This window comes from Polymorphospora sp. NPDC051019 (genome assembly GCF_040683055.1).
GTDB classification, from domain to species: domain Bacteria; phylum Actinomycetota; class Actinomycetes; order Mycobacteriales; family Micromonosporaceae; genus Polymorphospora; species Polymorphospora lycopeni.
Window position 1 is genome coordinate 1 of record NZ_JBFBCH010000036.1, and the last position, 55,261, is coordinate 55,261.

The 55,261-nt window shown below is 68.5% G+C and carries 51 protein-coding genes and 2 pseudogenes; 18 read left to right on the top strand and 35 right to left on the bottom strand.

All coding sequences use genetic code 11. The features are described 5' to 3' along the window. Positions 1 to 271 precede the first annotated feature (271 nt). Entirely contained in the window at positions 272 to 1,021 is a 750-nt protein-coding gene (locus AB0M79_RS34855; protein WP_364222617.1) for an aspartate/glutamate racemase family protein, read from the bottom strand. A gap of 968 nt (positions 1,022 to 1,989) precedes the next feature. Further along, positions 1,990 to 2,232: pseudogene (locus AB0M79_RS34860) on the bottom strand (acyltransferase); the annotation flags it as partial. A 1,238-nt stretch (positions 2,233 to 3,470) separates the two neighbouring features. On the opposite strand from AB0M79_RS34860, the gene AB0M79_RS34865 reads away from it, so the two are divergent. From AB0M79_RS34865 to AB0M79_RS34875, 3 genes are all read left to right on the top strand, one after another. Further along, positions 3,471 to 4,340, top strand: a complete 870-nt coding sequence (locus tag AB0M79_RS34865) for an alpha/beta hydrolase (RefSeq protein WP_364222620.1) — start codon at positions 3,471 to 3,473, stop codon at positions 4,338 to 4,340. 56 nt (positions 4,341 to 4,396) lie between these two features. Further along, positions 4,397 to 4,519: a hypothetical protein gene (locus AB0M79_RS34870; protein ID WP_364222623.1), complete on the top strand. Its 123-nt coding sequence runs from the start codon at positions 4,397 to 4,399 to the stop codon at positions 4,517 to 4,519. A gap of 414 nt (positions 4,520 to 4,933) precedes the next feature. Then, complete coding sequence (locus tag AB0M79_RS34875; protein WP_364222626.1) at positions 4,934 to 5,134, top strand: DUF1232 domain-containing protein; 201 nt, start codon at positions 4,934 to 4,936, stop codon at positions 5,132 to 5,134. Here AB0M79_RS34875 and AB0M79_RS34880 read toward each other — a convergent pair. After that, positions 5,070 to 5,990, bottom strand: coding sequence for an AraC family transcriptional regulator (locus AB0M79_RS34880; protein ID WP_364222629.1), 921 nt, complete (start codon positions 5,988 to 5,990; stop codon positions 5,070 to 5,072). The two genes, AB0M79_RS34875 and AB0M79_RS34880, sit on opposite strands and share 65 nt — an antisense overlap. 81 nt (positions 5,991 to 6,071) lie before the next feature. Here AB0M79_RS34880 and AB0M79_RS34885 point away from each other — a divergent pair, with 81 nt between their 5' ends. Further along, positions 6,072 to 6,893, top strand: a complete 822-nt coding sequence (locus AB0M79_RS34885) for an NAD(P)H-binding protein (RefSeq protein ID WP_364222632.1) — start codon at positions 6,072 to 6,074, stop codon at positions 6,891 to 6,893. Positions 6,894 to 7,149: 256 nt separating this feature from the next. On the opposite strand, the gene AB0M79_RS34890 is transcribed toward AB0M79_RS34885, so the two are convergent. Beyond that, the gene (locus AB0M79_RS34890) at positions 7,150 to 8,778 is read right to left on the bottom strand and encodes an Hsp70 family protein (protein WP_364222635.1); all 1,629 of its coding nucleotides are present in this window, start codon (positions 8,776 to 8,778) and stop codon (positions 7,150 to 7,152) included. A gap of 56 nt (positions 8,779 to 8,834) precedes the next feature. On the opposite strand from AB0M79_RS34890, the gene AB0M79_RS34895 reads away from it, so the two are divergent. Beyond that, entirely contained in the window at positions 8,835 to 9,320 is a 486-nt protein-coding gene (locus AB0M79_RS34895; protein WP_364222637.1) for a hypothetical protein, read from the top strand. Positions 9,321 to 9,357: 37 nt separating this feature from the next. Here AB0M79_RS34895 and AB0M79_RS34900 read toward each other — a convergent pair whose 3' ends face one another. Continuing rightward, a complete protein-coding gene (locus AB0M79_RS34900) occupies positions 9,358 to 9,924 on the bottom strand; it encodes a transposase (RefSeq protein ID WP_364222639.1) in 567 nt (188 codons plus the stop codon). 393 nt (positions 9,925 to 10,317) lie between these two features. On the opposite strand from AB0M79_RS34900, the gene AB0M79_RS34905 reads away from it, so the two are divergent. Next, complete coding sequence (locus AB0M79_RS34905) at positions 10,318 to 11,220, top strand: fructosamine kinase family protein (protein ID WP_364222641.1); 903 nt, start codon at positions 10,318 to 10,320, stop codon at positions 11,218 to 11,220. A gap of 25 nt (positions 11,221 to 11,245) precedes the next feature. On the opposite strand, the gene AB0M79_RS34910 is transcribed toward AB0M79_RS34905, so the two are convergent. The 4 genes from AB0M79_RS34910 to AB0M79_RS34925 form a co-directional block, all read right to left on the bottom strand. Beyond that, a complete protein-coding gene (locus tag AB0M79_RS34910) occupies positions 11,246 to 11,530 on the bottom strand; it encodes a transposase (RefSeq protein ID WP_364222643.1) in 285 nt (94 codons plus the stop codon). Positions 11,531 to 11,618: 88 nt separating this feature from the next. Then, positions 11,619 to 12,008, bottom strand: coding sequence for a Rid family hydrolase (locus tag AB0M79_RS34915; protein ID WP_364222645.1), 390 nt, complete (start codon positions 12,006 to 12,008; stop codon positions 11,619 to 11,621). Between the two features lies 1 nt (position 12,009). Continuing rightward, positions 12,010 to 13,143: a Xaa-Pro peptidase family protein gene (locus tag AB0M79_RS34920; RefSeq protein WP_364222647.1), complete on the bottom strand. Its 1,134-nt coding sequence runs from the start codon at positions 13,141 to 13,143 to the stop codon at positions 12,010 to 12,012. 5 nt (positions 13,144 to 13,148) lie between these two features. Then, positions 13,149 to 14,135: an amidohydrolase family protein gene (locus AB0M79_RS34925; protein ID WP_364222649.1), complete on the bottom strand. Its 987-nt coding sequence runs from the start codon at positions 14,133 to 14,135 to the stop codon at positions 13,149 to 13,151. A gap of 95 nt (positions 14,136 to 14,230) precedes the next feature. On the opposite strand from AB0M79_RS34925, the gene AB0M79_RS34930 reads away from it, so the two are divergent. Next, positions 14,231 to 15,214, top strand: coding sequence for a LysR family transcriptional regulator (locus AB0M79_RS34930; protein WP_364222651.1), 984 nt, complete (start codon positions 14,231 to 14,233; stop codon positions 15,212 to 15,214). Positions 15,215 to 15,229: 15 nt separating this feature from the next. On the opposite strand, the gene AB0M79_RS34935 is transcribed toward AB0M79_RS34930, so the two are convergent. After that, positions 15,230 to 16,666 carry an aldehyde dehydrogenase family protein gene (locus AB0M79_RS34935; RefSeq protein WP_364222653.1) on the bottom strand — a complete coding sequence of 479 codons (1,437 nt, stop codon included), beginning with the start codon at positions 16,664 to 16,666 and terminating at the stop codon, positions 15,230 to 15,232. Positions 16,667 to 16,760: 94 nt separating this feature from the next. On the opposite strand from AB0M79_RS34935, the gene AB0M79_RS34940 reads away from it, so the two are divergent. After that, the gene (locus tag AB0M79_RS34940; RefSeq protein ID WP_364222655.1) at positions 16,761 to 17,444 is read left to right on the top strand and encodes an SDR family oxidoreductase; all 684 of its coding nucleotides are present in this window, start codon (positions 16,761 to 16,763) and stop codon (positions 17,442 to 17,444) included. Here AB0M79_RS34940 and AB0M79_RS34945 read toward each other — a convergent pair. The 15 genes from AB0M79_RS34945 to AB0M79_RS35015 form a co-directional block, all read right to left on the bottom strand. After that, a complete protein-coding gene (locus AB0M79_RS34945) occupies positions 17,413 to 18,792 on the bottom strand; it encodes a DHA2 family efflux MFS transporter permease subunit (protein WP_364222657.1) in 1,380 nt (459 codons plus the stop codon). The genes AB0M79_RS34940 and AB0M79_RS34945 overlap by 32 nt on opposite strands. Positions 18,793 to 18,844: 52 nt before the next feature. Beyond that, positions 18,845 to 19,690, bottom strand: coding sequence for an amidohydrolase family protein (locus tag AB0M79_RS34950; RefSeq protein WP_364222659.1), 846 nt, complete (start codon positions 19,688 to 19,690; stop codon positions 18,845 to 18,847). 84 nt (positions 19,691 to 19,774) lie between these two features. Beyond that, positions 19,775 to 21,484: a thiamine pyrophosphate-dependent enzyme gene (locus AB0M79_RS34955; RefSeq protein ID WP_364222662.1), complete on the bottom strand. Its 1,710-nt coding sequence runs from the start codon at positions 21,482 to 21,484 to the stop codon at positions 19,775 to 19,777. A gap of 102 nt (positions 21,485 to 21,586) precedes the next feature. Beyond that, entirely contained in the window at positions 21,587 to 23,164 is a 1,578-nt protein-coding gene (locus AB0M79_RS34960; protein WP_364222665.1) for an ABC transporter substrate-binding protein, read from the bottom strand. A gap of 233 nt (positions 23,165 to 23,397) precedes the next feature. Beyond that, positions 23,398 to 24,375, bottom strand: a complete 978-nt coding sequence (locus AB0M79_RS34965) for an ABC transporter ATP-binding protein (protein WP_364222668.1) — start codon at positions 24,373 to 24,375, stop codon at positions 23,398 to 23,400. Then, positions 24,375 to 25,328 carry an ABC transporter ATP-binding protein gene (locus AB0M79_RS34970; RefSeq protein WP_364222671.1) on the bottom strand — a complete coding sequence of 318 codons (954 nt, stop codon included), beginning with the start codon at positions 25,326 to 25,328 and terminating at the stop codon, positions 24,375 to 24,377. Before AB0M79_RS34970 ends, AB0M79_RS34965 begins: the two co-directional genes overlap by 1 nt. Then, positions 25,325 to 26,167: an ABC transporter permease gene (locus AB0M79_RS34975; protein WP_364222674.1), complete on the bottom strand. Its 843-nt coding sequence runs from the start codon at positions 26,165 to 26,167 to the stop codon at positions 25,325 to 25,327. Before AB0M79_RS34975 ends, AB0M79_RS34970 begins: the two co-directional genes overlap by 4 nt. Further along, positions 26,164 to 27,210: an ABC transporter permease gene (locus AB0M79_RS34980; RefSeq protein WP_364222677.1), complete on the bottom strand. Its 1,047-nt coding sequence runs from the start codon at positions 27,208 to 27,210 to the stop codon at positions 26,164 to 26,166. Before AB0M79_RS34980 ends, AB0M79_RS34975 begins: the two co-directional genes overlap by 4 nt. 126 nt (positions 27,211 to 27,336) lie before the next feature. Next, entirely contained in the window at positions 27,337 to 29,010 is a 1,674-nt protein-coding gene (locus AB0M79_RS34985; protein ID WP_364222680.1) for a hydantoinase B/oxoprolinase family protein, read from the bottom strand. Positions 29,011 to 29,038: 28 nt separating this feature from the next. Continuing rightward, entirely contained in the window at positions 29,039 to 31,063 is a 2,025-nt protein-coding gene (locus tag AB0M79_RS34990) for a hydantoinase/oxoprolinase family protein (RefSeq protein WP_364222683.1), read from the bottom strand. Beyond that, the gene (locus tag AB0M79_RS34995; protein ID WP_364222686.1) at positions 31,060 to 31,695 is read right to left on the bottom strand and encodes a dimethylmenaquinone methyltransferase; all 636 of its coding nucleotides are present in this window, start codon (positions 31,693 to 31,695) and stop codon (positions 31,060 to 31,062) included. The genes AB0M79_RS34990 and AB0M79_RS34995 overlap by 4 nt, the downstream gene beginning before the upstream one ends. Then, entirely contained in the window at positions 31,692 to 32,408 is a 717-nt protein-coding gene (locus AB0M79_RS35000) for a PIG-L deacetylase family protein (RefSeq protein ID WP_364222689.1), read from the bottom strand. Before AB0M79_RS35000 ends, AB0M79_RS34995 begins: the two co-directional genes overlap by 4 nt. Further along, complete coding sequence (locus AB0M79_RS35005) at positions 32,408 to 33,394, bottom strand: hypothetical protein (RefSeq protein WP_364222692.1); 987 nt, start codon at positions 33,392 to 33,394, stop codon at positions 32,408 to 32,410. Before AB0M79_RS35005 ends, AB0M79_RS35000 begins: the two co-directional genes overlap by 1 nt. Before the next feature lie 55 nt (positions 33,395 to 33,449). After that, positions 33,450 to 34,010: a flavin reductase family protein gene (locus AB0M79_RS35010; protein WP_364222695.1), complete on the bottom strand. Its 561-nt coding sequence runs from the start codon at positions 34,008 to 34,010 to the stop codon at positions 33,450 to 33,452. Then, the gene (locus AB0M79_RS35015; RefSeq protein ID WP_364222698.1) at positions 34,003 to 35,484 is read right to left on the bottom strand and encodes a 4-hydroxyphenylacetate 3-hydroxylase N-terminal domain-containing protein; all 1,482 of its coding nucleotides are present in this window, start codon (positions 35,482 to 35,484) and stop codon (positions 34,003 to 34,005) included. The genes AB0M79_RS35010 and AB0M79_RS35015 overlap by 8 nt, the downstream gene beginning before the upstream one ends. Before the next feature lie 223 nt (positions 35,485 to 35,707). Here AB0M79_RS35015 and AB0M79_RS35020 point away from each other — a divergent pair, with 223 nt between their 5' ends. After that, positions 35,708 to 37,327, top strand: coding sequence for an ABC transporter substrate-binding protein (locus tag AB0M79_RS35020; protein ID WP_364222701.1), 1,620 nt, complete (start codon positions 35,708 to 35,710; stop codon positions 37,325 to 37,327). A gap of 239 nt (positions 37,328 to 37,566) precedes the next feature. Here the strand turns inward: AB0M79_RS35020 and AB0M79_RS35025 are convergent, their stop codons facing one another. The 5 genes from AB0M79_RS35025 to AB0M79_RS35045 are packed head-to-tail and all read right to left on the bottom strand — an operon-like array spanning position 37,567 to position 42,200. Next, positions 37,567 to 38,544: an ABC transporter ATP-binding protein gene (locus AB0M79_RS35025; protein ID WP_364222704.1), complete on the bottom strand. Its 978-nt coding sequence runs from the start codon at positions 38,542 to 38,544 to the stop codon at positions 37,567 to 37,569. Beyond that, entirely contained in the window at positions 38,541 to 39,527 is a 987-nt protein-coding gene (locus AB0M79_RS35030; RefSeq protein WP_364222707.1) for an ABC transporter permease, read from the bottom strand. Before AB0M79_RS35030 ends, AB0M79_RS35025 begins: the two co-directional genes overlap by 4 nt. Then, complete coding sequence (locus AB0M79_RS35035) at positions 39,524 to 40,582, bottom strand: ABC transporter permease (protein WP_364222710.1); 1,059 nt, start codon at positions 40,580 to 40,582, stop codon at positions 39,524 to 39,526. The genes AB0M79_RS35030 and AB0M79_RS35035 overlap by 4 nt, the downstream gene beginning before the upstream one ends. Beyond that, on the bottom strand, positions 40,579 to 41,352 hold the full coding sequence (locus tag AB0M79_RS35040; protein ID WP_364222713.1) for an ABC transporter ATP-binding protein: 774 nt from the start codon (positions 41,350 to 41,352) through the stop codon (positions 40,579 to 40,581). The genes AB0M79_RS35035 and AB0M79_RS35040 overlap by 4 nt, the downstream gene beginning before the upstream one ends. Next, the gene (locus AB0M79_RS35045; protein WP_364222716.1) at positions 41,346 to 42,200 is read right to left on the bottom strand and encodes a polysaccharide deacetylase family protein; all 855 of its coding nucleotides are present in this window, start codon (positions 42,198 to 42,200) and stop codon (positions 41,346 to 41,348) included. Before AB0M79_RS35045 ends, AB0M79_RS35040 begins: the two co-directional genes overlap by 7 nt. A gap of 135 nt (positions 42,201 to 42,335) precedes the next feature. On the opposite strand from AB0M79_RS35045, the gene AB0M79_RS35050 reads away from it, so the two are divergent. The 3 genes from AB0M79_RS35050 (at position 42,336) to AB0M79_RS35060 (ending at position 44,292) form a co-directional block, all read left to right on the top strand. Next, positions 42,336 to 43,517, top strand: a complete 1,182-nt coding sequence (locus AB0M79_RS35050) for a M20/M25/M40 family metallo-hydrolase (protein WP_364222719.1) — start codon at positions 42,336 to 42,338, stop codon at positions 43,515 to 43,517. 95 nt (positions 43,518 to 43,612) lie between these two features. After that, a complete protein-coding gene (locus AB0M79_RS35055; protein ID WP_364222722.1) occupies positions 43,613 to 43,789 on the top strand; it encodes a hypothetical protein in 177 nt (58 codons plus the stop codon). Then, on the top strand, positions 43,786 to 44,292 hold the full coding sequence (locus AB0M79_RS35060) for a transposase family protein (RefSeq protein WP_364222746.1): 507 nt from the start codon (positions 43,786 to 43,788) through the stop codon (positions 44,290 to 44,292). The genes AB0M79_RS35055 and AB0M79_RS35060 overlap by 4 nt, the downstream gene beginning before the upstream one ends. A 328-nt stretch (positions 44,293 to 44,620) precedes the next feature. Here AB0M79_RS35060 and AB0M79_RS35065 read toward each other — a convergent pair whose 3' ends face one another. Beyond that, positions 44,621 to 45,181: a hypothetical protein gene (locus AB0M79_RS35065; RefSeq protein ID WP_364222725.1), complete on the bottom strand. Its 561-nt coding sequence runs from the start codon at positions 45,179 to 45,181 to the stop codon at positions 44,621 to 44,623. Positions 45,182 to 45,259: 78 nt separating this feature from the next. Next, positions 45,260 to 46,057: a hypothetical protein gene (locus AB0M79_RS35070; protein ID WP_364222728.1), complete on the bottom strand. Its 798-nt coding sequence runs from the start codon at positions 46,055 to 46,057 to the stop codon at positions 45,260 to 45,262. Positions 46,058 to 46,421: 364 nt separating this feature from the next. Between AB0M79_RS35070 and AB0M79_RS35075 the strand changes: the two genes are divergently transcribed. From AB0M79_RS35075 to AB0M79_RS35095, 5 genes are all read left to right on the top strand, one after another. After that, positions 46,422 to 48,104, top strand: a complete 1,683-nt coding sequence (locus tag AB0M79_RS35075; protein ID WP_364222731.1) for an IS1634 family transposase — start codon at positions 46,422 to 46,424, stop codon at positions 48,102 to 48,104. A gap of 310 nt (positions 48,105 to 48,414) precedes the next feature. Continuing rightward, positions 48,415 to 49,725, top strand: coding sequence for a hypothetical protein (locus tag AB0M79_RS35080; protein ID WP_364222734.1), 1,311 nt, complete (start codon positions 48,415 to 48,417; stop codon positions 49,723 to 49,725). Between the two features lie 131 nt (positions 49,726 to 49,856). Next, the gene (locus AB0M79_RS35085; RefSeq protein WP_364222749.1) at positions 49,857 to 50,258 is read left to right on the top strand and encodes a hypothetical protein; all 402 of its coding nucleotides are present in this window, start codon (positions 49,857 to 49,859) and stop codon (positions 50,256 to 50,258) included. Further along, positions 50,239 to 52,143 carry a caspase family protein gene (locus AB0M79_RS35090; RefSeq protein ID WP_364222752.1) on the top strand — a complete coding sequence of 635 codons (1,905 nt, stop codon included), beginning with the start codon at positions 50,239 to 50,241 and terminating at the stop codon, positions 52,141 to 52,143. Before AB0M79_RS35085 ends, AB0M79_RS35090 begins: the two co-directional genes overlap by 20 nt. A 245-nt stretch (positions 52,144 to 52,388) precedes the next feature. After that, positions 52,389 to 52,778 carry an IS3 family transposase gene (locus tag AB0M79_RS35095; protein WP_364222755.1) on the top strand — a complete coding sequence of 130 codons (390 nt, stop codon included), beginning with the start codon at positions 52,389 to 52,391 and terminating at the stop codon, positions 52,776 to 52,778. Positions 52,779 to 52,805: 27 nt separating this feature from the next. Here the strand turns inward: AB0M79_RS35095 and AB0M79_RS35100 are convergent. The 3 genes and pseudogenes from AB0M79_RS35100 to AB0M79_RS35110 form a co-directional block, all read right to left on the bottom strand. Beyond that, positions 52,806 to 53,090, bottom strand: a pseudogene (locus AB0M79_RS35100) (IS3 family transposase); the annotation flags it as partial. Continuing rightward, positions 53,087 to 53,209 carry a hypothetical protein gene (locus AB0M79_RS35105; RefSeq protein WP_364222737.1) on the bottom strand — a complete coding sequence of 41 codons (123 nt, stop codon included), beginning with the start codon at positions 53,207 to 53,209 and terminating at the stop codon, positions 53,087 to 53,089. The pseudogene AB0M79_RS35100 and the gene AB0M79_RS35105, both read right to left, overlap by 4 nt. 54 nt (positions 53,210 to 53,263) lie before the next feature. Then, on the bottom strand, positions 53,264 to 53,398 hold the full coding sequence (locus AB0M79_RS35110) for a transposase (protein ID WP_364222740.1): 135 nt from the start codon (positions 53,396 to 53,398) through the stop codon (positions 53,264 to 53,266). Positions 53,399 to 53,587: 189 nt separating this feature from the next. Between AB0M79_RS35110 and AB0M79_RS35115 the strand changes: the two genes are divergently transcribed. Then, entirely contained in the window at positions 53,588 to 54,475 is an 888-nt protein-coding gene (locus tag AB0M79_RS35115) for a hypothetical protein (protein WP_364222743.1), read from the top strand. Positions 54,476 to 55,261: the final 786 nt, after the last annotated feature.

The following is a 55,261-nucleotide window of genomic DNA, read 5'->3' on the forward strand; positions in this document are numbered from 1 at the left end:
CTGTTCTGTTCTTCATGTCCTTGCAGGGAACGTGAAGGATCATCAGGCGGTGGCCGGTCTACGTCTCCTCGACACGCCGAGTCCACACAGGATCAGCACGGCCCACCGCCGCCGAGGTTAAAGAAAAAGCTAAGATCGTAAGGGCGAGGCGCCGTTGAGGCAGGTCGCGCACGATCTCGGGATCTCCGATACGTGTCTGCAACCGGTGCCTGAAGCTCGCCGATGTCGAAGACAGGATCCATCCTGGTGTCTCAGGCCCCGACGTTCGATCTCAGTTGCCGAGGGATGCGGCGGCCAGCACCTCGGCATAGCGCACGAGCGTCTTGACCGGATCGATGATCGGAATCGGCACCGTGTCACGGACTGACCCCAGTTGGCCGGACCAGAACGTGCATGCGACGAAGATGGCTTGGGCTTCGCCGTTGCGCCACAGGTGTTCGGCGATCGCTGGTCCCTGACCGTGGATGGCTGCGGTCATGTTCGCTCGGACCTGGCCACCGGTGACCCTGGCTTGGGTTTCCTGGTCGTGGAGTGTCGAGGTGACCTCGTCGGCCGGACGGATGACTGGAACCGGAGCGCTCGGGCCGAGCAGGTCAAGTACGCCGTAGTCCCGTGCCAGTCGGCGTATCCAGTTGGCATCTTGAGGAAGGTTCTCGCCCGGGCCCGATGCCACACCCGGGTACATGACCGAGAACCGACCAAAGGCAGCCGCGACGCGAGACGCCGCTTCGAAAGGGCCGGTGACGGGTGTCGGCACCAACGCCTTCGCCTCGCGCACGCCGGGGTCGGACGCGCAGGCGATGGCGATGGCGTCGAATCCCTCCTCGTGGCCACGGCGGACCGCCGCGAGTAGTGGGGACAGCAGCACATCCTCGGCTGGGAGGTACGCGCTCACCGGAAGTTCGGGAAGGTGACGCACTTCGACCTCGGTTGCTGGGGACGCCGCAGCGCGGGCGATAGCGAGATCATGCTCGTTGTGGAGGTCGGTGCCGCTCGGGCTGATGACCAGGATTCTCGGCATGGCGGCTCCTGTCGGAGTGGCTGGAACAGGTAGGGGTGACGACCGTGACCTGTGGGGTGCGACAGAGCAGATGTTGGCCTCGGTGAGCGGGCGTCTGTACACGCTCGAGCTGGATCACGGCTTGATGATGTCCATGACGACGGTGGTTTAGCAAGACAAAACATTGTTCACTGCTGCGTAAAGTGGGCGGTGTTCGCTGGTATCACCGCCCGCCGCGTAGATCGCCGTCTGCGACAACTCGCCCGAAGGAGGTAGTGCTCGATACGCTGCGTCAAGGACCTTGCTCAAGAGTTCTGCGCGCTCGGTTGCCGTCCCGCGTCGCGAAGCCACTCAGGTACCACCGCCTCGGCAACTTCGACCCACCTATACCGGATACGCCCTGCCCAGAAGCGGTGGCTCGGCGGGCAACTGGAGGCTGGGTGTCGACTACCGCTGCCTCATCGAAAGCCCGCGATGGCCACCACCGGCCCAGGCGCCGGCGGCCCGCGTGGCTGGCGGATTCCGCGTCGACCTGACGCCTTCCCCCGTGTGGTGCCCCACTGCCGTCGATGCCGTGCGCTCTGCCCACCAAAATCACTCGGCCGACGGCGAACTCGCCTGGGTTCCCGGCTGCCGACGGATCCGTACCGGCTGCTCGGGCCGGCGGCGACTGGCATCAACTGCGCCCGCTCGACGGTGCCGCCGACACCGCCGGTCCGCTGCAGGATCTGCCAGCAACCGCTGCACGGGGGCTGCGAGGCCTCGGCGCAGGGGTGGAGGCCGCTGTCTCCGCGGCGCCGGTCGGGGCGCGTAGGTCTTGATAGACCTCAGAGAACGTGCCTGTACGTCGACGGTCTCGCGTGGTGGTGGCGAGACGCCGTGGTGCAGGCCGCTGGGGCCACGATGACGCCCGCCGCCCAGGCCAGCGGCTTATAGAGTCGACTCCCACAACGCCCTGCCTCTCCCGCGGATGGCAGCCAATGCGCGAGGTTCAGCAGGCCGACCAGGATGACGACCGCACTCAGGTGGCACAGGAAGACGGTGAGCACGACTGCGTTCATCGCGACCACGGCCCGCCAGGGACGGGCACGGCGTAGCCATCGCTCGACCAGCGGGCGGGCGAGCAGGATCAGCCCGAGTTGGCAGGTGGCCAGGGTCAGCATGGCCAGGTTCAGCGGTGACGAGTTGTCCAACCGCTCGCCGGGTACGGTGATCATGCCGACCGGGTAGGGCCGACGACGGTGAGCAGCACCAGGTCGATCGCTCTGGCAACCTGCTAGGCCGACGGTTTGCCGGTGTCTCGGGTGAGGAGTGCCGGGGCGAACCTCGTCGCGGCCCGGCACCCCTCACCCGCTGGCCGATGAAAACCCGTGGAGGTGCCCGGCCAGCTACCCAACACCAAGCAACGTACCCCGCCCTTCTGGCGTCCGGGACGCGTTTCAGCAGGTCAGACCTACTGTTAATCGTCACTTTGTTTCAGTTGCGAGTCTTCCCCCTTGTGCTCCACTCGGCCCGCTGTCGTGGGTCGATCAACCTCATTTGATGGTTACCCGGGCGTTTCCAGCAACGGTCTTGCTCGTTGAGCGGATGACGTCGGTGGTGGGTTCGAGGGGAGCCGCATGGCAGACGACGAACAAGTAGACGGCAGTCAGCCCCACAACGCCCCACGCGTGCGGTCCGCGTCTGCTGCCGCCGGCAATGCCCGTCCCTATCGGACTACAGCGCCATCGGATCGGCTACGCGGCAACCGGGCCTCGAATCGCAGCAAAGCAAGGCAATAGGCGGGGTTCTGTCTCAGAGCGGCCGAACTGTCAGGCAGGACAAGACCGGCCTGACAGCATCTTGAGGGCAGCGGCGGCGGCCGCAAGCATGGGGGAGTAGTTGGCGGGGCTGCGCCCGTTCGGCTCGCTGACCCCGGCGCATCCGCTTCGGCGGTCCTGGTAGAGCTTCGGCATGCTCGAGCGGTCGGATGTGAGATCGCCCCTGGCCTTCGACGGCGGTCCGTCCACAGATCCACGCCGGCGTTCCCGGCTGTTCGGCGAGACGGATGTCCGGTCGACGTGCTTCCCGCCCGGGCGGATGCTCGACCGGGACGCCGGGCAGAGGCGCGGAATCGTCGCCGCAGCGTACGAGGCGGTAGTCCACGGGTGGGAGCATCGTTGCCTGCTGTGGCGGTTACCGAGATCGGGGTATGAGGACACCCGCCTGAGCCCGGGATCGGATCGCGGAGGTGACGGGCCGTCACATTAGCCTGATCGTGCCAAGCGCCCGCCGATGCGGCAAAGTCGCAGATCCACTCGCCGTCGTCGCCGAGGTGGCCGACCACGTCGCGGTGTCCACGTCCTGCTCGCTGCCGCATGTTCCCTCGTCGGGACTCGCCTCGTTGTGGACCTGCACCGGTGTTCGGAAGGTGTACGGGCCCTGCGGCTGGGTAGCCCGCGGACCGCGGGTGTCAGCAGAGGGAGCGGTAATGGGTGGCGAGCGGATTCCGGGTTCCTTCACGGAGCAGACGGCACAGGTCGGCGACGTCGCGATCAACTATGTTCGGGGCGGTCAGGGCAGTACGGTGGTGCTGCTGCACGGCTATCCCCAGACGTGGTACATGTGGCGCAAGGTTCTGCCGGAACTCGCCGAGCACTACACGGTCATCGCGCCCGACCTCCGGGGAGCGGGCGGCAGCGACGCCCCGGCAGGAGGCTATGACAAGAAGACCCTCGCCGGTGACGTGTACGGCCTGCTCACCCAACTCGGCCTCGATGACGAGGTCAGCATCGTCGGACACGACATCGGGACCATGGTCGCCTACGCGTACGCCGCCGCTCACCGCGATCACGTACGCAGGCTCGTGCTCACCGAGGCGCCCATCCCTGATCAGAGCCTGTACCAGGTCCCGTCACTGACCCCGAACGGGCCCGGCTTCTGGAACTTCGGCTTCTTCAGCCTCCCGAACGGCCTGCCGGAACAGATCGTGAACGGTCGCGAGGCCCTCTGGGTCGATCGGTTCACCGATTCGATAGAGGTCCAGAAGACCGGCATCGGCGATGACGATGTCCGCGAGTACGCCCGGCACCTGCAAGACGACGATCACCTGCGGGCCAGCTTCGACTACTTCCGAACACTGCCCCAAGACATCGCCGACAACGCCGAGTACGGCAAGACGAAACTGACCATGCCGGTACTCGCACTCGGCGCCCGAGCCAGCCTCGGCGAGGCGGTACCCACCCAGGTCGCGCAATACGCCACAACGGTAACCGGCGGCGTCATAGAAGACTCTGGCCACTGGATCTTCGAAGAACAGCCGACCGAACTCACCGCGCAACTCATGGAATTTCTCGAATAGGGCGTGGTCACGCTCGACAACGGGCAGGTACGACAGACTGCGGTGCAGGCGATTGCGTGGCAACGCGCCGACGACCCGGCACCCTGCCCTGGCTACGCGAACTCGCCACCACCGCCGACGACTTCGACGTCCGGCAGGCGGCAATGGAAGCAGTTGACACCCTGCGCCGCTCGGGCTAAGAACAATCGGCCATGGGCAGGTCGGGCTCGACCAGTAGGGCTGGACCGCCAGGCACCGGTTCACGTTCCTGGCCATGATCTGTACAGCACACGGACGAGCAGGCTGACACTGAACCGGAACCGATGGCAGCTCCGGCCTGGAGCAGCCGCCCTGGACCAGGTAGACGATCACGCTAGCCCGTGTTTCGTAAGGCGTCGACGGCCCGGCGTGGCGGTGATCGATAACTGAAGAGGGCTCCGGTAGGTGGTTTAGCGACCAAGCAAAAACCGAAGACCGGCCGGAAACCTCGTGCCGAGAGCAGCGGCAGCAATGCGCCCTGACCTGACCGACTCGCAGTGGACGGCACTGAAGCCACTCCTGCCCGCGTGGGAGCCTCACCAGGCAAGGGTCGCGGTACTGCTCGCCGGGTTGTGGTGGCCAGCCCGATCGACCTCATCCCCGAGTTCCTGCCGGTCATCGGCCCGTTGGACGACACTGTGGTGGTCGTGCTGGCGCTGAGGTACGCCGGCCGGCGGATCGGTGGCCGGGATCAGCTCGCAGGTGTGTCGTTCAGCGTTCTGTTTGCAGGGCTGGTCGGCGGTGGTCGCTGGGCCGCGAGCCGCGTACCCGTTTGAACGCCGCGCTCAGCGCGAACGCCCCGGAGTAGCCGACCCGCCGGGCGATCGCGTCGACGGTCAGGTCGGTGTCGCGCAGCAGCTCGACGGCGAGGGCGATCCGCCATCCCGCCAAATGGGTCATCGGCGGTTCGCCGACCAGCGCCGTGAAGCGGCGGGCGAACGCCGCCCGCGACACCCCGATCTTCGCGGCGAGCTCGGCCACCGTCCACGGGTGCGCCGGACTGTCATGCATCAGCCGCAGGGCGCTGCCCGCCCACGGGTCGTCCAGGGCGTGGCACCAGCCTGGGGCGCCGTCGAACCACCCACGTAGCGCCAAGACCAGGATCAGGTCCAGCAACCGTTCCAGCGTCAGCTTCTGCCCCGGCCGGTTGCGGGTCACCTCCTCGGCCATCGCTTCCGCCGACGGGATCGCGCTGCCGGAGGCGGGCACGACCAGGAGGGCGGGCAGGGCGTGCCGCAAGTGGTCGCCGAGCCCACCCCGGCGTTCGAACGCCCCGCTGAGCAGCACGGGGCCGCCGTCGGGGCCGTTGTCGTCCCGCCCGCCGCAGGAACGCGTGGGCCCGGTGCCGCCCGGGCAGTAGTCGGCCGCGGTGACCGTCCACGTCGGGACCGACGACGGGGCGTCGGCAACGACGTACGGCACGTCGCCGCGCACGACGGCGATGTCGCCCTCGGCGAGGCGTACCGGATCCCGCCCGTCGGCGACCACCCAGGCGTGGCCTCGCAACATCGTGGCCAGCATCAGCGAGGCATCGGTGGACATCCGCAGCGCCCAGGGCGGTCGCAGGACCGTCGGCCGGAACACCGCACCGCGGCCCCACACGTCCGCCAGCAGCTCGGAGACGACATCCACCGTGCTGAGTTTAGACGCGGCGACATCGGTCAGATCGTCCGAAGCATGGATCCTCGCGTCCCGTGCCGGTTGGCTCGAGCCATGAACCCACAACCGATCCTCGTCACCGGGGCCACCGGCAAGTCCGGCCGCCGCGTCGTCGCCCGCCTGCGCGCCCACGGGATACCGGTGCGCGCGGCGTCCCGCACCGGCGAGCACTTCTTCGACTGGACCGACCCCAGCACCTGGAACGCCGCGCTCGACGGCGTGCGCGCGCTCTACCTCGTGCAGCTCAACGGCAGCCGGCTCGTTCGCCCGTTCGTGGACAGCGCGGTGCGCCACGGAGTACGACGCATCGTCCTGGCCTCGGGCCGCGGCCTCGACGATCCCGACTACATCCAGGGCAGCGGCAGCATCCGGGAGGCGGCGCTCGACAGCGAATCCGCCGTACGCGACAGCGGGCTGGAGTGGACGGTCAGCCGCCCCGGCTGGTTCGCGCAGACCTTCACCGAAGGCATCTACGCCAACGCCGTCCGAGCCGGTGAGCTACGCCTTCCCGCCGGTGACGGCGCCGCCAGCTTCCTCGACGCCGACGACGTCGCCGCAGTGGTGGTCACCGCCCTCACCGAGGACGGCCACACAGGCCAGACCTACGAGATGTCCGGCCCAAACGCGGTGACGCTCACCGAAGTGGCAGCCACCCTCTCCGAGACCACCCGTCGCACCATCCGATACGTGCCACTGTCCAGGCGGGAGTACGTCGCCGAACTCGTGCAGCAGGGCGTACCGGCCACGAACGCCGAAGCGCTCGCCAACGCGGCCGACTCGCTCCGCCTAGGCAAGGACGCGCACGTGTCCGACGGTGTGCAGCGCGCCCTCGGCCGCCCACCGCGCACCTTCACCGAAGCGATTCAGGGCGGGTAGCCCTCCCGCAAATTCTGTATCTGTCGGACCATGCGGCAGAGGGCACAGGTCAATTGCCGGCCATCACCGCACTGGCGAGCTGCAACATCCTCTACGTCTGCGTCTACAGCGACCATCAGTACGGAGGTGAGGAGTTGGTCTTCACTACCTGCGGCCGAGAATGGAATCTCGGGAACGTCACCTGGGTGTCGAGCAGCCGCCGCCTATACCGGCTGTGAACCCGCCGCGACACCGCCGAGCAGTCGGACAACGGCGTCTATTCGGCGAACCTGTTGCTGACCAACGTGGCGACAACTCCGCCGATCTTGACGGAGACCTCCACCGTGCCGATCGTCCACGAGCTGTCGTTCCCATTCGGGGCGCCGAGCTCGTTCAGGACGGCGACCGGTAGCTTGTCCCGATCTTTGGGGTCGGGTATGAAGGCGACCATGTACAGCCTGTCTTCGTCATTGAAGCCGTACTGGGTGATTGCCGTGGGGACGCCGCAGAAGGATTCCGCACCCTCGCCGGTCCACCACCAGCCGCTGTCTTGCCGCTCGGCCTGCGGGAACCTGGCTTTGAACTCCGCGATATCCGCGCCCCAGGCAACGCCGTTCCAGCCCGTTGACAGCACACTCTTGACTGTCGCTGCCTGGTCTGGCCGACTCGCGCCTGGTTGATCCGATGCCGTGCGCGAGTTGCGATCGCGTCGAAAGAATGACATCCACCTGCCTTTTGTTCCTGCGAGGATGCCTGCGTCGTCTCGTACAAGCCCGGTCTTGTCCGGATCGAGTGGGTGCTCCACGGCCCCACTGGTTTCGGGTGTCGAATGGCTTCCGTTCGGGGTCCGATCGGGCAGCACGCTGCCTTCCGCAACGACAAATTCCGGCTGCTCGATGGTGATCGGAGGTCGCCCCATCGAGCGATGTAGCTGCGTGGCGATCAGTGGCATCCTGCTCGCGCCGCCTACCAGGAATACGCCGACGATTCGTTCGGTCGGGAGATTTGCGGATCGGATCACGCCTTCGGTGATGCGTACGGTCCGGTCTATCAGTATCCGCGCTCGTTGCTCCAGTTCCTCGCGCGTCAGTACGACATCCCGGTTGAGTAGCGGTACGGTCACCGTCACGCTTGCGTTACGTGAGAGTCGTTCTTTGGCGATCCGCGCCTCGTCACGTACGGCCAACGCGGCGCGCCGCTCTACCAGACTGGATGGATCGGCGAGGCGTCGCCAGCCGTCAGGCGGACAATTGGCCGCGAGCATCTTCAACACCAACTCGTCGATCTCAAGACCGCCGATGTTGTCGCGGCCTTCGAGCGCGAGTACGTCGAACGACGCGCCGGTTCGCTGCACCACGCTGACGTCGAAGGTACCGGCGCCGAAGTCGTAGACCACGATCGCCGAGCCGTCAGGTAACTTCTGCTCCAGGCGATCCGCGAAGTACATTGCCGCAGCGACCGGTTCGGGCAGGAGGCGAACGTCGGTCAGGCCGATGGCGGCTGCCGCGTCAGTGAGCGTGCGTCGCCGGGTTGCGCCCCAGTTGGCCGGGTAGGTGATCGTGACATCGTCAGGTGCCACGCCGATAGTTCGTTCGTACTCCGCCAGGACACGGGCCAGCACTGCGCCGATGGCCTGGTCGACCCGCACGATCCGCTCGCCGAGAAGAAGTTCGCCATCGTCGATCCGTCGCTTGGGGTTCGGCTCGAGGTTGCCCGGCCTGGCGCGCCCGTCACGCAGTGCGTCGGCGCCCACGATCAGTCTGTTTTCGGTGTCGGCCAACACTGCCGACGGTAGGAACGGCGATCCGTCGAAGAACAGTGGACGGGTCCGTCTGGCATCCAAATCGACGATGGCCACCGTCTGCGACGATCCGAAATCGATGCCTAGTTGGGTCTTGTCCGTCACATGTCCAGTGTAAACGGTGGCATCAACCCTTGGAGTCCGGTTGGTACTCTGCGTGCATGAGCGACGTATTCGAATTGGTGTTGAATTTGAACCTGCGTGATGACCTGACCGATGCCGAGTTAGCGTCCTTGCGTTGGTTCCTCGGCCTTGGCGTGCGACCAGAGAATCTGTCCATCCTCGCGGAGTCTCCGATTGCGATTGTCGACGGCGGCGAGGAGTCGCGTCCGGTGCTGGCCGGCCGTGGCGCCGCATGGAAGACCGGTGGCGCGCTCGTCTCCGAACTGGTCCGCCGCGGGAACCCGGCTGGTTGGGCGATAACGTCACGTCAGGAACTGCATCCCGACGAATTCGACGAGGTGCTGGCATTGTTGAGTTGGCTTGCCGACCGTGCAGACTACCCGTACCGGGATCACGACGGAACGGTCAGGTCCGGTGGCTGCGGCAATGTCGTCGGCTACCTCAGGTTCTATGAGGACGTCGATCCGACGGTGTTGACGATCCGGGGTGGGATCATCAGTTGGCCTTCCGAGTACCTCGGATGAAAACGTCGGTTGGTCAGGCCGCCACAATGAGATGCTTCTATAGTTGCCAAGTGGTGCTTGGCGCTGGGTGTGTGCTGGTCAGTGTGCGGAGGAGTTGCCTGCTGATGTAGCGGTTGAGGCTGCGCATGACCTCGCGTTTGGTGCGGCCTTCGGCGGTGCGGCGGGTGATGTAGGCGCGGGTGTGTGGGTCGTGGCCCATGCGGACCAGTGCGATGGTGTGCGGGGCTCGGTTGAGGCGTCGGTCGCCGCCGCGGTTGAGACGGTGTCTGGTGGTGTTGCCGGATGATGCGGGCAGCGGTGACGCGCGGCGAGTGCGGCGAACGTGGCCTCGGAGCGGACGCGTCCGGGGTGTGACCAGGTCACCGGGACGGGTGCGGCGACGACGGGGCCGACTCCGGTCAGTTCGAGCAGTTCCGGTGCTTGGGCGGTGACGGCCTTGGTGAGGGTGGTGTGGTTGTCGGCGAGTTCGGTGTCGAGGGCGCGGATGCGCCTGGCGAGCCGGACCGCTTCGGCGCGGCACGTGGTGATCGTCGGGTCCTCGGTGCGGGTCGGCCGAGGCCGGCCGGGCCGGCCGGGAACCGCATCGTCTGCATCGCCCGCACACCCGACCACGACATCGACCACCGCGTCCATCTCTACGGCGGAGCGAGCCGGCCGCACCGACGGTAATCGCTCAGGCGCGCTTTGTCGGCGGCAGAAGGGGATACGGACCGCCGGTACGGTGCCCGGTGATCTGGACTGTCCTGAATGGAGTGAAGCGGTGGGTTTCCGCCGCTCGGCCTACCTGCTTCGGAGGCGGTCGACGACCGCGATGAGTGGGATCTGGCGCTTCGTCGCACCCAGTCCGCGGTTCGAACTCGCGGTATCCCCTTGACAGGGGTACAGATCCCGTGAGTCCGGGCGTAGCTCGTCCGGCTGATGACGCGGACGTGGTTGTTGCTGGCCTGCGTCCGGCGGGTGTTTACCGGTGGACGGAAATCGATGGTTCACTGCTGTCATGTCAGAATATGAGCTCCTCGCGCAGCGGTTGAGAGAGACGGGCTTCCCGGTCACATCGCTGGTGGCGGTGACGGGCGGGTGCATCTGCGTCGCCGGGATGGCGTCATTGCGTGACGGCAGCCGGGTGTTCGCGAAAACCGAGACGGAGGCAGAGGCAGAGGCGGACTTGTTCGAGGTCGAAGCCGCCGGGCTGTCGGCGCTGCGCGACCTTGGCGGTGTACGGGTCCCGACGGTTATCCACGTCTCGCCGGGCCTGCTCGTGCTGGAGGCGCTGCAACCCCGCGACGATGGGCAGTGGTTCTGGGAGCAGCTTGCCCACATGGTCGCCGCGCTGCACACGTCCACCGTCGCCGGCCGGTTCGGCTGGCATCGCGACGGCTGGCAGGGCCGGATGCGGCAGGACAACACCTGGGAGACGGACGGGCACGCGTTCTACGCGCAGCACAGGATTCTGCGATGGCTGCCGGAACCTCTGGTGGAGGCGGAATTCGACCGCGAGGAGCGGCGAGCGTTGGAACGACTCTGCGCCGCGCTCCCGGAGCTGATCCCGCCGCACCCGCCGTCGCTCACCCACGGCGATATGTGGCCGGGGAACATCCTCGCTGACGGCTCCGGTGAGCCCGTGCTGATCGACCCGGCGGTGTCCTATACGTGGCCCGAGGTCGATCTGGCCGCGCTCTGGTGCTCGCTCCGGCCGCCGGAGTCGGAGCGGTTCTTCGCCGGGTACGAGGACCTCGCCCACCCCTTTGACGGTTGGCGGGACCAGGCGCAACTGCTGCGCATCTGGGACCTGTTCAGCGTGATCGCGCATGGCCTCGACACGTGGGGCGCTGCGGGTATCGTCCGCACACTGATCAAACCCTTCCGCTACCACACCACGAGCTGCGGCAGCGCGGCTTGACGTAACGCCGGTCAGGTACCGGCGATCAGGAGGCGCCGCTGGTGCCGGAACACCTCGGTATCTCGTTGGCTCTGCGCAGTTCGGCGTTCTCCTTGCGAAGCCGGCGTAGTTCCTCGGCCTCGACGGTCGTCGGCCGGTCGGACCGCTGGCCGTGATCAGCCTCGTCCTGACGGATCCAGTTACGCAATGCCTCGGGATGCACACCGAGTTGCTCGGCCAGACGCTTGATCACCGGTTTGGGGTCGGACTCCCGGTAGAGCCGTACCGCACGCTGACGAAGCTCGTCCGGGTACTTACGAGGGGCGGGCACGAAAACCTCCTGGTCAGGGCCTATCAGACCACGATCGAAAGTCTCCGAGCTATCGGGGGAACCTCAACTTGACAACTATAGAAGCATCTCATTCAATGACCGCGGTCATCAGGATGTGGATGATCATGCCCATGCCCAGCGGCATGATGTGCGTGTTACGGGCGGGGCGGTCGTCGTCGTGCGGAAACATCGCGACCCACTCGGCGTGTACCAGTGGGCGGTACTCGTCGGCGGCGAGGTTGAAGATCACCATCCCGATGTCGTCCGTACTTCCGCCGGCGTTTTCCACGATCGTGCGCATGTGCTGGAAGGCCAGTGCGACCTGGCGGGCCGGGTCCTCGGGGATGCGTTGGGTCTGCGGGTCCAGTCCGTGGATGCCGCTGGAGAAGACCAGTTGGCCGATCCGGACCCCCATCGGGATCGGCATGGTGCCGTGCGCGACTCCGGGAACGTCGATGACCTGCCGGCGCCTGCCCATCTCAGACCGCCACCAGGTCACGGTGGTACCGGTTGAGGCTCCGGCCGCCGCCCGGCGTGCAGACGAAGACGTCCTCGACCCGTGCGCCGACCCGACCGGGCCAGAAGATCGACGGTTCGATGGTGAAGGTCATGCCCTCCCGCAGTACCGTGTGGTCCTCATCGGAAATGAACGGTCGCTCGTGCGTGTCCAGCCCGATGCAGTGCCCTGTGCGGTGGCGGAACCAGTCGCCGTAGCCGGCGTCGACGATGACCTGCCGGGTGGCGTGGTGTACCTGCGCGGCGGTGTTTCCGGGTACTGCCATGGCGATCCCGGCGGCCTGTGCGGCGATCACCGTCTCGTAGGCCCGGCGGTACTCCGCACTCGGCTCGCCGATGTGCACCGTGCGGCCGAAGTCGGAGCAGTAGCCGTCGACGACGGTGCCGAAGTCGAAGGAGATTCCCAGCCCGGCGACGAGAGCCTTGCCGCTGACCCGGGTGGAGGCGTCCCGGCCGTCGCCCGGCCCCATCGCGAAGACGCCTGTGTCGAAGGACGGGGTACGCCCGCCGTGCATCCGCAGGAGCAGGTCGACCTCGCTGGCGATCTCCAGTTCGGTGACGCCCACCGCGACCTTCGGGGTGATCTCGGCCATTACCCGGTCGCAGATCAGGCTGGCCCGCTCCATCGCCGCCAGTTCCTCCGCGGATTTGATCCTCCGGAGCCCGTTCAGCAGGGGGTCGAGGTCGGCGAGCCGGACCTGGGGCAGCGCGTCGAGGATCCGTACCGCGGTCGCCCCGAAGGTGCGGGCGGCGATGCCGACCGTGCGCGGGCCGTGCTTGCGCAGCAGCCCGGCGAAGATCGCAGTGGCGTCGTCGGCGTTGGCGACGGAGACGACGTCCCCGTCGATCGCGGCCGGCAGGTTGAACGCCGCGTAGCCCTGTGGGATCAGGTAGACCGGTTCGGCGTCGGGCCGGAAGAAGGCACCGGCGATCCACTGGTTGGCGTACTCAGAGTTGCCGAACGAGGCGATCTTGCGGGGAAAGCCGGTCAGGTACTCCAGGTCACCGGAGGGCGGGCAGAAGGCGAGGTCGATGCCGTGCTCACGAAGGGCGCTGGAGAAGGCGGCCCGGCGGCCGGGGTGGTCGAAGCTGGACACGGTGTTCACCTCGTCCAGCGAGGGAAGACAGCCTGCGCGTTGTCGTGGAAGATCGCGTCGCGTTGGCCGTTGGTGAGCCAATCGACCGCCTCGATCACTGGTTTCAGATCGTCCAGGTTGCGCCCCACCTGCGGGTCGTAGCCCGAACCGATGCCGGGCGCTTCGGTGGCGAACAGGCAACGGTCCGGCCCGACCACCTTGAGCAGCAGTTCCAGTGCGTCCGGGCTGTACAGGACGGTGTCGAAGTAGAGCCGGCGCAGGCTCTCCTCGAACGGTTCGCCCTTCTTCTGGAGCCGCTGCGCGCGCCACCGCCCGATCTGGTACGGGATCGAGCCGCCGCCGTGCGCGACGATCAGCCGCAGGCCCGGGAAGTCGGTGAACACCCGGGACTCCACAAGGGACAGGATCGCGATGCTCTCTTCGGTGATGAAGTGGTTGGAGTACGACTCGCGGGGGTTGCTGCAGGCCGCGCTGTGGATCAGTGCCGGCACGTCCAGATCGACCATCTTCTGGTAGAGCGGGTACCACCACTCGTCGCCGAGCGGCGGGGTGGCGTAGTCGCCCTCGCCCGGGTCGGGGTTGATGACGCAGCCGACGAAGCCCAGTTCGGTGACGCACCGTTCCAGTTCGGCGACCACGTTCGCCGGGCTCACCCCGGCGGACTGGGGGAGGCCCGCGACGCCGACGAAGGTGTCGGGGTACGCCGACACCTGCTGGTGGATCATGTCGTTGACGTGCTCGGTGTACCAATGGACGATTTTGTCAGGTTTCTGGGAGTGCATCATTGCGAACGGGCGCGGCGAGATGAACTGCGTGTCGATGCCTAGTTTGCCCAGTAGCTCGCGGTGCGCGTCGGACGCCGTCAGCACCTCCTCGGCAGAGCAGGCGGGGCGTCCCTTGCCGTGGAATCCCTTGCTCGCGATGAGCTGGGCCTGGTAGGCGTACAGCGCCAGCGGCGCGCTGATGTGGCCGTGCACGTCGATGATCCGCATGGGGTCGAACGTAGGAACAGCCCCGTACGCAGGTCCAACGCAGGCTGCCGATGTGACCCATCGGCGAGCCCGATGGTAGGCCCTACGCTGCGAAGATGGCGGACCTCAGGCACTACCGCTACTTCGTCGAGATTGCCCAGCGGGGCAGCTTCACCGCCGCGTCGGCGTCCCTGCACGTGACCCAGTCGGCGTTGAGCGAACAGATACTGCTGTTGGAGCGGCAGCTCGGCTGCCGGCTGTTCGACCGGGGCCGGCACGGCGCGCGGTTGACCTCGCACGGCGAGGCCCTGTTCGACCAGGCCATGCTGCTGCTGAGCGTGGCCAACGACCTGGAGCAATCGGCGCGCTCGCTCCAGCGGCGGCAGAGCCGTCCGCTGCGCATCGGTGCGACCATGGGGCCGCTGCTGATCTGGCTGCCGGAGGCGCTGTCCAGGCTGAGTCAGGGTAACCAGCGACTGGACGTGCGCATCGAGGACATCACGACAGCGGAGATCTTTCTGAGGATCAGCATCGGTCAGCTCGACCTCGGTATCGCCAGCGTCGGTGACAGCGGGCTGTCTGTCGGCTCCGGTTCCGGTGTGGAGACGCACCGGCTCTTCGAGGACGACTGGGTGATCATGGTGCCGGCCGGGCACCCGTTCGCCGAGGACGTCGCGGTGCCGCTGTCCGCGCTGCGGGACGAGCAGTTGATTCTCTTCCCCAAGTACTCCGCGCTGCGGATGGTGCTCGACGAGTTGTTCACCCGTTCCGGGGTGTCCCTCACCCCGGCGATCGAGACCGGCTGGCTGGAGATGGCGGTCCGCTTCGTCGAGGTGGGCATGGGGGTGGCGGTCGTGCCCCGGGCGGTGACCCTGCTGCCGTACCGGGACGTGCGGGTGGTGGAGATCGACGAGGCGCACGTACCGCGCCGCGTGCTGACCGCGTTGTACCGTTCCGACACTCCGCGCCGCGGCACCATCGAGAAGCTGCTCAGCCTGGCCCGCGATCACATGCCCTCGGACGACACCTGGCCGGCCCTGTCCGGCAGCGCCTTCACCCCGCTGCACACCTCGTCCGATGACGGGTCGACTCGGCGGTGATTCCCGCGCCGCGGGTTACCCGCCCATGACGACGGAGGTCGGCTCGGTGAGGAACGCCCTGCTGAACTCCCCGCCCTCGCGCCCCACCCCGGACCGCCGGTAGCCGCCGAACGGGGCCCGCCAGTCGCGAACCCCGAACGTGTTGACCCACACGATGCCGGCGCGCAGCCGCGCGGCGACCCGGTGTGCCCGGCCGGTGTCGCCGGTGAACAGCGACGCGGACAATCCGTACACCGAATCGTTGGCCAGTGCGACCGCCTCGTCCTCGGTGTCGAACGGGGCGGCGACCACGACCGGGCCGAAGATCTCCTCCCGGTGGGCGCGGGCGTCCGGGGCGAGCCCGACGGCGACCGTGGGGCGTACGAACCAGCCGTCCGGTCCGGCGCCGCCGGTGACGATCTCGCCGCCGTCCACGGCGACGGTCTCCAGGCAACCGAGGACCCGTTCGTGCTGTTCCCGACTGACCAGCGGGCCGAGCGCGGTCCGTGGGTCCATCGGGTCGCCCAGCCGCAGTTCGCGTGCGCCGGCCACGACCGCGGTGAGGACGGTGTCGAAGACCTCCCGTTGGATGTAGAGGCGGGTCGCCGCCACGCAGATCTGTCTGGAGTTGCCGAACGCGCCACGCACCGAAAGCTCGGCCGCCCGGTCCAGGTCGGCGTCGGCGTCGGCGAAGATGATGTTGGCGGCCTCGCCGCCACACTCCATCTGCACCGGGGGCAGCCGGGTGCCGGCGGCCGCGGCCACCGCCGCACCGGCCGCGCTCGAGCCGGTGAACGTGACCCGGTCGGCCAGCGGGGAACCGACCAGGCGCTCACCCACGCCACCGGGACCGTACCGGTGCACGACATTGAGTACGCCGGGCGGGATGCCGGCTGTCAGGGCGAGTTCGGCGATCCGGGTCGCCGACTCGGGGGTTTGCTCGGCTGGTTTGAGTACCACGGTGTTTCCCCAGGCCAGAGCAGGTCCGATCTTGGACACCGCGAGAGGCACCGGGAAGTTCCACGGGGTGACGGCGACGACCACGCCGGCGGGCGGGTACCTGCTGTAGATGTGCAGGCCGTCGTCGCGTGGATAGGTCGAGGCGGCCGACAGCCGAACCAGGTCGGCGTGGTCGCACAGCTCCTGCGCGGCAGCGCCGATCTCGTATCCGGCCACGGCGGCGTACGGCTTGCCGGCATCCCGGGTATCCCGCCGGGCCAGCTCGTCGGCGGGTGCGTCGAGCAGGTCGGCGAGTCGGTGCAGCGCGGTACTGCGCCGTGCCTGCGGCAGCTCGGGCCAGGGTCCGTCGTCGAAGGCGCGGCGGGCGGCGGCCAGCGCGGCGTCGGCGTCGGCGTCGCCGCCCAGGGCGACCCGCGCCCACGGCGCCCGCCCGTACGGGTCGATACTGGCGAACGTCTCCCCGTTGGCGGACGGCACGAGGTGGCCGTCGATGACATGGGTGATCTTCTCCATCGAACGTCACGCTAGGACCGGTGACGGGGGCGTCCAACCGGTGGCGGCGATCGAAGCCATCGGGTCCGCCGATCCGCGCCGTTACGGTGGCCGGATGCGACTGGATGAGGCTGTCTGTCTGGTGACTGATCCGGGTGGGGCGATCGGCGCGGCCGTCGCGGCCGAGGTCGAGCGCGCCGGAGCCCGGGTGGTGGGCGTCGACGACCTGTGGAGTGCGGCGGGGCGGGCCCGCCTCGCGACCCTCGACGGGGTGACCCACGCGGTGTTCACCGGCGCGCCGAGTGTGGCGCTTCCACTGGCCGAGGTGACCGAAGCGGACTGGGACCGGGCCGTGACCGTCGGACCGGTCGCCGCATTCGAGCTGCTGCGGGCGCTGTGCCCGCGGCTGCCGGCCGGCGGCGCGGTGGTGACCGTGGTGTCGGTGGCGGGCAAGTCGGCGCGGAATCCGGAGGTCACCGTCTACAGCGCGGCCGAGGCGGCGGTGTTGTCCCTGACCCGTTCGTTCGCCAACGCCTACGCCGCCGCCGGGGTGCGGGTCAACGCCGTGTGCACCGGCGTCATCGGCACCCCGGCCAATGACGCCTACCTGCGCGAGGTGGCCGCCGGGCGCGGGGTGGGCGTGGCCGAGTTGACCGCTACCCGGCTCGGTGCGGTGCCGATGGGGCGGACCGGGACGCTCGCCGAGGTGGCCTCGACGGTGCGTTTTCTGCTGTCCGCCGACGCCGGCTTCGTCACCGGCCAGTCGATCAACGTGACCGGCGGCTTCCAGCAGCAGTGAGCGGTGTCCGCCCGGCCGGTCGGGTGACCCTGGTCAGCGCGTACGCGCCGCAGCCCGCCGCCGCGTTCACCGCGATCACCGCCCACCAGGCGGGCCCCACGCCGCCCGCGGCGAGATCCATCAGCACGGCGGCCACCGCCACGCCCATCGCGCCGCCGATCCGGTTCACGATGTTGATCTGGGGGGCGGCGCTGGACACCTCCGCCGGCCGGATCGCGGCGTAGGCGGCGGCCTGTAGCCCGACGAACACCATCCCGGTGCCGACGCCGCGGACCACCAGGAGCGCGACCAGCGGACCACCGGGCACCCGGCCCGGCCAGATCGCCATCGGCAGCGTGGTGACCAGCATCGCGAGCAGCCCCCAACCGGCGGTGCGGGCCGGGCCGAACCGGTCCATGGTCCACCGGGCCAGCGGCATGGCCAGTCCGGCCCCGGCCCCCTGGGCGGCGAGCAGTGCCCCGGCGGTGGTGACGCTCATCCCGCGTAGCGAGAGCATCTCCAGGGGCAGGACGATCATCGAGGCATAGAACGTGAATCCGAACAGGGTGTGCGTTCCGAGCGCCAGCGCGAACGGCCGGCGCTGATACATGCCCAGGTCGAGGACGGGGCGGGCATGCCGCCGGGTGTGCCGGACGAACAGCGGCAACAGCACCAGCCCGGTCCCCACACAGGCCGCGGCGGCGAGCCGCCAGGCGAGATCCTGACGGGCCACCGAGGAGAGGCCGAAGACGAGCGTGGCGACGCAGACCGCGCCGAGTAGCGCGCCACGCCGGTCCAGCGGCTCCGCGCGTTCCGCCAGGGGCGTCGCGGGCAGCCACCGCAGCGACGCGGCCAGGGCTGTCAGGGCGACCGGAGCGGACAGCAGGAAGACTCCGCGCCAGCCGAAGGCGCCCACCATCAGCCCGCCCAGCGTCGGACCGAAGACCGGTGCCACCGCCACCGGCGCGCCGCTGACCACCAGGGCCCGCCCCATCTGCTGTGGACCTGTCGTCCGGGCCAGCAGCATCTGGCCGACCGGCACGATCAGGCCTGTGCCGATGCCCTGGACCGCGCGGAACGTGAGCAGTGCGGGCAGGTTCCAGGCCAGGCTGCAACTGACCGACCCGAACGCGAACAGCAGCAGTGCGAGCAGCCAGATCCGGCGTTCGCCGTGGCGGCGGACCGCCCAACCGGCGATCGGCAGCACACCCGCGATCGCCAGGGAGTAGCCGGCCACCACCCAGCCGACCGCGGTGATCGAGGCGTCGAGTTGGAGCGCGAGGTCGGGGACGGCGATGTTCACGACGGTGGTGTCCAACACCACGATGGTCGAGCCGAGCGTGACGGTGTAGATGACCGTCTTCTTCACGGGCTGTTGCTCACCGCAGCACCCGTCCGCCGTTCGGTCCGAGTTCGGGCGGTCACCTCGGGTCCAGTCCGAACAACCGGGCCGCGTTGCCGTACAGCACGTTCGCCAGTACGTCGCCGGGCAGGTCGAAGGACAGGTAGCGGCGGACCGTCGCGTCCACCGGGCAGAACGGGTAGCCGGTGGCGAACAGGAACCGGTCGGCGAGGAAGGTCCGCATGGCCAGCACGTAGTCCGGCTCGCCCGGCAGGCCTGGAAAGTACACGTCGGGCAGCATCCACACGTTGGGTCGGCGGAACGCCACACCCAGCGCGGCCTGCGTCAGGGGCCACCCGCCGTGCACGTTGACCAGTGGCAGGTCAGGAAAGTCGATGGCCACCCGCTCGAACCGCGCCGGGTCGCTGAACGTCAGGTCCGGACCGGTCTCGCCGCCGCCCATCAGCAGCACGGGCAGCCCGATCGCCTGGCACGCCTCGTAGACCGGGCGGATCGCCGGGTCGTCGACGTAGGCGGGTTCGTCGGCGATGCCCGGTTCCAGGACGACGGCGCGGGCGCCACGCTCGCGCAACCGGGCGATCTCCTCGGCGGCGCCGACGGCGAACGGGTCGACGGCGGCGTAGGGGAAGAAGAAGTCCGGGTGCTGCGCGCAGGCGTCGAAGACCGGCTCGTTGCCCTGCCCGCCCCACCACCTGTTGGGTACCCGGGCGGGCAGTCCGGCCCGCACGATGCCGGCGTCGGCGCATTCGGCGAGGTAGCCCATCAGGCTCGGCTCCCGCATGCTGGCGGTCGGTTGCCAGCCGCGCGCGCGGACGTTGCGCAGGGTCCGGTCGAGATTGACGTAGGTACGGTCGGCCAGGAACGCGGGGACCGGTGGCCGGCTGCGCGCGTCGATGATTCGCATGATCAGGTCCGCAATCCGTAGTGGGGTCGCTGGTGCGGCTCGATAGCCGGCGGGTCGAACAGGTGGGTGGCGTTGCCGCCGAGCTCAGGACACTCGGACGGCGACCACCGCGGGCAGCCCCGCGTGGGTCTGCCGCAGCCCCTCGCCCAGCGCGTCGGCCACCTCCCCGGGGTGCTCCACATAGCACCCCCAGCCACCGGCGGCCCGTGCCTCCGCCGCGTAGTCCGGTGGCGGTTCGAACACACCGCCCGGAAAGCCCGCGCGTTCGGCGTACCCGCCGGGGTAGAACTGGCTGACCTGCCGGGTGCCGGTGCTGTACCGACCGTTGACGAACACCACCGCCAGGTACGGAGCGCCGGCCTGCCGGGCGGTCCACAGCGCGGCGTCGGGCGACCCGAACCGGTAGAAGCCGTCGCCGGCGGCGAGTACCACGTCCCGGTTGGGCGCGGCGAGTTTGGCGCCGAGCGCCGCGCCGGAGCCCCATCCGCCGCCGCTCCCGCTCTGCGCGAAGAAGCTGCCGGGCCGCTCGCCACGGTGGTGGGCGCGGACCGCCGGGGCGTTCGAGACGGCCTCGTCGAGCAGGATCGCGTCCGGGCCGAGCAGGCGGCCCAACTCGTACGCGACCCGCCGCGGGTCGACCGGGGTGCCCGTCGCGGCGAGCGCCTCGGCGTCGCGCCGGGCGTCCAGCGCCGCGCGTCGCCGGGCGCCCTCGGCGAGCCGGGCGTCCGCCGCGCGGCGGGTGGCCGGCGTGTGTGTCGCGGCCACCGCCGCGCGCAGGGCGGCCAGCCCGTGCCGGGTGGTGCAGGGGATTCGCAGGTCGGCTGGGTGCTCCACGACGGGGATGTCGGCCACCAGGACGTCCCGGCCCAGCCAGGCGACGGTGGCCCCGGGACCGGGGGCGTCCGGGCCATCGTCGGGCACCCAGGGGATGTGCCGGTCGATGACAAGGACCACATCCGCCTCGGCCAGGGCCGGGCCGGTGTCCAGCATCGGGTGACGGGAGGACAGGTTGAGCCGCTCCCGCCAGCCGGTGTCGGTGACCCAGGCGCCGCACTCCTCGACCAGTGCGGTGAGCAGCGGAACGGTCGCCTGGTCACGGCCGCTGGCACCGGTGACGATCATCGGGCACCGGGCCGCGGCGAGCCGGCCCGCCAACCGGTCGACGGCGGGCGGGTCGGGGTGGGTGGGGGTGGGCAGGCCCAGTCGCTCGAGGTCCGGATAGGGCAGCGCCGGCCCGCGGGCCATCACCACGTCGCGGGGCAGGGTGAGCAGGGCGGCGCCGCACGGCTCGCTGCGGGCCACCTGTAGCGCCCGGCTGACGACGAGGCCGGGGTTGTCCGTCGGGGACAGTCGCCAGTCCCACTTCAGGTACGGGCGAAAGATGGTGCGCTGGTCCACCGGCTCCTGAAGCCAGTAGACGGGGTGGTCGCGGGCGCCGCGCCAGGTGCCCGGCGGCGCGGTGGGCGGCGCGCCGGCCAGCACCAGCACCGGCTCACCGCAGCGGCGGGCGGTGTGCCAGGCGGCGCCCATGTTGAGGGTGCCGACGTCGGCGTGCGCGGCGACGGCGGCCACTCCGCCACCGGCCATCGCGAAGCCCATCGCGGCGTTCAGCCCGACCGCCTCGTGCAGCACCGGGACGAGCCGGGGTGCGGGCAGGCCGTGCGCCTCGCGTCGGGCGATCTCCTCCTGGAAGACCATCACGTCCGACCCGGAGGCGAAGAAGAGCACCCGGACGCCACCGGCGACCATCGCGCCGACCAGCGACTCGGCGACCTCGGTCAGGTCCTGTCCCACATTCACCTCATCACTGGCTGGTTGTCGACAGCACCGCACGGCATGGCGACGGTGAACCCCGTGCCGTCGCGGCCGGGCGCGGCCCTCGGCGACGGGCCCGGGTCAGGACTTCAACCGGGCGAAGTAGAAGCGCACCATCACGTTGTTGTCCATCGGCTCGTACTTGACGTCCCACTTCTCCAGGACCGGCTGGTAGATGCTGGGCCGCATGAGCCAGACCGCGACCTGGTCGGCGATGATCTCACCGAGGATCTCGTGGATGATCTCGGCCCGCTGGTTCTCGTCCTGGACGGTGCTGACCGAGGCGGTCAGGTCGTCGACCTTCTCGTTCGAGTAGTAGCCCCAGTTCGAGCCGCCCTTGTCCGCCCAGGCCGAGGTGACGTAGGCGCTCTTGAGCATCGCGGTCGGGTCGTTGGTGACCATGTTGACCGAGAGGAGGGCCAGGTCGTGCGCGGTCTCCGGGTTGCTCTGCAGCGAGACCATCTGCGGCCACGGGACGAAGGTCTGCTTCAGCGTCACGCCGAGTTCTTGGAGGTTCTGTTGCAGCAGCGTGCCGAAGAACTCGGCCCACGCCAGGCCCTTGATGCCCAGGTAGCTGACGGTGAACTTTCCGTCCGGGTAGCCGGCCTCGGCGAGCAGGCGCTTGGCCTGGTCGAGGTCGCGGGCCACGTCGGGGTACGGTGTGCCGAGCTTGCCGGCGTTGGCCGGGAGCGGGCCGTTGGCCGGGTACGCCTTGCCCTTGAAGTAGTCCAGATAGGACTGGTAGTCGAAGGCGAGCGCGATCGCCTTGCGTACCCGCACGTCGGCCGGTGGGCCGCTGGTCTGCTGGTTGAAGAAGACGGTCCGTACGCCGTACTGGGTCTGCTGGATCGTCTTGACCCCCGGGCACGCCGCGGCCTGGTCGGTCTGGTCGGGGCCGATGCCTCCGATCATGTCCACCTTGCCCTGGCACATGAGCTGCACGGCGGTGGTCGCATCCGGATCGGTGCGCAGGGTGACCGAGGTCGGCGTGCCCGGCTCGAACGGCCGCCAGTACTTGTCGTACGCCTTGAAGCGGATCTCGTTGGCGGTGTGCGAGACCAGCGTGTACGCCCCGGCCCCCGCCTCGTTCGTGGCGAACCAGTCCTTGGCCCACGGGTCGGCGGCCGTCTTGTGCGTGTCGATCGCCTTCTTCGACACGATCGGTAGTTTCGGCAGGATCCCCGGGAAGAACACGTCGGGCTGCTCGAGGGTGAACACCACCGTCCTGGTGTCCGGTGCGGTCACCGAGGCGATGTCCCTGGCCAGGTTGGCCGGGCCCTGGTTGATGGCCTGGATGCGCTCGATGCTGGTGCGTACGGCCTCGGCGTCCACCGGCGAGCCGTCGTGGAAGGTGGCGCCGTCGCGCAGGGTCAGGGTGTAGGTCCTGCTGTCCGCCGAGACCTTCCACTCGGTGGCGAGCGCGGCCTGGACGGTGATGCCGCCCGGCTCGTACTCCAGCAGGCTGTCGTAGGCCTGCCGGACGTACAGCGTGCCCTCGGAGGAGAACGCGATGTGCGGGTCGAGGGTCTTGGTCTGCGCGATGTTGGAGAACACCGCGGACACGTCGCTGTGGGCCTGGTCGGACGGGGGTGCGACCTCGGTACAACCGGCGACCAACGTACAACCGAGCAGGGCGACCATGGCATGTCGCAACTTCATGACGATTCCCCCAACGAGGCAGTCCCGTGAGCGGGTCAGCGGGGCTCAGAGAATTCGATCTCGAAAGGTGGCCCGGCGTACGGGGTCACCCGGCGCGGCATCGGCGACCATGGCAGTGGTGGTCGTCCGTGCGTTTGGGGCGTGCTGTGTTCCGAGGCTAGTAACCCGCCGTTCGCGCAGTCCAATAGCGCCCTCCGATGCGTTGTATCGCCGGCGCCGATGCATCGGTCCGGTCATCGGCTAGTGACCGTGGCCAGGTCCTCGGCCCGCCAGCAGGCGGTGGTATGCGCCGTGCCGACCTGCCGCAGGACCGGGTCCTCGGCCCGGCAGCGGTCCACCGCCAGGGGGCAGCGCGGGGCGAACCGGCAACCGGTGACCGGCATCTGCTCCCGGGGGGCGGTGGCCGCACGCCCCGGCTTCCGGTCCGGGGCCGGGTGGGGCGACGAGCTGATCAGCAGCCGGGTGTACGGGTGCCGGGCCGCCTGGCAGACCGCCTCGGTCGGGCCCTGCTCCACGACCGTGCCCGCGTACATCACCACCATGCTGTCGGCCAGGTGGCGCACGACCGGTAGGGCGTGGCTGATGAACAGCATGGCGGTGCCCAACCGATCCTGGATCTCCAGGAGAAGGTTGAGGATCTGCGCCTGGACCGAGACGTCCAGCGCGGAGACGGCCTCGTCGCAGACCAGCAGGGCAGGTTCCAGCGCGAGCGCGCGGGCGATGCCGGCGCGCTGCGCCTGCCCGCCGGAGATCTGCTGCGGGTAGCGGTCGGCCAGCGCCGGATCGAGGTGGACCGAGCGGAGCAGATCGGCCACCCGCTCCCGGGCGGCGGCGCCCCGGGCCACCCGGTGGATGACCAGGGGCTCGGCCACCGACCAGCCGATAGTCTTCCGGCTGTCCATGGCCTGTACCGGATCCTGGAAGACGGCCTGCACCGCCCCTCGGTAGCCGCGTGCGGACCTGGCCAGCCAGTCCGGTAGCGCCCGGTCCTGGTAGCGGATGTCGCCGGCGTCCGGGTGCTCCAGCCCGAGAATCAGGTTGGCGACCGTGGACTTGCCCGAGCCGGACTCGCCGACCAGCCCGACGATTTCGCCGGGGCGCACGCTCAGCGACACCCCCCGCAACGCCCGGACGGGGCGGGGGCCGGTGGTGAACGTCTTGTGGACGTCGCGTACCTCGAGCAGCGGGGGCGGGTCGGCGGTCTTGGTCATCAGGTGCTCCGCGGTGTCTCGGCGAGATGGCAGGCCACGTTCAATCCGGACACCGGGCGCAGGCCGGGCGTGGTTTCCGCGCACCGGGATTCGGCCTGCGGGCACCGGGGGGCGAAGGCGCAGCCGTGGTCGACCACCGGCCCCGGGGCCAGTGCGGGCAGCCGTACCTTGCGTGGCCCGTCCAGCCGGGGCGCGGCGGCCAGCAACGCCCGCGTGTACGGGTGACCGGCGTTCCGGTAGAGCGCGGTGGTGGGGCCGGACTCGACGAGCCGGCCGCCGTAGAGGACCAGGGTCGAGCTGGCGACCCGGGCGACCACGCCGAGGTCGTGGCTGATCAGCATCAGCGCGAGCTGGTGCTCGTCCCGTAGCTCGTCGAGGATGTCCAGGATCTCGGCCTGCACGGTGGTGTCCAGCGCGCTGGTCGGTTCGTCCGCGATCAGCAGGCTGGGCCGGGCGACCAGTGCCCCGGCGATCATGGCCCGCTGGAGCATCCCGCCGCTGAACCGGTGCGGGTAGTCGCGGAGCCGGTCGGCGGGCTCGTGGATGCCCACCCGGCGCAGCAGCGTGAGCAGCCGGTCCCGGCCCGAGGGCCAGATGCCGGCTGCGCGTAGGCCGTCGGTGAGCTGGGCGCCGATGGTGCGGGTGGGGTTCCACGAACCGAACGGTGACTGGAAGACCATGGCGATCCGCCGGGCGCGCAGCCGGCGCAGCCCGGCCCGGTCCATGGTGAGCAGGTCGCGGCCCTCGAAGGTGAGCAGGTCCGCCCGGATCTCCACGGCCGGGTCGAGGAGCCGGCTGATCGCCAGGGCGATGGTCGACTTGCCGCTGCCGGACTCGCCGACCACGGCGAGGGTGCTGCCGGCGGACAGGTCGAAGCTGACGTTCTCGACCGCCGGGCGCCGGGCGCCGGGGTAGCGTACGGTCAGCCCGCGCGCGGACAGGATGGCGGTCATCGGCCGGTCCCGTCCCGGCGCAACCGGTCGCCGATCGCCATGAAGTTCAACGCCACCAGGAAGACCACCAGGCCCGGCAGGACCGCCGCCCACCAGGCGGTGAGCGCGTACTGCTTGGCGTCGGCGATCAGCAGTCCCCACTCCGGGCTGGGCGGCTGTGCGCCGAGGCCGAGGAAGGACAGGCCGGTCAGGGCGACCAGGGCCTGCCCGAGATCCAGGGTGTAACGGACGGTGACCTGGTCGTAGGTGTGCGGCACGACGTGCCAGCGCAGGATCTGTCCGCCCGAGGCGCCCAGCGTCCGGGCCGCCTTGATGTGCTGGTCCTTGAGCAGGGAGAGGACCTGGCCGCGGACCATCCGGGCGTAGCTGGGCCACCAGAGCACCACGAGCGCGATCAGGGTGGAGCCCAGCCCTCGCCCGAGCGAGGCCGCGATCGCCATCGCGAACACCAGGTACGGGAAGGCGAGGAAGACGTCCACCACGCGCATCAGGATCCGATCCACCAGGCCGCCGCTCCAGGCCGCGACGGCGCCGTAGGCGGTCCCGAAGACGGCCGCGACACTGACCACGATCAGGCTGGTGCCGAGCGAGTAGCGGGCTCCGTGGACGACCCGGCTGAAGATGTCCCGGCCGGCGTCGTCCGTGCCGAACGGATGGGCGACCGACGGGGCCTGGAAGCGTTCGGAGACCGCCAACGCGTAAGGGTCGTGCGGGGCCAGCCATCCGGGAACCAGCAGTAGAGCGGCGATGCCGAACACCGTGGCGCCCACCCACCATTCGGCCGCGCGGGGCCGGCGTAGCCGCCAGGCGGCCACGCCGGGAACTTGCCATACCGTCATCGAGACTCCCGAAGCCGCGGATCCAGGACCGGGTAGAGCGTGCCGACCAGTGCGTTGACCACGACGAACACGACGGTGGAGAGGATCGTGATCGCCATGATCGCGTTGTAGTCGAAGGCGCCGAAGGCGTGGTAGGCGTACAGGCCGAGGCCGGGCCAGGAGAAGATCACTTCGATGATCACCACTCCACCGAGGCTCCAGCCGAGTTGCAGGCCGAGCATGGTGATGACCGGGTTGAGCGAGTTGCGTAACGCGTCCACGAAGACCAGGCGCCGCTCGGTGACGCCGCGGGCCCGGGCGGTCCGCACGTAGGGGCGGCGGAGTTGCTCGGCCAGCGACGAGCGCATCAGGGTCATGGTCACCGCGATGTGTGTGATGACCAGGGTGGTGACCGGCAGGGCCACGGTGCGTGCGGCCTGGCCGATCAGCCCCGGTTCACCGGTCAGGATGGTGTCCACCAGGCCCATCCCGGTCACCTTCGGCACCCCGGTGCCGCCGTAGTCGAAGTTGCCCGCCACCGGAAACCACTGGAGCTTGCCGGCGAAGACGATCTGAAGCAGCAGGCCGACCCAGAAGACCGGCACCGCCACCCCGATCACCCCGGTGAAGCGCAGCAGACCCGTGTGCGGCCCGCGCGGCCAGTACGCCCAGGCGATCCCGGCCAGCACGCCGATCGCCGCGTAGCCCAGGTACGACAACAGGATCAGTTCCAGCGAGGCGGGCACCGCGGCGGCCAGGTCGTCGAGCACCGGTTGGCGGGTCTGTATCGAGTCGCCGAGATCGCCGGTGACCAGGTCGCCGAGGTAGCGCAGATACTGCACTGGCAGCGGCTGGTCCAGTCCCATGTCGGTGCGGACCTGGGCGACCTGTTCCGGTCCGGCGTCCAGGCCGGCGGCGAGGCGGGCCGGGTCGGCCGGGACGAGCCGGCTCAGCACGAACGTGATGCTGACCGCGATCCACACGACGAGCAGGATCCAGCCCAGGCCGATGGCCAGGCGGACCAGCCGGGAGCCAACCCCGCGAATGGATGTTGAACCTGGCATGACTCACCCTCACCGCAGGTCAGGGGCCTGCACCAGCGCCACGAGGCCGACAGGCCGGGGGCCGAACATCCATATCTGACTAGCGAAATCGGACAACAGGGACAACATGTCGGCCTTCCTCGCCCGTCACCCGGCGGGCGCGCTGTCCGGCGCGTAACCGTCGGCGCGGTCAGCCGCGACCAGGTCCGGGTCGCGTTCACCGGACGGGCCGTATCCGCCCCCGCCGCCGGTGGCCACCCGCACGCGCGCGCCCCGCGGCAGTGCCCGGGCACCCACCTTGAGGACCGTCTCGGTGACCCCGTCGATCTCGATCTCACCGTGGGTGGGTTGCCCGTCCGAGCCGCCGTGGAGACCCCAGCCGGGCACCGTCGAGCGCTCCAGCCACAGCGACAGACGGGTGCCCTCGTCGAGGGTCTCGTACTCCCGCAGGATCCCCAGCCCGCCGCGCTGCCGGCCGGGGCCGCCGGAGCCCTCGCGCAGCGCGTACCGGTGCACCCGGATCGGATAGCGGGACTCCAGCACCTCCACCGGGTAGTTCTTCAGATCCCCGGCACCATAGTTGATCATTCCGTTGGCGCCGTCCGCGCGGGAGGACGCACCCCAGCCGACCGCGGTCGCCTCACCGCTGACGTACCGCCGGCCGTCGGTAGTGGTGCCGAAGAAGGTCACGTTCATCGGGTCGGCCGGCTGCCCAGCCACCACCTCGTCCGGCAGCACCTCGGCCAGTGCCCGGATGACCAGGTCGATCATCAGGCCGAGTGGCGGGTAGTAGTAGATGGTGGCGTGCGGTTCGGCCACGTTGAAGACGGTGCCGGGCGGGGCCACCACCGTGAGGTTACGAAACGTCCCGGCCGTGACCGGCGCGTTCGGGTTGATCAGACACTTGAACGCCAGACGGGCGCCGGCGACGGTGCCGGGCAGCGGCGAGTTCACCGACCCCGCGGTCGGGCCGCTGGAACCGGTCAGGTCGATGGCCACCTCCTCGCCGGCGATCGTCACGGCGACCTTGACCGGCACCGGAGGCTGCCCGGGGCCGCCGGAGTCCATCGCCGCCTCGGCCCGGTACACACCGTCCGGGATCCGGGCGACCGTCTCCCGGTCCAGCCGTTCGCTCTGGCGGAAGGTCTCCTCGGTGGCGGCCCGTACGACGTCCGCGCCGAACCGCTCGAACAGTGCGACCAGCCGGCGCTCCCCGGTACGGCAGGCGGAGATCTGTGCGTGCAGGTCACCCCACACCGAGCGGGGTAGCCGGCTGTTACGGGTGATGTAGTCCAGGGTCTGGGTGTCCGGCTCTCCGGCGCGGTAGACGTAGGTCGGTCCGAACCGGTAGCCCTCCTGGTAGATCTCCGTGGTGTCCACCGGCCGGCCGGCCTCCTTGGCGCCGATGTCCAGCCAGTGCGCCTTGGTCGCGCCGAAGCCGATGAGCAGGTCCCGGTGGAAGATCGGCGAGAACACGGTCACGTCGTAGGTGTGGCTGCCGACCAGGTACGGATCGTTGACCATGAAGACGTCGCCGGCCCGGTAGTGTTCCGGGCCGCCGAGCATCTCGGTGGTGACCCGGATACCCATCTCCAGGTTGCCGAGGAACATCGGCAGGCCGGGGGACTGCCCCAGCAGCCGGCCCCGGTGGTCGAAGACGCCGACCGAGCAGTCCTTCATCTCGTAGATGATCGGTGTGTACGCCGAGCGGGCCAGGTTGTTGTTCATCTGCCGGGCGATCGAGGAGATCGCGTTGCGGATCACCTCCACGGTGACCGGATCCACCATGGCGGGCATGTGGGGGGCGTCGACGGTGGTCATCAGCACCTCTCTCGGGTCGGGCGCGGGGTCACGGCCGCCGCTCCAGCAGCAGGTGTCCGTGGGGTGTGGTGGTGGCCTGCCAGTGGGGTGGCACCAGGGTGGTGCAGCCCTCCTCCAGCACGACGCACGGCCCTTCGACGACCGTGCCGGCGCCCAGCCCGGTGCGGTCGTAGACCGCCGTGTCGTGGTACTCCCCGGCGAACAGGGTGGTCAGCCACTGCACTGGTGCGGGCCGTGGCGCCGGCTCGATTGCGCGGGGCGCGGGGCGCGGCCGCATACCGAGCGCGGCGACCCGCAGGTTGACCAGTTCCACCGCCTCGCTCGGATTGCTGTGGCCGTACCGTTCCAGGTAGGCGTCGTGGAACGCGGCGGCGAGGCTGGCCAGCGCGGCGGCGTCGACCCGCCCGGGTACCGGCACGGTCAGTGTGTACTCCTGCCCGGCGTAGCGCAGGTCGGCGGCGTTGTGCAGCACCGTGGCGTCCGGCGAGACGTTCTCCGCCGCCAGGAGGTCCCGGGCCTGCCCGCGCAGTTCGGTGAACTCGGCGGCGACCCCGGCCGCCGGCACGTCGGCGAGCACCGCGAAGAACGCCCGGACCAGGTCGTGGCGGACGTCCGCCTGGAGCATGCCCCAGGCGGAGAGCGCGCCCGGGGTCACCGGCACGATCACCCGCGAGATGGACAGTTCCTCGGCGAGCGACGCGGCGTGCAGCGGTCCGGCGCCGCCGAAGGCGAGCAGATCGAACTGTCGCGGGTCGATCCCGCGCGCCACGGTCAGCTCCCGGATCGCGTCGGCCATCGCCGCGTCGGCCACCGCCACCGCCCCGGTGGCGAGCTGGACCGCGTCCAGCCCGAGGCGCTCGCCGACCTCGGCCAGCGCCCGGTGCGCCGCCCGCCGGTCCAGCGCCACCGTGCCACCCATCCGGGTGTCCGGTGGGATCCGGCCGAGCAGCAGGTTCGCGTCGGTGATGGTCGGCTGACCGCCCCGGCCGTAGCAGGCCGGCCCGGGGTTCGCCCCGGCCGACTGTGGGCCGACCCGCAGGCCGCCGAGTTCCTCGTAGACGATCGAGCCGCCGCCGGCGCCCAGCGAGTGCATGGTGACCGACGGGGTGAGCACCGGGTGCCCGACGATCTCCAGCTCGCTGTCGATGTCGGCCGTACCGTCCACCACCAGCGACACGTCGAACGAGGTGCCGCCCATGTCCACACAGATGAGCTGCGCCGCGTCGAGTTGGCCGCCGATCGCCACCGCACCCACCGTGCCGCCGACCGGGCCCGAGAAGAGGGTCTGCACCGCGCGGCGGACCCCCATCTGCGCGCTCATCACGCCCCCGTTGGACTGCATCACGTGCAGCGGTCCGGGCAGGCCGCGTTCGGCCAGCCGGCGTTCCAGCCGGCCCAGGTAGTCGCTGATCTTCGGGGTCACGTACGCCGACACCAGCGCGGTGGAGAACCGTTCGTACTCGCGCCATTGCGGGGCCACCTCGTGCGAGGCGACCACCGCCAGTCCCGGCGCGGCGGCGCTGATCAGTTCCTTCGCCCGGGCCTCGTGCGCCGGGAACCGGTAGGCGTGCAGGAAACACACCGCCACCGCGTCGTACTTTGCGGCCAGTCGGCCGGCGAGCGTGCTCACCGCGTCCTCGTCGAGGGGGACCAGCGTCTCGCCGTCGGCGCCGACCCGGCCGCTGACCTCGTACACGTCCCGGCGCCGCAGCAGCATCGGTGGCCGGTGGTAATGGATGTCGTACATCCGGGGCCGGCTCGCCCGACCGATCTCGTACACGTCGCGGAACCCGCTGGTGACCACCATCGCCAGCCGGGCGCCGGAGCGCTCCAGCAGTGCGTTGAGCGCGGTGGTGGTGCCGTGGATGAAGTCCGCCACGCTGTCCAGTCCGATCCCGATCCGGTCCACCGCCTCCAGCACGCTGGTGTCCTGGCTGCCGGGGATGGACAGCGACTTCGCGCTGCGGACGGTGCCGTCCGCCGCCATCGCCACGGCGTCGGTGAATGTCCCCCCGATGTCCACCGCCACCCGGTATCCGCCTGCCCGTGTCATGCCGGTCCTTCCGCCGTCGTGTCCAGTGCCTGGTTCGCCCTCCGCAGTCCCATCAGGTCGAGGGTGGCCTCGCCCGCGACCAGCCGGGGCAGTAGTTCGTTCTCCTTGTCCGCCCGCCGTATCGCGGCGGACCGGGTGGATGCCAGGTCGGCCGCGGGCACCCGTACCACGCCGTCGCCGTCGAGCACGACCTGGTCGCCGGGTGCGATCAGCACACCGCCCACCTCGACCGGTACGTCCAGTTCCGCCGTGCCGGACTTGGTCGCGCCGCGGGAGGTGACCCAGCGGGCCCAGATGGGCAGCCCCAGTGCGACCAGTTCGTCCAGGTCGCGTACTGCCGCGTCGACCAGCAGCGCCGCCGCGCCGCGTGCCTTGGCCTGTGCGGCCAGCAGGCCGCCGACGAGCGCCACCGGCGCCGGCCGCGGCATCGCCACGACCAGCACCTCACCGGGGCCGATGCGGTCCAACGCCAGGTGCACGCCGAAGTTGTCGTCCTGGCCGCACCGGACGGTGCGGACCGGCCCGGCGGCCCGGCTACCGGGTACCACCCGGGTCAGCGCCGCGTCGACGAGACCGTCCTGCCCGGACGCCTCGTAGACGGTGGAGACACCGAGCCGGGCGAGCGGGTTCACAGCGCTGTCCGTAGCTCGGGCGTCATCCGCTGATACGCCTCGACGTAGCGGACCTCCGTGCCGGCGCCCAGATAGCGCGACTGGTAGGCGCGTTGCTCGGCGCGCTGGCGGTAGTGGTCGGCCAGATAGGACTGGGACGCCATCGCCGCCATCGCGGCCTGCTTGCGGGCGAAGACCGGGGTGATGTCCAGGAACACGTCCGCGGCGAAGCCGCACTGGTCCGGCTGGTGCGGCTCGAAGGCCAGCATCCGCGGCGGCGGGATGGTCGGAAACGCCGCGGGGACGCCGCCCGCGCCCATCGCCAGCAACCGGGCCTTCGCCGCGGCGGCCGAAGCGACCGGATGATCCGGGTTGAACGGGTCGGCGGGCGCGTGGATCAACAGCACCTGGGGGCGGACATCCAGGTAGATGTCGGCCAGCCTGCGCAGCGCGGCCGGCGGCACCTCCAGCGGGTAGTCGCCGAGGTCGAGCGGGATGTAGTCGGCGCCCACCTCGGCCGCGGCCTTGGCGCCCTCCGCGTGCCGGCGGACCTTGACCGCCTCGACCGTCTGGCCCGGCTCGCGCCACAGGTCGCCGGACTCGCCGCGTTCGCCGTAGGACAGGCAGACCACCGTGGCGCTGCCGCCGGCGGCGGTGTGCAGGGCGACCGCGCCGGCGGCCCGCCACACGAAGTCGGCCGCGTGCGCGCTGACGACCAGCATCGTCTCCGCCATCAGATCCACCGGACCATGGCCATGCCGCAGCCCGTGCCGGCCGCGGTGCGGTACGCGGGGATGTAGTCCACTATGTCCATGTCCAGCCCGCCGCAGGCGCCGCCGACGGTGAGCCAACCCATCGCCTCGGAGGTGCCGGAGACGAAGTCGGCGGGGACCAGTGCGGCGATCGCCGCCTCGTCCCGGCCGGCCATCGCGGCCAGTACGGCCCGGTCGACCGTCTCGTCCACCACGAAGTGGCTCAGGCCACCGGAGGCGATCACCGCTACCCGGGTTTCCGGCGGGTACGCCTCGAGCGCCGCGCGCAGCGCCTTACCGAGCTGCCAGCAGCGCTGCGGGGTCGGCAGGTTCGGCTCGAAATAGGTGTTGATCAGCAGCGGGACGATCGGCAGGACGGGTTTGCTCCGGTCCATCAGCCGGTTGCGTACCAGTACCACGGTGTGACCGATCGACTCGCCCTCAGGCTGTGCGCGGATCTGCGCCACGTCGAAGCCGCCGCTGTTGAGGTGCCGGATCAGGTGCGCGCCGAGCGCCGGGTCGCACGGGTAGGTCTCCCGTTGCTCTCCGTAGAGCGCCCACGCCGCGGTGGCCACCTCGGGAAACCAGAACTTCTCCGGTGGGATCGCGGTGACGGTCTCGCCCCAGTAGACCGCGAAGGTGGGCATGTGATCCTCGCTGAAGAGTTCGTGGTGGTCGTCCCCGACGACCACCACGACGTCCGGTGCGGCCCGGGCCAGCTCGTTCGCCAGGACGGCCACCGCGGCCTGCGCGCGGGCGTGCAACGCGGCGAACTCCTCCTCTTTGATCCGTTCGGCGATGCCGTCGCCGGCCCGCGCCGCCACGAGGTCGTCGAACGCCCACTTCTTCCGTCGGTAGATGAGGTTGGGGTTCTTGCGGTCGTTGCTCGCGTAGGACGCCCACAGGTTGCTGGGCATGCTCATCTGGGGGGTGTGCGACACCCCGAGGCCGAGGACAATCTGTGCCATCTCTCGTGCTCCCTGTTTGCTCGGCCGCCCGGATCCCGGGGCGTACCGTGTCCGGTCAGCCCTCGATCAGGGCACACAACGCTTCGGTGGGGTCGAGCCGGGTGATACAGACCCGGCAGTTGGTGGAGCAGAACCGACCCCGGTTGAAGATGAGCGGCGGCCGGGGATCGTCCGCCCGCCACAGTGCGGTCACCCGGCCGACGTAGAGGATGTGGTCCCCCTCCTCGTACGCCGATGCCAGCTCGCAACACAGGTGGGCGAGCGTGTGTGGCAGCAGCGGATCACCGGTTGCCCCGGTGGGGGATGGGTCCGGGCCGAACAGTTCGGCCTCGCGGGCCATCGCCCGGGCGAACCGCAGTGCGACCTGCTCCTGCCCCTCGGCCAGGACGTTCACCGTGAAGTGGCCGGCCCGCCGGATCATCTGGTTGGTGTAGGCGCGGGTGTCGACCGCGACGGCGAGCAGCGGTGGGCGCAGCGACACGGACATCACGGCGCTGGCCGTCATGCCGTGTCGCACCCTCCCGTCGCCTACCGTGATCACGGTCACCCCGGTGGCGAACAACCCCATCGTGGTGCGGTAACCGCGGTCGGTCGGGGCGTCCGCCCTCTCACGCATCAGCCCCGGCGGCCCCGTGCAGTGCCCGCCCCTCCGCGATGATCTCGTCGAACAGTTCCCGTCCGAGACTCATGTCCACTGAGCGGGCGTAGAACGAGGACACGAACATCGGCTCCCCGATGTAGAACCGCTCGTAGTGCGCCAGTCGCTGGCCGACCGCGTCGCCGGCCAGATCCCAGGCGAGTTTGGCGACCTGTACCCGGTCCACGCCCGGCATGTCTTCGGCGCCAGCGAAGTAGGTGTTCGCCAGTTCCCCGATATCGCCGCTGAATTCGCCGAGGGTGGGGGTGAGCATCAGGCCGGCCGCGCCGGTCCGCTTGATCACCTCGAGCATGGTGGTGTAGAAGTCCGGAAACAGCAGGCCCGAGGCGGACATCGCGTCGCCGTTACACCAGTACGTACCGGTGTCGGTGATGCGCGGCTCCTCTTCGCAGCGGAACAGCAGCGATTCCTGTGCCTTGTACATCGCGGCTAGCTTGCCCAGCAGTTCGCCGACATTGGGGAACACGTCGGTCTTGACCGAGGCACACAGTTTCATCGCGGTCACCACGGTCAGCGCCGCGCGGACCGTGGCACGGTGGATGGACAGGTGGCCGGAGAACGCCGCCACGCCGGTCATGAAGCGCATGTTGTTCGCCGCGGCCAGGCTGTTGTGGAAGAAGACCCGGTCCCACGGCACCAGCACGTCGTCGAAGACGACAAGCGCGTCCATCTCCTCGAAGCGTGAGCTGAGCGGGTGGTCGTAGACATTGCGCCGGTCGTCGGGCACCAGCGGCTCACGGCAGATGATCTTGACACCGGGGGTGGCCGTCGGTACCGCGAAACACAGCGCGTACGCGTCGTCGCCCGGTCCGAACTGCCGCCCGTTCGGAAACACCAGGATCTCGTCGGTCACCGGGGCAGCCGTGGCCAGTTGCTTGGCACCACGGATGACCAGCCCCTCCGGGGTCTCCTCCTTCACCCGCAGGTGGATGAACGGGTTGGCCTGCTGGTGTGAGGGCTTGGAGCGGTCGGACTGCGGGTTGCCCAGGGCGTGGGTGAGGAACAGGTCGTTGTCGCGTACGTAGCGCACGTAGTCGGCGACCTTCTGCGCGCCGCCCTCGCCCCACTGCTCGAACCACTCGGTGCTTTCCCACATCCCGGCGATCAGCGCGGCCATGAACTCCGGCCCCCGACCGAGGCACCCGTACGAGGCGCGGGAGTAGGTGCGGTAGGCCCGGCCCTTCGCCTTGAGTTCTTCCTTGCTCTTGGGCACGAGGAAGCTGATGTCGTAACGCTCGCCGCCGGGCTCCTCCGAATAGGTGAGGATGTCGGTGTAGCGCGAGTCGTGCTTCATGTCGTACAACCGGGCGTAGCTCTCGATCGGCTTGCGGAACGCCGGATAGGTGGTGACATCCGCGACCCGCTCCCCGCCGACGTACACCTCACGCGGCGTCCGAAGTCCCTCGATGTACTGCTTTCCAGTGCGGATCACGTGTCGACCTCCGTGAGACGGCCCCGAGATGGGGATGTCTCGACGGTAGGAACTGGCAATTCGGCAGGTCCAACGCGCGTTCCCGATGCGGTCCATCGGTCGCGCCGATGCGTGGCCATCGGCGTGGTCGATGGATCACATCGCGCAATCCTGTTGGAGGCTCCTCGTCCGCCGGCCATACGCTGCGGGCCTCGCGGCACGCGCGACCTCGAACGGAGAGTCCATGAGACCGCATAGAACAGCCGTACCCACGAGAGTCACCCAGGTGCTGGCCACGGCCGTCGCTGTCGGCCTCGTCGCCACCCTGGCCGCCTGCTCCACCGAGGAGAAGGCCGCGCCGTCCGAACCGGTGACCGGCGGCACCCTGGTGCTCAACACCGTGTTCAACAACAACCAACTCGACCCGGCGCGCGAGGCGTCGGTGACCGCGAACATGGCGCTGCACGCCGTCTACGACACACTGCTCACGTTCGAGGGCAGCGACCTGACGCCGAAACCGGCACTGGCCACGTCGCACACGGTCTCGCCGGACGCGAAGGTGTTCACCTTCAACCTGCGCAAGGACGTGAAGTTCAGCGACGGTACGCCCCTGACGGCCAGGGATGTCGTGTTCTCCTTCCACCGCCTGATCAACATCAAGGGTCGCCAGTCCTACATGCTGCATGGTGTCACGGCCAGCGCCCCCGAGGCGCATGTGGTGGTGTTGACCAGCGACACACCGAACCCGGCCCTGGAGCGAATCGTCGCATCGACTCCGCTGAGCGTGGTCAACTCGACCCTGGTCGGCGCTAACGGGGGCAGCGACGCGGCGGACGCGGACAAGACGGACAACGCCGAGGCGTTCCTGTCCACCAAGAGCGCCGGCAGTGGCCCGTACGTCATCAAGGAGTACCGGCCGACGCAGCAGATCACGCTGGGCGCGAACCCGCACTACTGGGGCACCAAGCCGGTCTTCGACACGGTCATCATCCGCAACGTGCCCGCCGCCACCCAGTTGCTGGGCGTGCAGCGGGGCAAGGACGAGGTCGCCTACGACATCGCCGCCGACCAGGCCGCTTCGCTGAGCGGTAACCCCGCCGTCCAGGTCGTCACCAAACCGGCGTTGAACAGCTTCTACCTGGGTGTGAACATCGATCCGGAACAGGCGCCGGTCACCGCGAACCCGAAGATCCGCGAGGCGATCCGGTACGGGCTCGACTACGACGGCATCACCGAGATCGGTGGTACGGGCGCGGTCCAGCTCGCCGGCATGATCCCGAACGGCCTGCTCGGTGGCCTGCCACCCGACCAGGCGGTCAAGCGGGACGTGGAGCGGGCCAAGGCGGCCGTCGCCGCGTCCGGGATCGCCGACCCGAAGTTCAAACTGAACTACGTCGCCAACTTCGTCTTCGCCGGGGTATCGGTCGAGACGATCGCGCAGAAGATCCAGTCCAGCCTTGGTGAGATCGGCCTGGAGGTCGAAATCGAGGGCCGGCCGATCGCCGTCCACCTCCAGTTGCGTCGCGACGGCAAGGTCCAGGCCAGTGCCTCCCTGTGGTCACCCGACTCGGCGGACCCGAACGGCTACCAGCCGTTCGCCCCGGGCGGCACCGTCGCGGTCCCGCTCGGATACACCGTGGAGCGGGCGCCGGCGGAGGCGGCGCTGGCCAGGGAGGCGACGGCCACCACGGACGAGCGGCAGCGCGCCCAGCGGTACGAGGAGCTGCAACGTCGCTTCAACACCGACTCCCCGTACTTCCCGCTGATGCAGCCGGCCTCGGTGCTGGTCGGCACTGCCGGTCTGACCGGGCTGGTCTACAACCCGCAGTGGGGCGTGGACGTGGCCAGGATCGGCCGCGGCTGACTCGCCTCGACCCCGGGGCTCCGGGCCTGGCCCGGGAACCCTGGGGTCGAGGCGTTCGCGACGGGATCGGCGGAAGCGGAGATCCCGACACCCGGGTAGGCAGGCCCGTGCGGCCGGCCCAGAGCCTGGTGAACAAGGTCTTCAGGTGGCTGGTGGCGGGCGAGTCGGCGTGATCATTGCCCACCGGTGTCCGTGTCCGGTCCCGGCCGGGACGTGTGGGGTGAGAATGGCCCCTCGGCTCAGCGAGGGGTGCTGGCCGGCTCCCGCAACCAGCAGGCGGCCTCGCGGTTCACCGGCGCTAGCCGCAGCAGCGGTGGATCGTCGGTAGCGCAACGCGGCAGGACCTGCGGACAACGCGGGTGGAAGCGGCAGCCCGGCGGCGGATCCGCCGGGTCGGGTATCTCCCCGGGCAGCGCCACGGGCAGCCGGCCGGCGCCGTCGACCGACGGCACCGCGTCGATCAGCGCCCGCGTGTAGGGGTGCCGAGGGTCCCGCCACAGCTCGCCGGTGGGTGCGCTTTCCACGACCCGGCCCAGATACATCACCGAGACCGCGTCGGCGATCTGCCGTACCACGCCGAGGTCGTGGGAGATCAGCAGCATCGCCACGCCGAGTTCGGACTTGAGCCGCACCAGTAGCTCGGCGATCTGCCGCTGGGCGGCGACATCCAGTGAGGACAGCGGCTCGTCGAGCACGAGCATCGAGGGGGAGGTGGCGAGCGCGCGGGCGATGGCGACGCGCTGGCGCTGCCCGCCGCTGAGTTCGTGCGGGTAGCGAGAGGCTGTCGTGGCCGGCAGGCCAACCTGTTCCAGTAATTCCGCGGCGCTTCGCGTCCGCGCCGCCGCGGCCGGCCCGACCAGCCCGTCACAGACCTGACGGCCGATCCGACGACGAGGGTTGAGCGACGCGTACGGGTTCTGGAACACCATCTGCAGGCCGAGCAGGGCAGGCGGGCGGACCCGCCGACGGACCGGCAGGACCGGCCCACCCTCGAAGTGCACCGCGCCAGCGGACGCAGCGACCAGTCCCATGACCGCCTTGGCCACGGTGGACTTGCCACAACCGCTCTCGCCGACCAGCCCGACGATCTGGCCGGCCGCCACGGTCAGGCTCGCCCCCGCGACCGCGCGCACCGGCGGGCGGCCCCGCTGGTGGTAGACCACCTCCAGGTCGCGGACGTCGAGGACCGGCGGGTGCTCCGCCGGCTCGCCGCTCACGGCGTCACCGCCGACCCGCCGGTCTTGTCGGGTGCGGTGCCGCCGGCACCGGCCGACGGGGCGCGCGTGAAACTGGTCTGAGGGTCGAACACGTCCCGCAAGGTGTCTCCCAGGCAGTTGAACGCGAGCACCACGCTGAAGATGGCCAGCCCGGGGAACGTGCTGACCCACCAGAACTGGAAGTACTGGGTACCGGAGGAGACCATCAGGCCCCACTCGGCGGCCGGTGGCTGGGCGCCCAGGCCGAGGAACGACAGCCCGGACAGCAGCAGGATCGCGCCACCCAGGTCGAGTGTCGCCAGCACCAGCACCGGTCCGGCGATGTTGGGCAGCACGTCCTCGACGAGGGTACGCCGGGCCGAGACGCCCAGCAGCCGACGGGCGCTGACGTACTCGGCGTCCCCGATGGAGATGACCAGGCCACGGACGATGCGGGCATACCACGGCCAGGAGATGATCACCAGGGCGAGCATCGCGTTGGTGACACTCGGGCCGAGTACCGCGGTCACCACCATCGCCAACACGATTCCGGGGAACGCGAACAGCAGGTCGCAGAGGCGCATCAGCACACTGTCCACCCAGCCCCGGAAGTAGCCGGCCAGGGCGCCCAGGACGGTGCCGGCGACCAGTGACAGCGCGACCAGCATGACGGCCAACGGCAGGGACGTCCGGGCGCCGTACAGGACCCGGGAGAACACGTCGCGGCCGAGTTCGTCGGTGCCGAACCAGTGCGTACCCGAAGGCGCCTCGAAACGTCCGGCGTCCTGGGCCAGCGGGCCGGGGCCCGGAAGTACCGGGGCTAGCGCGGCGGCGAGCAGCCAGACCAGTATCACGGTGATGCTGATGACCGCCATCGGGCGGCGCCACAGCGCGCGGGTCCGCCCGTCCAGCCGTCCTCCGCCACGCCACCGGGCCGGCGGCCGACGGCGCCAGAAGGGACGCAGCGGCACGGTGCCGGGTGCCGTCCCCGGGGGCGTGCTCATCCGGCCCGGATCCGGGGATCGATGACGCCGTAGAGGACGTCGATGACGAAGTTCACCGAGATGTAGACGACCGCCACGAACATCGTCACCCCGGTGATCGCCGGCAGGTCCAGGCTGACCGCGGCCCGGTAGGCGTAGCCGCCGATGCCAGGCCAGCTGAAGATCGCCTCGATCAGCACCGCACCGGTGAGCACTCCGGCGAACGCGAAGCCGAGAATCTGGATCATGCTGGGCAGGGCCGCGCGCAGGACGTACCGTCGCACCACGGTCCGGGCCGGCAGGCCCTTGGCGTGTGCCGCGCGGACGTAGTCGTGGTTGATCACCTCAAGCACCGCGGTCCGGGTGAACCGGGCGATGTAGCCGATGTTGTAGGCGGCCAGGACCGCGGCCGGCAGCGCCAGGTGGTGCAGGGCCGCGCCCGTCGCGGCCAGGTCACCGGCGAACAGGGCGTCCAGCGTGTACAGGTGGGTGATCTCGGCGGGCGGTATGGCCAGCGGGTCGATCCGGCCGCCGCCGGGGAACAGGTCGAACACGAAGAACCCGAGGTAGAGCACGATCAGTCCGAGCCAGAACACCGGCACCGACACGCCGCCGAGCGAGACCACGCGCAGTACCTGGTCCAGCAGCGTATCGCGACGCAACGCCGCCGCGACCCCGAGTCCGACGCCGATCAGCGAGGCGAGCAGCACCGAGATGATGGCCAGCTCGGCGGTGGCCGGGATGTAGGCGATCAGGTCGTCCAGCACCGGCGTGCCGGTCTGCTGCGACACGCCCAGGTCGCCGCGCAACAGGTTGGACAGGTAGACCAGGTATCGCACCGGAATCGGCTTGTCCAGGCCGTTCCGGCTGTTCCAGGCCGCCACCGCCGCCTCGTCCTCGCCCTGGACGGGGCCGAGCGCGGCGCGGGCCGGATCGCCCGGTACCAGCGAGGTGAGCACGAACGTGACCAGGCTGATCCCCAGGAGCAGCAGGACCATCGCGCCGAGCCTGCGCACCAGCAAGCGGGCCAGGGGGTGGGCGGCCCGGCGCCGGCCGGTCACCCCGGAGGCGGTCATGCCGGTGGCAGGGCGGCGAGCAGCCCTGCGGTGTAGGGGTGGCGGGGTTCGCACAGCACCTGCTGGCGGGTGCCGGTCTCCACGATGCGTCCCTCGTGGAAGACACTGACCCGCTGTGCGAGCGCGGACATCACGCCGAGGTCGTGGGTGATCAGCACGATCGTGAGCCCCTGCTGGAGCCGCAGCTCGTCGAGCAGGCGCAGCAGGCCGGCCTGCACCGTCACGTCGAGCGCGGTGGTCGGCTCGTCTGCAATGATCAGTTTGGGGCGACAGGCCAGCGCGACCGCGATCGCGATCCGCTGGCGCATCCCGCCGGAGAACTGGTGCGGATAGCTGCGCAGCGCGCCGTGCGGGTCCGGGATACGTACGTCGGCGAGCAGTGCGGCGGCGTGCTCCCGCGCCTCCCGCCGGCCCATCGCGAGGTGGGCCCGGACATGGTCGGTCAGCTGCGCGCCGACGGTCAGCATCGGGTGTAGCGAGGTCATCGGATCCTGGAACACCATCGCGATGTCGCGGCCGCGTACCCGCCGCCGCTCGGCGGGGGACAACGCGAGCAGGTCGCGCCCGTCGAAGACGGCCTCGCCGGTCACCCGCGATCCGGCCGGCAGCAGCCCGAGCAGAGCCAGAAACGTCATCGTCTTGCCGCTGCCGCTCTCCCCGGCGACGCCGAACACCTCGCCGGCCCGGACCTCCAGGTCCACCCCACGCACGACGTTGGCCGGCCCGTTCGGGGTTGGCACTGCGACGGTCAGGCCCGCGACGGTCAACACGGCGCGGCCGGCGAGAACGGGTTCTCGGCGCGGAACCGAGCGGCGACCTCACGGTGGCGCCGGAACTGGACGCCGCGTGAGCGCGCGTGCCGGAGGAAGTCGCGCACGACCCGCAGCCGGGCCCCGCGCGGCGCGCTGGAGGGGTGCAGGATCAGCGTGAGTACGCCGCCGGGCAGGGTCTGGCACATCCAGTCCAACTCGTCCAGCCACATTCGCAGGATCTTGTCGTACCCGTGCAGCCCGGAGATCGGCGGTTGGATGAGAAAGTCCATCTGCGGCACGTCGATCATCGATGAGAGCACCGGGAGAGTCACCACGTCCAGCGGCTCACCACGACGCAGCGGCCCGTCCGGGGTCCACCGGTCGCCCCGGCGCGCGTAGTACGGCAGCACGTCGTGACCCATGCCCGAGGCGTCGTGTCCGATGCCGAACTCGGCGGCGAGCCTCAGCGTTTCTGTGGACAGGTCGCCGCCGGGTGCCCGGAACCCGGTGGGGCGCAGGCCCAACACCTTGTCGTACGCGGCGAACGCCCGCTCGAACTCGGCGCGCTCCTGCGCCTCGGAGAGCCGGGTGTGGTCCTTGTGCAGGTATCCGTGATGGCCGATCTCGTGCCCCTCGGCCACAGCCCGGCGGCACACCTCGGGAAACGTCTCGACGGTGTGGCCGGGAACGTAGATCGTCGCGAGGACTTCCTCGGTGGCGAACAGGTCCAGCAGCCGGGGCATACCGACCTCACCACCGAAGTCCGCCCGCGACATGCGGGTCGGCGACAGCGCGGAGTCCCACTGGAGCCACAGCGCGTGTCCGTCGAAGTCGACGGTGACGCAGACGGTCGGCGCCCGGCTCATGGGCCATCTCCTCCCGCGGTGTCGAATCGCTCCCTTGCCTCGCCGACCGTAGGAAGCCGGCCGCGGCGCCGTCCAACAGTTGCCGCCGATGCGACCGATCGGCCGAACAGATGGATGCGGGTATGTTCCCGCGGTATGCACTGGCGAGCGGAAGCACGGCTGGACCCCGGGACGGTGCTCGCCGCGGCGTGGGCCCAGCGAGACCAGATGGTCGCCGACTGGCTTGCGGTCGCGGCACGGCCGGCGCCGAAGGGCGCGGAATCGGCCCGGCTGGCGGTGGTCGAGCGGCTGCTGGGCGAACCGGGGCTGGTCGATGAGGTCTGGGTCGACGCCACCCCCAACTGTTACGCCCGGCTGGGCACCGCGGCCGGGCACCTGCCGGTCGGCCGGCGGCCCCGGCTGGCGGTGGTGGCAACGGTGGACGACCTGGACACCGTGGCGGCGCTGCACGGCCGTGCGCCGGCCCGGCGGCGGGGCGGCCGGATGATCGGCGCCGGGGTCAACACCACCTGCGGCGACGCGACCGTGCTTGCGGTGCTGCGAATGGCCCGCACGCTCGGCTGGCGACCACGGGGCGAGGTGCTGGTGGCGTTCGTGACCGGCGAGGAGACTGGCCTGACCGGCGCCCGCGAACTGGTCGGCCGGTACGCTGCCAGCCTAGACGGGTTCATCGACGTGATGGGCGGGGTGGGCACGGTCAGTTTCAATGCGATCGGAATCCGACACCTCACCGTGCGGATCAGCGGCCTCAGCCGGCACAGTCTCGGCGGCGGGGTGTCTGCGGTGCCGGACGCGCTCGCCCGGCTCGCCCAGCGGCTCGCCGCCCGGGCACCCACGCCGCCGCTGGACGGGCATCGCGTGCTGCGGGTCAACGGCATCCACGCCGGTGAGGTGTACAACCACTCGCCGGCCGGCGGTGAGCTGTGGGTGGACGTGCGCGCCACCGATCAGCGTTGGCTGGACGACGCCGTCGCGACCGTCCGCGCCGAGGCGGGCGTGGTGGCCGCCGAGACAGGGGTACTGGCGCAGGTCGACGTGGTACACGAGCAGCCTGCCGCGACGCTACCTGGCGGTGCGACGCACCCCTTGGTCCGCGCGGCGGTGCGCGCCATGGCGGCAATACACGACCAGCCGGTAACCCAACGTGCCTGGTCCTCCTCGAACGTCAACGCGGCGCTGGCCGCCGGGCTGCCCGGGGTAGCACTGGAGGGCACCGAGCGCGGCGGCGGTCGCGGGACGATCGAAGAGTGGTGCGACCTGACGGGAGCGGTCACCGGATCGGCTGCGCTGCTGCTCCTGCTGGACTCGCTCTGCTGATCGGCCGATCAGCCGTGGGCCGAGGGAGGTTGAGGAATCGTGGACAACGAGGTCGCGACCGGGTTGCCCTCAGGCATCGCTGCGCAGGTCGCCCGGTGAGCGCCGTCCCGGTACTTGTGGTGCTGAGTGAGGAGCCGGTCGAGTTCGCCAGCGCTGGGGAATTGGCCGCGGTCGGAGAGATTCTCGCCGCCGTCGAGTGGTTTGAGCGCTCGCCGATCTGCCTGATCCGCGGGCCCGGCGAGATGTCCGAAACCGGTTGCCGGTCGTGGTGACCGCAGCGGTGTGCGCCGTGGTGGCCGGCTACCGTTCCTACACGGCCATCGCCAAGTGGGTCGCCGACGTTCCGGCCTCGACGGCTCTCGCCCTGGGCATCACCCCCGATCGACGGCCATCCGAGGCGACGATCTGCCGGCTACTGCAGGCCCTCGACCCGCAGCGACTGACCGCGACCATCGGCGTCTGGCTCTCCGGTCGCAGCACCGCCGACACATCGACGGGCAGGCGGACGATCGCCGTCGACAGCAAGACCCTGCGCGGATCCCGCACCACCGACACCGCCGCCCGCCACGTGATGGCCGCCTGCGACCAGGCCACCGGCGTGGTCCTGGCCAGCACCGAAGACCAACGAGACCACCCGATTCCAGCCGCTACTCGATCAGATCGGCGACCTGCGCGACACCGTCGTCACCGCCGACGCCCCGCACTGCCAACGCGACCACGTCACCTACGCGGCAACCGCGCCGAGGATCGCCGCAAAGCGACGCGCAGTAGATAGGGTCCCGGCAGTACGTGGAACTGCGGGGCAGATCAAGCCGCCGGGCGTCATCTTGATGGCGTCCACCAGCGCCGGCCGCCAACATGCCGGCGGACTTGGACGGCTGCGCCCGCTCCGGTTACGGACCTCACCGTCACAGCGGTCGCCAGTCCTGGAAGCACGGTCAGGGGCCATCCCAGATGGTGATGCTGGCCTGGCTCTTGCCATCCTCTTTGGGTGATGGTCGATGTGGACGACATGGTGCAGACCTGGGGTCCGGACGACTTCTGGCAGGCGGCCCAACCGTTGATCCCGACCCCTGCGCTCCGGCCGCAGGGCGCGTCGCCGGTCACACCGGCCACAGTGGCATGGCCTGCTCGGCTACGGCGGTGATCCGTGTGGCGTCGACCTGGATGGAGAACTCGTCGGGGGTGTAGTACGGCCAGCGGCACCAGAAGGTGACCGGGCCGGGCGGGGGAAGTGGGCGGACGCGCCAGGCGTAGTCGACGTAGTTTCCGGCACCGCCGCCGCCGGCGTTGACCAGCTCCAGTTCCCTGGCGGGTGTGGCCTGGGCGGGCTGAGGGGCGTTGCTGGCGGTCCGGCCGTCGGCGTAGTGGACACCGAGGGTGAACAGCCGCTGCTGGTCCGCGGGACCGGCGTCGATGAGATGGGCGGCGTTGAACACCGGGTTGGGGTAGCGGGCTGTCGGGGCCGACGGCAGGTTGGGGTTGAGGTAGATCAGCAGGTTGAAGGCGAACATCTCGGGCCAGACACGGAACCCGTAGAGCTGTGCCCCGAAGTAGTCGTTACGGGCCAGGGACAGGCTCGCATCGGCGAATCCCGGCATTACCGACGCAGGCGGGTTCTGCGGCCCGACCCATCGGGACACCCGTGCGAATTCATCAGTCATAGTCACTCATTATGAACCTCGCGAGGGTAGCGGTGTGGCCGGGCGTCCCGTCGCGGCCCGGCCACACCATGGGAAAGGTCAGCTACAGACGTTGCTGCTCGGCGACGGGTTGCAATAGACCTGCCCGGTCCGGGAGTGGTGGCCGGCGTGCGATGGGCTTCCGCGTGCGGAATCGAGCCATAATGCCTGACGCATTGCCAGATGCTGGCCCTTCGCATACGACCATACGGTCGCAGAACCATTGTGGGAGCTGTGGACGTTGATGGTGTCGACGGAGTCGGTCGCGTCGTAGAATCCGTCGACTCCCGGCCACAATTGGAAGTGGATGTTCGTGAAATTGCCGGAGTACGGGCTGTAGAGGATCGTGTAGCTGACGAAGGAATTTACGCCGCCCCAGTTGACGGTGGTGCGGCCGATGGCGCGGTCGGTGACCACGCAGGATCCGGAGCAGTAGCGCAGCTCGTGGGCGAAGTCGGTCACCCACGCCCGGCCGGCGGAGGTCGCGTAGCCCCGCAACGGCCAGGCGTCCAGGACCGTCGCATTGCCCGAGTGGCCCCGCTCGACCGCGATACGCAGGGCTTTGACCTGTTCCGCTTCCTGCTCCAGGCTCACCGCGCCGGGCAGCCCGGCCGACCGTCCCTGTTCGATCGTCTCGGCCAGCGCGGTGATAGTTCGGTCGACCGTGTCACGCTGTGCGGGATCGCTGGCGAGCGCGACGACCGCCTCGACGAACGTCGTCTCAGGGCCGGTCAGCACCCAGATTCCCTCGCCCTCGCGAGCGTCCGCCGCGGCCGGGCTGGCGCCGACCGCCAGCGCAACAGCCGCAGTCACCAAGACCGCGGCGACCCGGCCCGAACTCGTCCACTTCTTCAACATCGCAAACCTTTCGATGGAGAAATGATGCCCAGCAATCGTTGGGTATCCCGTTAGATCAATTCAAGACCTCTCGGAACAATTTCTGAACGCGCCGCATTCGATACGAATCGATCTACGGGAAGCGCACTATCGGAGTGCCGCAATGTGCGTAAGGGTTCACCCGGGGTTCCACAGATAATCAGGGTTTGAGGTTGGTCCGCGGGGTTGTGGCGCAGGTCGGGGCTGCGCCCTAGCGGAAACGGCGGGAATCCCTAGTGACACGGTTCGTTCGGTTACCGCATGTGAACTGGCTGAATCTCTTGATCGCATAGCGGCTTGATCGCTAGGGTTGCTGTTCGTGTACGTGAAACGCTCGACACGGAAGATGGCCGATGGCAAGACGGTCGGCTACCTGCAGCTGGCCCACAACGAGTGGGACCCGGCGGCGAAGGTGTCGCGTACGAAGGTGCTGTACTCCTTCGGCCGGGAAGACCAGCTCGACGTCGCCGGGATCCGGCGGCTGGTCGCGGCGTTGTGCCGGCTTCTGGAGCCGGGCGATGCCCTCGCGGCGACAGCGCCCGCGGAGCTGCGGTTCCTGGAGTCCAGGACCCTGGGCGGGGCTTTCGTGCTGGACGGGCTGTGGCGCAAGCTGGGGATCGACGCCGCGATGCGGCGGATGCTGGCCACCACGCGCATGGAGCCGCGGGTGGAGCGGATCCTGTTCGCGCTGGTCGCGAACCGGGCCCTCGCACCCAGCTCGAAGCTGGCGGCGACCCGCTGGATCGAGCACGACATGGTGATCGACGGCCTGGACGTCCCGGTCGTCGACGAGTCCTGCTACCGGGCGATGGACTGGCTGATCGACGCCGAGCCGCAGCTCGGCCGGATCGTGTTCGACAACACCGCCGACCTACTGAACCTGGAGGTCGACCTGCTGTTCTTCGACACCACTTCCACCTACTTCGAGGCCGAGGACGCCGACGCGCAGGTCGGCCGCGACGAGCGGGGCGTGCCGGTCGCCGAAGGTGAGGCGGCGGTGAAGGAGGCCGGGTTCCGGACCTGGGGCAAGAGCAAGGACTCCCGAGGCGACCTGCCGCAGATCGTGGTGGGAATGGCCGTCACCCGCGACGGGATCCCGGTCAGATGCTGGGCCTGGCCTGGGAACACGGCCGACAGCGCCCTGATCCGGCAGGTCAAAGATGACATGCGGGACTGGTCGCTCGCGCGGGTCGTGTGGGTCGCCGACCGCGGCTTCACCTCGGCCGAGAATCGGCGCTACCTGCAGAAGGCCGGCGGGCACTACATCCTCGGGGAGAAGCTGCGCGGCGGCACGCCCGAGGCCGAGGCCGCGCTGTCTCGGCAGGGACGCTACCGCCACGTCGCCGACAACCTGCAGGTCAAGGAGGTTCGGCTGCACTCGGACCTGGCCGACGACCGGTTCGTGATCTGCTTCAACCCCGAAACCCAGGCCCGCGACGCGGCCGTGCGCGCCAAGATGGTCGCGATCCTGCAGGAGACCATCGACGGCTCGGACAAGCTGTCCCGCGACAAGCGCGCCGAACTGCGCGGCGTCATCTCCACCAAGCCCGGCCTCAAACGCTACCTCCGCACCACACCCGGCGGGTTGCTGCGCGTGGACAAGAAGGCCATCGACGCCGAGACCAACCTGGATGGCAAGTTCCTGCTGCGCTGCTCGGACCCCAAACTGTCGGCCAAGGACATCGCCCTGGGCTACAAGCAGCTTCTCGAGGTGGAACGCGGCTGGAGGGACATGAAGTCGATCATCGACATGCGGCCCGTCTACCACCGCGTCGAAGACCGCATCCGCGCCCACGTGCTGCTGTGCTGGCTGGCACTGCTGCTCATCCGCATCGCCGAGACCCGCACCGGCCAGACCTGGACCACCATCCGCGACGAACTCCAGCGCCTGCACCTGGGCACCTTCACCGGCCCAGCCGGCTCGTTCCGCCAGCGCACCGAACTCACCGCGACGCAGAAGAAGATCCTCACCACGCTTGGCCTGCCCGAACCCCGCCGGGTCTTCGAGGCCACCCCCGCGACGCCCTGACCTGCACCAACGCCACCGCCTAGTGACACGCCCCGTCACCGGGCAGATCGGCATTTCCCCAGCCCAGACCCCCTTTCCGCAGACTAGTCAGCTACCTGATCTGTGGAACCCCGGTCGAAGAGCCGGTTCGATAGCATCGGGAGGTTCACATTAGGATAATTGGATCTTGAATGACTGCCGTCCCCACTGGGCCAAACCCGATGTCCGCACTGCTCGCTGCAGCTTTCGCAGCCGCATCATCATGGCAAATGCCTCGATGTCGCGAATGTGACGTATCCAGCCGTTGCTGAAGTGCGCTAGATTTACGACCATGATGACCTATGTCCGGCTGGCCATGGCTGCATCAATGATCGCGATGTTGGCCGGCTGCTCGTTCCATGCGGACCAGCATGATCAACAGGTTGAGGGGATTCCGCAGGGGTCCACGAGTGCTGATGCAACTGGGGACCATTCTGCGCCCCCATCCATGCCGTCACATGATCCACCACTCGGCTTTCAGAAGGCATTTCAGCTAGATGGGCCAGTCGCCTATCGCGTCAAAGGTGACTTGCTCTACGCAGTTTGGGGAGCGAAAAGTCTACTTGGCAGTGCGCCCGAACCGCGAATAGCCGTTATTTCGATGGTCACGGGTGATGAGCTTGCTTCGGTACGACTGGCAAGCGAGGTCGAAGCCCCCACCGAGGGCCTGAGGCACTCAATGACTGCCTTCGTAGATATCGGCGGGCAGATGTCCCTGATGCTCGCTTACGAATATAAGATAGAAGGCGCCGGAACGATAAAAGACCGGACCATCCTGCGTATCCGGGCCGACCGCGCCGAAACCGGGGCCTTGATATGGTCCACCGACATCGACATCTCTGATAACCCTATCGGCGCAATCTATATTCCGGCGACAAGTGACGAATACGCGCTGATCACATCTTACAAGCATCGTACGATGATCGTTCGTATCGACTCTGGTAAAGTGGTGCACGATTGGCCGGGCTTCAGAGGCTATGCCATCGTGGATGATGTGGTCGTAGGCTGGTACAAGGATGGAAGAACCGGCTTCATCGAGGGGCGCAGCATAAGTGCTGGGCAAACGCTTTGGAATAGGCAAAATATCGACACTGACGATGACTGGGCGGCCAGTCATGAACTAGGAAACGGCTACGTCCTCCACTCTACGCCTCGTGATGGAGGGCTGATCATCGCGGCAGCTACAGGTGCCACTCTGCAACATGTAGGGGAAGGTCGCTCGAGGATTTACTGCAAATACGACGAGGCTGGCCTAGTGGTTTGCGCGGATGGCAATGGGGAATTTCTTCGTCGTAAGTTTCTGGTGGCATACAACCTCAACAGTGGCGAGCAGTTGTGGAGCGAAAAGGATATTGGTCAGGGAAGAACAATTCCGCTTGAAATAGATTGCATTTATCGGGGTGTGGCATATATGTCCTTCTCAAAAAATTACCGAGACGACGAGCGTCCACCGATGGTACTCGACGTCCGCACGGGAGCGGACCTGGTCGAGGAGTTGCCTACGGCAATGGAAGAAGTCGGTGCAGGATACGGAATTTCGCAACACTGGAATCTGCGGCGGGATTCATTTAATGCAATCGTAGTGTACATGTCGACGCGATGATCGTGAACTCTCTGGACTGCCGTCGAGGCTTCGGCGGGGTGGCTTTCTAAGCCTCGCGAATGAGTTGCTGGCCGGCAGATTTGCGGTCGGGAAGTTGAGGCCAAGATCCTTACGAGATGCGGAAACCTAAAATGATCGTGCATGTTCGACTGCTTGGTAGAAGCAATTTTGAGTTATTGTCGCTAGGTCGCTGGCTGGCCGACGAGGCGGAGCTCCGTGGCCACGTCACCACTCGGCATGGATCTCCATCCGAGGGCGAGATGGGTACGGTCACAGACGTACTCATCGTTGCAGTAGCAAGCGGAGGCGCATTGACTGTTCTTTCTGGGTCCATAGCAACCTGGCTTCGACAGAAGAAGTCTGATATCTCGGTTGAGATCGCTTATCCGGACGGCCGCGTTCAGCGGATCACAGCCAGCGGGCCAGCCGCCGACGTTCTAGCCGAGCATGCCATTGACCATTCCCTGCGCGTGCACCGTGTCTCATCGATAGATGGCCGGGACGAACCAGCCGATGACTCTTCCGAACGCTAGTATTTCTCAGGCCGTCCTGATCGGAGTTAGCAAGTACAAAGCACTACCAGGCCTGCCTGCCGTACGCAACGGTCTGCAGGACCTGGGCAACTGCTTGCAGGATGAACGTCTGTGGGGACCGCCGCGCGGGGGATGCACCGTGGTTGACAATCCCATGCTAGCTAGCACTGCCTTAGAAGCCGTCCATCTGGCAGCCCAAAACGCAACAGGCACCCTCGTAGTCTATTACGCCGGCCACGGACTTATCGATCCGGAGGACGGTCGACTCACGCTTGCGTTACCTGACACGCGACCCGAACGGCCAGAAACTCAAATTCCCTATGAATGGCTCCGACGGGAGATACGCGGGAGCCGTGCTCCCCGCCGCGTGGTTATCTTGGACTGTTGTTACAGCGGACGCGCACACGGCGAAATGGGCTCCTCCCTTACGTCTCTAGCCGACCGTGCCGAAATCGACGGCGCCTGCCTTTTAGCATCAGCACCACCCAATAGCCCCGCCTTCGCGCGACCGGGTGAACGGTATACCGAGTTTACGGGCGCGCTACTCCAAGTCTTGACGGACGGCATCTATGAAGGGCCGGAAATACTCGACCTGGATACAATTTATCACGAGCTCCTTCGAATCCTCGGGTCGAGGTCTGCACCTGCTCCCCAAATGAGGGCATACAATCTTGCGAGCAGTATCGCTATTGCCCAGAATCGTTGGCAACAGTCGGACGAGCCCGGCAATACGCCTATCGCTTCAATGAAAAATGCAAGGCATCCTATCTCTGACCTAGCATTAGCAGTCAACTTAACCGGCCGCATCACAAGATTTGCAATGATCTCAACCGCGACCCTTGGCCTCGTTGCAGCAGGAACGCAGTGGGTCATCGACGACTTCGCTGGCTCCAAGGCGCACCCAAATTCGGGCGTGGTAGCGAGCGCATCCCTATTTGATATCCACTTCATCGGCCATCACGACCCAGTTCGCTCCGCAGCGCTCGGCAGTCTTAACGGCATACCGATCGCGGTCACCGGGGCTGATGATGGAACCGTCCGACTATGGGATTTAGCCAAGCGCGAGCAACTCGGGGAACCACTCTACGGCCGTACCGACGGTATCGAGAGCGTCCTTGCGCTTGCGTTAGGTGAGGTGGATGGTACACCGATCGCGGTCACTGGGGCTGATGATGGAACCGTCCGACTATGGGATTTAGCCAAGCGCGAGCAACTCGGGGAACCACTCTACGGCCACATCGGCAGAGTTCTTGCGCTTGCGTTAGGTGAGGTGGATGGTACACCGATCGCGGTCACTGGGGCTGATGATGGAACCGTCCGACTATGGGATTTAATCAAGCGCCAGCAAGTCGGGGAACCATTGGTCGGCCGGACGGGCCCAGTTTCGTCGATAACGCTCGGCACTCTTAACGGCATACCGATCGCGGTCACTGGGGCTGATGATGGAACCGTCCGACTATGGGATTTAATCAAGCGCGAGCAACTCGGGGAACCACTCTACGGCCACATCAACGGCGTCACCTCAGTTGCGTTAGGCGAGCTAGGCGGCACCCAAATCATCGTATCCGGAGGGCGCGACAAATTAATGCGGATATGGGATCTTGCGACTCGCAGCCAACTCGGTGACCCGATTATCGGTCATTCCGACACTATTAACTCTATCGCCTTCACAACGCTACGCGACAACCCAGTTGCAGTAACAGGTGGGCAGGACGGTGCTATCCGGGTATGGGATCTGACCGGGCGCCGCCAACTGGTTGAACCACTCGACGGCCACATCGGCGGTGTCATGTTAGTTGCGTTGGGCGAGCTAGACGGCGCTCAAATCATCGTATCCGGAGGGCGCGATAGCTTGGTAAGAGTGCGGCCACTAGAAACTCGGTAGGGGAAGAATGACTGGGTCCCCGTGAAGTGGTCCAACTGATCTGGTGCCCGGGAAGTGATCCACTGCGTTGAGAGTTGAGGCAGAGTGATCATCAGGAGGTTACTGTGCCCAAGTCGTATCCGTGATCCGTGCGCCGGCAGGTGTCTCAACGGCTGCGTGGTGCTGAACCCGTGGCGGAGATATCGGCGGAGACCGGCATCTCACCGGCGCCCCTGTTCCGCTGGAAGGGTCAGGTCCTCATCGACGTGGGAGTCCGCGCGGGCGTACCCAGTGTCGAGGCGGACGAGTTGGCGGCGCGGCGCGGCGTCACCGGTCGGCATGTCCGTAGGATCATCGTTGCTGATGAGATCAAGAAGATCCATCAGCATTCGAGGGGCGCGTACGGGAAGCGCCGTATCCGTGCTGCCCTGTTGGAGGAGCACGAGATGATCGTCAACCACAAGCTGGTCGCGGCGATCATGCGGGAGCGACGATCCGGCGGGAGAACACGTCCCGGACAGCGGCCAGCCAGAATACGCCCTCACCGCACGGGATCCGGGTGGTGTCGGGGGCCAGAGTCGGTTCGGGGCTGCGGCGGTGAAGTTACGGTCGACCAGATCCGGTGCCGGCGTATGCCGTGGATCCTGTCTCGTTGAGCCGCCGCGCCAGCCGCGGCGCAGGAACGCTCCGTGCCAGCCCTGCTGTTTCATCAGCCGCTCGACGCGTTTGCGGCCGACCCGGATGCCGTCGCGGCGTAGTTGCCGATGGATGCGGTCGGCGCCGTAGGTGCGCCCGGAGGTTTCCCAGATGTTGTAGATGTTGGAGATCAGCCCGAGGTCGACCAGATCCCGGTCACTGGGCTGCTCAACCTGCTTGATCCACTGGTAGTACGTCGACTCGGCGATGTTCAGGACCCGCAGTAGGAGCGCGACCGCGACGCGGTCACGGTGTTCGTCGATGAACCTCATGACCGTCGCCGGGTCGGGCCGAGCTCCGACGCGAGATAGTTGGACGCCGCACGCAGGATCTCGTTGACCCGGTGCAACTCGGCAACCTCTTCACGCAGCCGGCGGTTCTCCTCGGCCATCTCGCTGGTGGGCCGGTCATGACGCTCGCCCGCGTCGGCCTCGGCCTGGCGGATTCAGTTCCGCAGTGCCTCGTGATGCACGTTCAACTGCTCCGCGAGCCGCCGGATGGTCGGTTTCGGGTCCGACTCGCGATACAGACGCACGGCACGCGCCCGTAGCTCGTCGGGGTATTTCTTCGGTGCGGCCACAGAACTTCCTCCCCATGATCAGTCGATCATGCTTGAGAAGCTCCGCCAAACCGGGGGCAACTCACCCGCTCTATCGCGGCTGGTTACGTGCCTACTACGCCCAATGGCTCGCCCTCAACCACCGGGCCGGCCAGGCGGCCGCCATGCTCGCAATAGCAGCAGTCGAGATGACCGAGCCTGAGCCTTGGCGTGCCGCCACACGCGACCGCTGCGGGCCGCCAACACGTCCGCGCCGTCACCAGCCACCTCAAGACACCACCCGACAACCAGCCCAGTTGGACCACCGCTCCAATTCCCGACCATCATCTGCAACTGGCCAACGACCTGCTCAACACCCACGCCTGGCCCGAACGCGAAACCGCCCTCCAACAACACCGAACCACGATTCACGAGCCCGATCTCCCCACCACCCTCAATATCCTCACCATCCTGCACCCGGACATTCCCCAACTGGAAGACCTGCGCGAACTGATCGCCGATCTGCGCGAGCACGGATTCGACACCGTAAGCGAGCACCTTCGCGCCGCGCACGACGAGCAGGCCACCCTTGAGGCCTGGGTTGCCACCCCCAGCTGGACCGAATCCATCACCTTCCTGCAGGACCACGCCGACACCCTGCAACGTCCACACCTCCGTAAAACACTCCTCGAATCCGACCATCCAATCGCCGTACAGCATGGCGCGATCCTCACTCTCGCCGCCCAATACCAGCCGGACACACTCCTGCGGATCATCACCAAGCCCGCCGAGGCCGCCGAACTTGCCACCAATGCCCTCGAAAACGGCGACCTGACAACCCTCGCCACGATCCTTTTGGTCTGCCCACACTCCGCCGAACTACCCGGCACCGGGCCGCTGCTGATCGCCGTATCGCTGCTCGCAAACGGCCACGAAGAGGAAGCCCTCGTTGCAGCCCAGGATGCTGTCATCTCCGGCGAACGAATGCAAAACCGAGCACATTGCATCCGGGGCTACGTAGGCTGCTCGCCACCCAACAACCGGAGAGATCTCCAACACGTTCCAAATCGGACTCGCCCGAATAATCGACCTGTACGAACAGCACATCACCAACCCTGATCCGATCCAACCCGACGAACCAACGCCCACACCTACGGGACCTCAGCAACCTGAACCACCCCGAATCTCGTAGCCCAGATCCTCTCGCGGTGGCGCCTGCGTGCCGCCGCCATCGTGGTGGCACAGGCTTTGGTCGCTCAGGACCGGGAAGCAGACGCCCCGGCCGTCATGTCCGAGTACGGAATCGACGAGGAGGACGTGGACCCGAACCTCAACGACGATCTCAACCACTGCCCGGGAGACCCGTGCGGCAGGGACTTCCCCGCAGGGCTACCCGAGCCGCGGCTCGGTCGCCGTGCCGTACGGCGAGCAGAACTAGCGCCGAACGTCCGCCCTGTCGTCGGCGAGCAGCTCACACGGACATTGGCCGTGGTCGGTGATGGTTTGCCGCCGGTATCGGAATGTCAGCACCACGCTGGCGGCGGGTGTAGTCGGTTGGGGCTACTGCGCCACCGCTAGGCGTGGTGCTCGGATGGTGCTCGGACGTCGAACGACTGACACGGATACCCAAGGACCTGGCCGGAAAGCGGGCTGCCAAAGCCGAGTGCGACGAGGGACAACTGAGTTCTGATCCCGATGCGTGTGCGGGGACTTGCGTGTATCCAGCGGGACTGTACGGGATGGAAGGGTAGACATTCGGGTTGACTCTAATAGAGTGTTATTTGGAGAATTGGATGAGCCGGGCCGCTGACTACGGATCAGAAGGTTAGGGGTTCGAGTCCCTTCGGGCGCACAGAATCAAAAGGGGTCTGACCTGCAGGAATGTCGGTCAGGCCCCTTGCTTGT

Bases quoted from the DNA above. Each gene is read 5' to 3' on its own strand.
- AB0M79_RS34855 (WP_364222617.1), bottom strand. From the start codon at position 1,021: ATGCCGAGAATCCTGGTCATCAGCCCGAGCGGCACCGACCTCCACAAC.
- AB0M79_RS34865 (WP_364222620.1), top strand. From the start codon at position 3,471: ATGGGTGGCGAGCGGATTCCGGGTTCCTTCACGGAGCAGACGGCACAG.
- AB0M79_RS34885 (WP_364222632.1), top strand. From the start codon at position 6,072: ATGAACCCACAACCGATCCTCGTCACCGGGGCCACCGGCAAGTCCGGC.
- AB0M79_RS34895 (WP_364222637.1), top strand. From the start codon at position 8,835: ATGAGCGACGTATTCGAATTGGTGTTGAATTTGAACCTGCGTGATGAC.
- AB0M79_RS34905 (WP_364222641.1), top strand. From the start codon at position 10,318: ATGTCAGAATATGAGCTCCTCGCGCAGCGGTTGAGAGAGACGGGCTTC.
- AB0M79_RS34915 (WP_364222645.1), bottom strand. From the start codon at position 12,008: ATGGGCAGGCGCCGGCAGGTCATCGACGTTCCCGGAGTCGCGCACGGC.
- AB0M79_RS34925 (WP_364222649.1), bottom strand. From the start codon at position 14,135: ATGCGGATCATCGACGTGCACGGCCACATCAGCGCGCCGCTGGCGCTG.
- AB0M79_RS34930 (WP_364222651.1), top strand. From the start codon at position 14,231: ATGGCGGACCTCAGGCACTACCGCTACTTCGTCGAGATTGCCCAGCGG.
- AB0M79_RS34935 (WP_364222653.1), bottom strand. From the start codon at position 16,666: ATGGAGAAGATCACCCATGTCATCGACGGCCACCTCGTGCCGTCCGCC.
- AB0M79_RS34940 (WP_364222655.1), top strand. From the start codon at position 16,761: ATGCGACTGGATGAGGCTGTCTGTCTGGTGACTGATCCGGGTGGGGCG.
- AB0M79_RS34950 (WP_364222659.1), bottom strand. From the start codon at position 19,690: ATGCGAATCATCGACGCGCGCAGCCGGCCACCGGTCCCCGCGTTCCTG.
- AB0M79_RS34960 (WP_364222665.1), bottom strand. From the start codon at position 23,164: ATGAAGTTGCGACATGCCATGGTCGCCCTGCTCGGTTGTACGTTGGTC.
- AB0M79_RS34965 (WP_364222668.1), bottom strand. From the start codon at position 24,375: ATGACCAAGACCGCCGACCCGCCCCCGCTGCTCGAGGTACGCGACGTC.
- AB0M79_RS34970 (WP_364222671.1), bottom strand. From the start codon at position 25,328: ATGACCGCCATCCTGTCCGCGCGCGGGCTGACCGTACGCTACCCCGGC.
- AB0M79_RS34975 (WP_364222674.1), bottom strand. From the start codon at position 26,167: ATGACGGTATGGCAAGTTCCCGGCGTGGCCGCCTGGCGGCTACGCCGG.
- AB0M79_RS34980 (WP_364222677.1), bottom strand. From the start codon at position 27,210: ATGCCAGGTTCAACATCCATTCGCGGGGTTGGCTCCCGGCTGGTCCGC.
- AB0M79_RS34985 (WP_364222680.1), bottom strand. From the start codon at position 29,010: ATGACCACCGTCGACGCCCCCCACATGCCCGCCATGGTGGATCCGGTC.
- AB0M79_RS34990 (WP_364222683.1), bottom strand. From the start codon at position 31,063: ATGACACGGGCAGGCGGATACCGGGTGGCGGTGGACATCGGGGGGACA.
- AB0M79_RS35000 (WP_364222689.1), bottom strand. From the start codon at position 32,408: ATGGCGGAGACGATGCTGGTCGTCAGCGCGCACGCGGCCGACTTCGTG.
- AB0M79_RS35005 (WP_364222692.1), bottom strand. From the start codon at position 33,394: ATGGCACAGATTGTCCTCGGCCTCGGGGTGTCGCACACCCCCCAGATG.
- AB0M79_RS35010 (WP_364222695.1), bottom strand. From the start codon at position 34,010: ATGCGTGAGAGGGCGGACGCCCCGACCGACCGCGGTTACCGCACCACG.
- AB0M79_RS35020 (WP_364222701.1), top strand. From the start codon at position 35,708: ATGAGACCGCATAGAACAGCCGTACCCACGAGAGTCACCCAGGTGCTG.
- AB0M79_RS35030 (WP_364222707.1), bottom strand. From the start codon at position 39,527: ATGAGCACGCCCCCGGGGACGGCACCCGGCACCGTGCCGCTGCGTCCC.
- AB0M79_RS35035 (WP_364222710.1), bottom strand. From the start codon at position 40,582: ATGACCGCCTCCGGGGTGACCGGCCGGCGCCGGGCCGCCCACCCCCTG.
- AB0M79_RS35045 (WP_364222716.1), bottom strand. From the start codon at position 42,200: ATGAGCCGGGCGCCGACCGTCTGCGTCACCGTCGACTTCGACGGACAC.
- AB0M79_RS35050 (WP_364222719.1), top strand. From the start codon at position 42,336: ATGCACTGGCGAGCGGAAGCACGGCTGGACCCCGGGACGGTGCTCGCC.
- AB0M79_RS35065 (WP_364222725.1), bottom strand. From the start codon at position 45,181: ATGACTGATGAATTCGCACGGGTGTCCCGATGGGTCGGGCCGCAGAAC.
- AB0M79_RS35070 (WP_364222728.1), bottom strand. From the start codon at position 46,057: ATGTTGAAGAAGTGGACGAGTTCGGGCCGGGTCGCCGCGGTCTTGGTG.
- AB0M79_RS35075 (WP_364222731.1), top strand. From the start codon at position 46,422: ATGGCCGATGGCAAGACGGTCGGCTACCTGCAGCTGGCCCACAACGAG.
- AB0M79_RS35080 (WP_364222734.1), top strand. From the start codon at position 48,415: ATGATGACCTATGTCCGGCTGGCCATGGCTGCATCAATGATCGCGATG.
- AB0M79_RS35085 (WP_364222749.1), top strand. From the start codon at position 49,857: ATGATCGTGCATGTTCGACTGCTTGGTAGAAGCAATTTTGAGTTATTG.
- AB0M79_RS35090 (WP_364222752.1), top strand. From the start codon at position 50,239: ATGACTCTTCCGAACGCTAGTATTTCTCAGGCCGTCCTGATCGGAGTT.
- AB0M79_RS35105 (WP_364222737.1), bottom strand. From the start codon at position 53,209: ATGGCCGAGGAGAACCGCCGGCTGCGTGAAGAGGTTGCCGAGTTGCAC.